Annotated in this window: 58 protein-coding genes and 1 tRNA gene (1 of these 59 cut by a window edge); 39 read left to right on the top strand and 20 right to left on the bottom strand. The window is 54.5% G+C overall.

The window, feature by feature from the left end:
- Positions 1–142: 142 nt before the first annotated feature.
- The 5 genes from ACO06L_RS16765 (at position 143) to ACO06L_RS16785 (ending at position 5,139) form a co-directional block, all read left to right on the top strand.
- A complete protein-coding gene (locus ACO06L_RS16765; RefSeq protein ID WP_202348633.1) occupies positions 143–613 on the top strand; it encodes a hypothetical protein in 471 nt (156 codons plus the stop codon).
- 37 nt (positions 614–650) lie between these two features.
- A complete protein-coding gene (locus tag ACO06L_RS16770; protein ID WP_421846010.1) occupies positions 651–2,018 on the top strand; it encodes a DUF1329 domain-containing protein in 1,368 nt (455 codons plus the stop codon).
- Positions 2,019–2,177: 159 nt separating this feature from the next.
- The gene (locus tag ACO06L_RS16775) at positions 2,178–2,510 is read left to right on the top strand and encodes a PadR family transcriptional regulator (RefSeq protein ID WP_227716065.1); all 333 of its coding nucleotides are present in this window, start codon (positions 2,178–2,180) and stop codon (positions 2,508–2,510) included.
- Between the two features lie 78 nt (positions 2,511–2,588).
- Positions 2,589–3,914, top strand: a complete 1,326-nt coding sequence (locus ACO06L_RS16780; protein ID WP_202348034.1) for an FAD-dependent oxidoreductase — start codon at positions 2,589–2,591, stop codon at positions 3,912–3,914.
- A 13-nt stretch (positions 3,915–3,927) separates the two neighbouring features.
- Positions 3,928–5,139 carry an MFS transporter gene (locus ACO06L_RS16785; protein ID WP_202348033.1) on the top strand — a complete coding sequence of 404 codons (1,212 nt, stop codon included), beginning with the start codon at positions 3,928–3,930 and terminating at the stop codon, positions 5,137–5,139.
- On the opposite strand, the gene ACO06L_RS16790 is transcribed toward ACO06L_RS16785, so the two are convergent.
- Positions 5,127–5,564 (bottom strand): GNAT family N-acetyltransferase, encoded by a 438-nt coding sequence (locus tag ACO06L_RS16790; protein ID WP_202348032.1) that lies wholly within the window; start codon positions 5,562–5,564, stop codon positions 5,127–5,129. The two genes, ACO06L_RS16785 and ACO06L_RS16790, sit on opposite strands and share 13 nt — an antisense overlap.
- 152 nt (positions 5,565–5,716) lie before the next feature.
- Between ACO06L_RS16790 and ACO06L_RS16795 the strand changes: the two genes are divergently transcribed.
- Positions 5,717–6,049 carry a cupin domain-containing protein gene (locus ACO06L_RS16795; protein WP_202348031.1) on the top strand — a complete coding sequence of 111 codons (333 nt, stop codon included), beginning with the start codon at positions 5,717–5,719 and terminating at the stop codon, positions 6,047–6,049.
- A 10-nt stretch (positions 6,050–6,059) separates the two neighbouring features.
- On the opposite strand, the gene ACO06L_RS16800 is transcribed toward ACO06L_RS16795, so the two are convergent.
- The 4 genes from ACO06L_RS16800 to ACO06L_RS16815 form a co-directional block, all read right to left on the bottom strand.
- On the bottom strand, positions 6,060–6,491 hold the full coding sequence (locus ACO06L_RS16800) for a nuclear transport factor 2 family protein (RefSeq protein WP_202348030.1): 432 nt from the start codon (positions 6,489–6,491) through the stop codon (positions 6,060–6,062).
- Positions 6,492–6,577: 86 nt separating this feature from the next.
- A complete protein-coding gene (locus ACO06L_RS16805) occupies positions 6,578–7,228 on the bottom strand; it encodes an RBBP9/YdeN family alpha/beta hydrolase (protein WP_227716063.1) in 651 nt (216 codons plus the stop codon).
- A gap of 443 nt (positions 7,229–7,671) precedes the next feature.
- A complete protein-coding gene (locus ACO06L_RS16810) occupies positions 7,672–8,589 on the bottom strand; it encodes a LysR family transcriptional regulator (protein ID WP_202348028.1) in 918 nt (305 codons plus the stop codon).
- A 629-nt stretch (positions 8,590–9,218) separates the two neighbouring features.
- A complete protein-coding gene (locus tag ACO06L_RS16815) occupies positions 9,219–10,172 on the bottom strand; it encodes a LysR family transcriptional regulator (protein WP_202374535.1) in 954 nt (317 codons plus the stop codon).
- Between the two features lie 93 nt (positions 10,173–10,265).
- On the opposite strand from ACO06L_RS16815, the gene ACO06L_RS16820 reads away from it, so the two are divergent.
- The 8 genes from ACO06L_RS16820 to ACO06L_RS16855 all read left to right on the top strand — a co-directional run bounded on the left by ACO06L_RS16820 (position 10,266) and on the right by ACO06L_RS16855 (position 18,470).
- Positions 10,266–11,381, top strand: coding sequence for an alkene reductase (locus ACO06L_RS16820; RefSeq protein WP_202348026.1), 1,116 nt, complete (start codon positions 10,266–10,268; stop codon positions 11,379–11,381).
- A gap of 96 nt (positions 11,382–11,477) precedes the next feature.
- A complete protein-coding gene (locus ACO06L_RS16825) occupies positions 11,478–12,764 on the top strand; it encodes an SGNH/GDSL hydrolase family protein (protein WP_202348025.1) in 1,287 nt (428 codons plus the stop codon).
- Positions 12,765–13,074: 310 nt separating this feature from the next.
- On the top strand, positions 13,075–14,646 hold the full coding sequence (locus tag ACO06L_RS16830) for a transposase (RefSeq protein ID WP_202348024.1): 1,572 nt from the start codon (positions 13,075–13,077) through the stop codon (positions 14,644–14,646).
- Between the two features lie 208 nt (positions 14,647–14,854).
- On the top strand, positions 14,855–15,277 hold the full coding sequence (locus ACO06L_RS16835; RefSeq protein WP_202348023.1) for a GFA family protein: 423 nt from the start codon (positions 14,855–14,857) through the stop codon (positions 15,275–15,277).
- A 554-nt stretch (positions 15,278–15,831) separates the two neighbouring features.
- The gene (locus ACO06L_RS16840; RefSeq protein WP_202348022.1) at positions 15,832–16,260 is read left to right on the top strand and encodes a GNAT family N-acetyltransferase; all 429 of its coding nucleotides are present in this window, start codon (positions 15,832–15,834) and stop codon (positions 16,258–16,260) included.
- Between the two features lie 466 nt (positions 16,261–16,726).
- The gene (locus ACO06L_RS16845; RefSeq protein WP_202348021.1) at positions 16,727–16,909 is read left to right on the top strand and encodes a hypothetical protein; all 183 of its coding nucleotides are present in this window, start codon (positions 16,727–16,729) and stop codon (positions 16,907–16,909) included.
- Positions 16,910–17,082: 173 nt separating this feature from the next.
- On the top strand, positions 17,083–17,964 hold the full coding sequence (locus tag ACO06L_RS16850; RefSeq protein ID WP_202348020.1) for an aminotransferase class IV: 882 nt from the start codon (positions 17,083–17,085) through the stop codon (positions 17,962–17,964).
- Entirely contained in the window at positions 17,961–18,470 is a 510-nt protein-coding gene (locus ACO06L_RS16855) for a DinB family protein (RefSeq protein ID WP_202348019.1), read from the top strand. The genes ACO06L_RS16850 and ACO06L_RS16855 overlap by 4 nt, the downstream gene beginning before the upstream one ends.
- Before the next feature lie 358 nt (positions 18,471–18,828).
- Here ACO06L_RS16855 and ACO06L_RS16860 read toward each other — a convergent pair whose 3' ends face one another.
- Complete coding sequence (locus ACO06L_RS16860; RefSeq protein WP_202348018.1) at positions 18,829–19,278, bottom strand: PaaI family thioesterase; 450 nt, start codon at positions 19,276–19,278, stop codon at positions 18,829–18,831.
- 175 nt (positions 19,279–19,453) lie between these two features.
- Positions 19,454–20,233, bottom strand: a complete 780-nt coding sequence (locus ACO06L_RS16865) for an enoyl-CoA hydratase/isomerase family protein (RefSeq protein ID WP_202348017.1) — start codon at positions 20,231–20,233, stop codon at positions 19,454–19,456.
- Between the two features lie 118 nt (positions 20,234–20,351).
- Between ACO06L_RS16865 and ACO06L_RS16870 the strand changes: the two genes are divergently transcribed.
- The 5 genes from ACO06L_RS16870 to ACO06L_RS16890 all read left to right on the top strand — a co-directional run bounded on the left by ACO06L_RS16870 (position 20,352) and on the right by ACO06L_RS16890 (position 23,888).
- Entirely contained in the window at positions 20,352–21,224 is an 873-nt protein-coding gene (locus ACO06L_RS16870) for a LysR family transcriptional regulator (protein ID WP_202348016.1), read from the top strand.
- A 394-nt stretch (positions 21,225–21,618) separates the two neighbouring features.
- Positions 21,619–22,218, top strand: a complete 600-nt coding sequence (locus ACO06L_RS16875; protein WP_202348015.1) for a TetR/AcrR family transcriptional regulator — start codon at positions 21,619–21,621, stop codon at positions 22,216–22,218.
- Complete coding sequence (locus ACO06L_RS16880) at positions 22,208–22,654, top strand: acyl-CoA thioesterase (protein WP_202348014.1); 447 nt, start codon at positions 22,208–22,210, stop codon at positions 22,652–22,654. The genes ACO06L_RS16875 and ACO06L_RS16880 overlap by 11 nt, the downstream gene beginning before the upstream one ends.
- A complete protein-coding gene (locus ACO06L_RS16885; RefSeq protein ID WP_202348013.1) occupies positions 22,651–23,370 on the top strand; it encodes an SDR family oxidoreductase in 720 nt (239 codons plus the stop codon). Before ACO06L_RS16880 ends, ACO06L_RS16885 begins: the two co-directional genes overlap by 4 nt.
- A 53-nt stretch (positions 23,371–23,423) precedes the next feature.
- The gene (locus ACO06L_RS16890; RefSeq protein WP_202348012.1) at positions 23,424–23,888 is read left to right on the top strand and encodes a DMT family transporter; all 465 of its coding nucleotides are present in this window, start codon (positions 23,424–23,426) and stop codon (positions 23,886–23,888) included.
- A gap of 492 nt (positions 23,889–24,380) precedes the next feature.
- Here the strand turns inward: ACO06L_RS16890 and ACO06L_RS16895 are convergent.
- Positions 24,381–24,457: transfer RNA gene (locus ACO06L_RS16895), tRNA-Arg, on the bottom strand.
- Positions 24,458–24,547: 90 nt separating this feature from the next.
- A complete protein-coding gene (locus tag ACO06L_RS16900) occupies positions 24,548–25,093 on the bottom strand; it encodes a YaeQ family protein (protein ID WP_202348011.1) in 546 nt (181 codons plus the stop codon).
- A 75-nt stretch (positions 25,094–25,168) separates the two neighbouring features.
- Here ACO06L_RS16900 and ACO06L_RS16905 point away from each other — a divergent pair, with 75 nt between their 5' ends.
- The 12 genes from ACO06L_RS16905 (at position 25,169) to ACO06L_RS16960 (ending at position 36,542) form a co-directional block, all read left to right on the top strand.
- Positions 25,169–25,528, top strand: a complete 360-nt coding sequence (locus tag ACO06L_RS16905) for a CidA/LrgA family protein (protein WP_202348010.1) — start codon at positions 25,169–25,171, stop codon at positions 25,526–25,528.
- Positions 25,518–26,240: an LrgB family protein gene (locus ACO06L_RS16910; RefSeq protein ID WP_202348009.1), complete on the top strand. Its 723-nt coding sequence runs from the start codon at positions 25,518–25,520 to the stop codon at positions 26,238–26,240. Before ACO06L_RS16905 ends, ACO06L_RS16910 begins: the two co-directional genes overlap by 11 nt.
- 188 nt (positions 26,241–26,428) lie before the next feature.
- The gene (locus ACO06L_RS16915; RefSeq protein ID WP_202348008.1) at positions 26,429–27,958 is read left to right on the top strand and encodes an ABC transporter substrate-binding protein; all 1,530 of its coding nucleotides are present in this window, start codon (positions 26,429–26,431) and stop codon (positions 27,956–27,958) included.
- 77 nt (positions 27,959–28,035) lie between these two features.
- Positions 28,036–29,085: an ABC transporter permease gene (locus ACO06L_RS16920; RefSeq protein WP_041644890.1), complete on the top strand. Its 1,050-nt coding sequence runs from the start codon at positions 28,036–28,038 to the stop codon at positions 29,083–29,085.
- On the top strand, positions 29,082–30,014 hold the full coding sequence (locus ACO06L_RS16925) for an ABC transporter permease (RefSeq protein WP_014575818.1): 933 nt from the start codon (positions 29,082–29,084) through the stop codon (positions 30,012–30,014). Before ACO06L_RS16920 ends, ACO06L_RS16925 begins: the two co-directional genes overlap by 4 nt.
- Before the next feature lie 4 nt (positions 30,015–30,018).
- On the top strand, positions 30,019–31,017 hold the full coding sequence (locus ACO06L_RS16930) for an ABC transporter ATP-binding protein (RefSeq protein WP_202348007.1): 999 nt from the start codon (positions 30,019–30,021) through the stop codon (positions 31,015–31,017).
- Positions 31,014–32,024: an ABC transporter ATP-binding protein gene (locus ACO06L_RS16935; RefSeq protein WP_202348006.1), complete on the top strand. Its 1,011-nt coding sequence runs from the start codon at positions 31,014–31,016 to the stop codon at positions 32,022–32,024. Before ACO06L_RS16930 ends, ACO06L_RS16935 begins: the two co-directional genes overlap by 4 nt.
- Before the next feature lie 75 nt (positions 32,025–32,099).
- Positions 32,100–33,014, top strand: coding sequence for a LysR family transcriptional regulator (locus ACO06L_RS16940; protein ID WP_202348005.1), 915 nt, complete (start codon positions 32,100–32,102; stop codon positions 33,012–33,014).
- Positions 33,007–34,293 (top strand): Xaa-Pro dipeptidase, encoded by a 1,287-nt coding sequence (gene pepQ, locus ACO06L_RS16945; protein ID WP_202348004.1) that lies wholly within the window; start codon positions 33,007–33,009, stop codon positions 34,291–34,293. The genes ACO06L_RS16940 and pepQ overlap by 8 nt, the downstream gene beginning before the upstream one ends.
- A 108-nt stretch (positions 34,294–34,401) precedes the next feature.
- Positions 34,402–34,608 (top strand): bacterioferritin-associated ferredoxin, encoded by a 207-nt coding sequence (locus tag ACO06L_RS16950; protein ID WP_064228473.1) that lies wholly within the window; start codon positions 34,402–34,404, stop codon positions 34,606–34,608.
- A gap of 89 nt (positions 34,609–34,697) precedes the next feature.
- Positions 34,698–35,174, top strand: a complete 477-nt coding sequence (bfr, locus tag ACO06L_RS16955) for a bacterioferritin (protein ID WP_064228472.1) — start codon at positions 34,698–34,700, stop codon at positions 35,172–35,174.
- A 9-nt stretch (positions 35,175–35,183) separates the two neighbouring features.
- Positions 35,184–36,542 carry a phosphomannomutase gene (locus ACO06L_RS16960; RefSeq protein ID WP_202348003.1) on the top strand — a complete coding sequence of 453 codons (1,359 nt, stop codon included), beginning with the start codon at positions 35,184–35,186 and terminating at the stop codon, positions 36,540–36,542.
- Positions 36,543–36,698: 156 nt separating this feature from the next.
- On the opposite strand, the gene ACO06L_RS16965 is transcribed toward ACO06L_RS16960, so the two are convergent.
- Positions 36,699–37,823 (bottom strand): phospholipase A, encoded by a 1,125-nt coding sequence (locus ACO06L_RS16965; protein WP_202348002.1) that lies wholly within the window; start codon positions 37,821–37,823, stop codon positions 36,699–36,701.
- A gap of 11 nt (positions 37,824–37,834) precedes the next feature.
- Positions 37,835–38,173, bottom strand: coding sequence for a hypothetical protein (locus tag ACO06L_RS16970; protein WP_064228470.1), 339 nt, complete (start codon positions 38,171–38,173; stop codon positions 37,835–37,837).
- A 202-nt stretch (positions 38,174–38,375) separates the two neighbouring features.
- Between ACO06L_RS16970 and ACO06L_RS16975 the strand changes: the two genes are divergently transcribed.
- Entirely contained in the window at positions 38,376–38,789 is a 414-nt protein-coding gene (locus tag ACO06L_RS16975) for a c-type cytochrome (RefSeq protein ID WP_064228469.1), read from the top strand.
- Positions 38,790–38,867: 78 nt separating this feature from the next.
- Here ACO06L_RS16975 and ACO06L_RS16980 read toward each other — a convergent pair whose 3' ends face one another.
- The 4 genes from ACO06L_RS16980 to rep form a co-directional block, all read right to left on the bottom strand.
- On the bottom strand, positions 38,868–39,413 hold the full coding sequence (locus ACO06L_RS16980) for a hypothetical protein (protein ID WP_202348001.1): 546 nt from the start codon (positions 39,411–39,413) through the stop codon (positions 38,868–38,870).
- Positions 39,414–39,433: 20 nt separating this feature from the next.
- Positions 39,434–39,595: a hypothetical protein gene (locus ACO06L_RS16985; protein WP_421846020.1), complete on the bottom strand. Its 162-nt coding sequence runs from the start codon at positions 39,593–39,595 to the stop codon at positions 39,434–39,436.
- Positions 39,567–41,690, bottom strand: a complete 2,124-nt coding sequence (locus ACO06L_RS16990) for a galactose oxidase-like domain-containing protein (RefSeq protein WP_421846022.1) — start codon at positions 41,688–41,690, stop codon at positions 39,567–39,569. The genes ACO06L_RS16985 and ACO06L_RS16990 overlap by 29 nt, the downstream gene beginning before the upstream one ends.
- 105 nt (positions 41,691–41,795) lie before the next feature.
- Positions 41,796–43,814 carry a DNA helicase Rep gene (gene rep / locus ACO06L_RS16995; protein ID WP_202347999.1) on the bottom strand — a complete coding sequence of 673 codons (2,019 nt, stop codon included), beginning with the start codon at positions 43,812–43,814 and terminating at the stop codon, positions 41,796–41,798.
- 143 nt (positions 43,815–43,957) lie between these two features.
- On the opposite strand from rep, the gene ACO06L_RS17000 reads away from it, so the two are divergent.
- The 4 genes from ACO06L_RS17000 (at position 43,958) to rmf (ending at position 50,040) form a co-directional block, all read left to right on the top strand.
- Complete coding sequence (locus ACO06L_RS17000; RefSeq protein WP_064228465.1) at positions 43,958–45,694, top strand: putative bifunctional diguanylate cyclase/phosphodiesterase; 1,737 nt, start codon at positions 43,958–43,960, stop codon at positions 45,692–45,694.
- A 49-nt stretch (positions 45,695–45,743) separates the two neighbouring features.
- Entirely contained in the window at positions 45,744–48,083 is a 2,340-nt protein-coding gene (locus tag ACO06L_RS17005) for a Tex family protein (protein WP_202347998.1), read from the top strand.
- Positions 48,084–48,149: 66 nt separating this feature from the next.
- Positions 48,150–49,703, top strand: a complete 1,554-nt coding sequence (gshA, locus tag ACO06L_RS17010) for a glutamate--cysteine ligase (RefSeq protein WP_202347997.1) — start codon at positions 48,150–48,152, stop codon at positions 49,701–49,703.
- Between the two features lie 121 nt (positions 49,704–49,824).
- On the top strand, positions 49,825–50,040 hold the full coding sequence (gene rmf, locus ACO06L_RS17015) for a ribosome modulation factor (RefSeq protein WP_064228462.1): 216 nt from the start codon (positions 49,825–49,827) through the stop codon (positions 50,038–50,040).
- A gap of 20 nt (positions 50,041–50,060) precedes the next feature.
- Here the strand turns inward: rmf and ACO06L_RS17020 are convergent, their stop codons facing one another.
- Positions 50,061–50,510 carry a flagellar basal body-associated FliL family protein gene (locus ACO06L_RS17020; RefSeq protein ID WP_064228461.1) on the bottom strand — a complete coding sequence of 150 codons (450 nt, stop codon included), beginning with the start codon at positions 50,508–50,510 and terminating at the stop codon, positions 50,061–50,063.
- A 93-nt stretch (positions 50,511–50,603) separates the two neighbouring features.
- On the opposite strand from ACO06L_RS17020, the gene ACO06L_RS17025 reads away from it, so the two are divergent.
- Both ACO06L_RS17025 and ACO06L_RS17030 read left to right on the top strand, forming a co-directional pair.
- Positions 50,604–51,110: a disulfide bond formation protein B gene (locus ACO06L_RS17025; protein ID WP_201257918.1), complete on the top strand. Its 507-nt coding sequence runs from the start codon at positions 50,604–50,606 to the stop codon at positions 51,108–51,110.
- 100 nt (positions 51,111–51,210) lie between these two features.
- Positions 51,211–51,690 carry an Rsd/AlgQ family anti-sigma factor gene (locus ACO06L_RS17030; protein ID WP_064228459.1) on the top strand — a complete coding sequence of 160 codons (480 nt, stop codon included), beginning with the start codon at positions 51,211–51,213 and terminating at the stop codon, positions 51,688–51,690.
- A 92-nt stretch (positions 51,691–51,782) separates the two neighbouring features.
- Here ACO06L_RS17030 and ACO06L_RS17035 read toward each other — a convergent pair whose 3' ends face one another.
- From ACO06L_RS17035 to ACO06L_RS17045, 3 genes are all read right to left on the bottom strand, one after another.
- Complete coding sequence (locus ACO06L_RS17035; RefSeq protein ID WP_064228458.1) at positions 51,783–52,499, bottom strand: FKBP-type peptidyl-prolyl cis-trans isomerase; 717 nt, start codon at positions 52,497–52,499, stop codon at positions 51,783–51,785.
- Positions 52,500–52,623: 124 nt separating this feature from the next.
- Positions 52,624–53,010: a DUF4124 domain-containing protein gene (locus ACO06L_RS17040; RefSeq protein WP_064228457.1), complete on the bottom strand. Its 387-nt coding sequence runs from the start codon at positions 53,008–53,010 to the stop codon at positions 52,624–52,626.
- A complete protein-coding gene (locus tag ACO06L_RS17045; protein WP_202347996.1) occupies positions 53,007–53,564 on the bottom strand; it encodes a TIGR02444 family protein in 558 nt (185 codons plus the stop codon). The genes ACO06L_RS17040 and ACO06L_RS17045 overlap by 4 nt, the downstream gene beginning before the upstream one ends.
- A gap of 46 nt (positions 53,565–53,610) precedes the next feature.
- On the opposite strand from ACO06L_RS17045, the gene ACO06L_RS17050 reads away from it, so the two are divergent.
- Complete coding sequence (locus tag ACO06L_RS17050) at positions 53,611–55,551, top strand: ATP-binding cassette domain-containing protein (RefSeq protein WP_202347995.1); 1,941 nt, start codon at positions 53,611–53,613, stop codon at positions 55,549–55,551.
- Positions 55,552–55,557: 6 nt separating this feature from the next.
- Here ACO06L_RS17050 and ppx read toward each other — a convergent pair whose 3' ends face one another.
- Positions 55,558–56,061, bottom strand: the 3' end of a protein-coding gene (ppx, locus tag ACO06L_RS17055) for an exopolyphosphatase (protein ID WP_202347994.1). 1,023 nt of this gene lie beyond the right edge of the window; only the last 504 of its 1,527 coding nucleotides appear in the window; the start codon falls outside the window, past its right edge; it ends in the stop codon at positions 55,558–55,560.

The following is a 56,061-nucleotide window of genomic DNA, read 5'->3' on the forward strand; positions in this document are numbered from 1 at the left end:
ATTGAGTTCTCCTTAACGTATTTTTGATTCCCTGTTCGGTATGCCATCAATATAGTGTATATACACAATTGTTTGCAAGTTGAAGTCCGGTGAAAAGCTATTTCTTCACTTGGATAAGGAGTTGAAAGGATGGGAGAAGCTCATGATCAGATATCTACTTTGTGGAATCATTTTTGTGACCGCGGCAGCATTTCCTCTGGCGCAAGCTGCTAGCAAGCATGAAATTTCTGGTGTAGAGGCTCGCCAAAGGCAGCTAATCGAAAGCAACATCAAAGCCTATACAGGGCTGACAAGGTTTTTCGTGATCTCGATAAGTTTTCCGGGAGCTGAAAGAATCGGCGGCCATCATCAGGATTTCGTGAACTGGTTGGAATACCACATTCAGCTTTACGCAGGACACAAACCTCTCACAGTCAAAGCTCCCTTCAGTGCTCAAGTACCCGATGTTGCGCAACTGCTTTCCGGTGCCTACCCGGCAAAGGATTATGTGTTTGTCAGGTATAGGGGAGTGGAGGACAAAGCTGCTGTGCGTGCTGCCATAGAACGAGCTCTGGGCTTAGCGCCCAGCGTGGGCTTCCGATACACCACTGACTACTGGTCAGTTCCCGAATAGTTAAAGATGACAAGTTTCAGATTTGCGTGAGGGCTATATGAGAAAGTGTGAGATTCTTCTGGGTGCATTGATTTTGTCCATCTGTTTCTCTGTGGCGTCTGCTGCTTCCGCAAAAGGCGAAATGAGTGAGAATGGACTGACACCGATGGGCGCGGAGAAGAGAGGTAATGAGGATGGCTCAATCCCTGCTTGGTCCGGTGGGCTTAAAAGAGGCGCGTTCGATAGAGGCAATTCAGAGTACGAAAACCCTTTTAAAGATGAGCAGCCGCTTTTTGTAATTAGTGCGTCAACGGCCGGTGATTTCGAGAATATTCTGACACCGGGGCAGAGAGAGATGCTCGAGCGCTATCCAAACACCTTCCGCATTCCTGTGTATCCTACCCATCGGACCGCCGGTTACTCTCAGCGAGTTTACGATGCTGTATCAAGGAACGCTCAAAATGCGTCGTTGACGGCAGGATTAAATGGGGCAAAGAACTACGAGCTCTCGGTCCCGTTTCCAGTGCTCAGCGGAACGCCAGAAGAAAAAGCAGTTCAAGCCATCATTAATCACAAAACTCGTTGGTTAGGAGGATCATTCCGACGCTCTATCGTGCAAATAGCGCCTCAGGTCGACGGGGATTACACGCCAGTTGGGTTTGAAGAAGATCTTGCATTTCCGTCAGAGCTCGAAGGTTCGCGGGCTGAAGATACCGAAAACATGATTTATTACTTTAAACAACGAATTACTGATCCTCCCAGACTTGCCGGCAATATCCTGCTGATTCATGAGTCGCTTGATCAACTGGAAAAGCCGCGTAGCGCCTGGATCTATAACCAAGGTCAGAGGCGGGTCAGACGTGCGCCAAATGTTGCTTACGATGGGCCAGGGACTGCATCGGAAGGGCTTAGGACAAGTGATAACTTTGACATGTATAACGGCTCGCTGGATAAATACGAGTGGCGATTGATCGGCAAGCAAGAAGCTTTCATCCCCTACAACGCTTATTCTCTGGCTAACAAGTCGCTCACCTACGAGGAAATTATTCGACCGGGTCATCTTAACAGTGACTTGCTACGGTACGAAAAACACCGGGTATGGGTAGTAGAAGGAGTTCTTAAGGAAGGCGAGCGCCATATCTACGGGAGAAGAGTCTTATACATTGACGAGGACTCCTGGCAGATCGCCATGGTGGACCACTACGATCGTCGCGGTGAGCTTTGGCGTTACTCTGAAGCGCACGCCATGCAGTACTACGACGTCCCAATGATGTTTTATGCCTGTGAGGTGATTTACGACTTGAAGGCTGGTCGTTATCTGGTGTTGGGGCTGAATAATGAAGAAGCTGAGGGGTATGATTTCAGCAAAACGTACCGGCTTCGCGATTTCTCTCCAGCAGCACTCAGGCGCACAGGAGTTAGATGAGCATAGAGGCGGTATATTTGCCTGTGTAGCGACTGCGTGAGGCTTGACACATTGACCATCGATGCATAGCATCGACTCATGACAAACAGTAAATCGCAAACACCTAGAGCGGATATCCCGGACTTCCTGAGTCAGTCCTACTGGAATGGCACGATCAAGATGAGTCTATCCAAGTTCTTCATCTTGTGCGTGCTTCACAAAGGGCCGCTTCACGGATACGAAATAGCACGGGAGGTCGCTTCCCTTACAAGCGGGTGCTGCTCTCCTGCAGAGGGGACAATCTATCCCGTGCTTCGTCAATATGAGCAGGGGGGCTACGTTACCGTGCGCGACGAGACCGTTTCTGGTCGGCAGCGAAGGGTTTACAGTCTCACGGAAAAGGGGCGGGAGGCTTTTAGGGTTGCCGTTTCGGCCTGGATGGGCATTACAGAGTGCCTCATTGATTGCCGAAACGTGCTTGAGGGAGAGGAGATGCCGCGGGCTTTGAAGTAACAGAAAATTTTTTGCCTCGATACTTTGACCATCGATGCATCGGGGCTAAAGAAAGACCAGAAAAAGGAGGTCGTTACCATGAGTCAGAATCATCCGATTGCAATCATCGGTGCGGGGCCTGTTGGGCTTGCAGCTGCCGCTCATCTGATAGAACGAGGTCTTGAACCGTTTATTTTTGAAAAAGGCGATTGTCCGGGCGCGGCAGTTGGAGAATGGGGGCATGTGCGAGTGTTCACGCCTTGGCGCTATATTCTGGATCAAAGCGCCTCGAAGATGCTCAGAAGTTCTGGTTGGTCTCAACCCGATTTAGGATATCTCCCGAAAGGAAAGGAAATCCTGGAGCAGTACATCAAGCCGCTCGGTGAGTTGCCTGATATTGCCCGCAACTTGCACTTGAACGCTCGGGTAACTGCAGTAACTCGTGATGGCTTAGGTAAGCTCCAAACTGCAGAGCGCGAGCAAGCTCCGTTTGTTGTGCACTGGGAAGATGCTGAAGGACGAGCGCGTCAGACATTAGCTGAGGCCGTGATCGATGCTTCTGGAACCTGGGGGCAGCCCTCTCCGGTGGGTGTTGGCGGGATTCCTGTGCCAGGGGAGGCTAATGCTGCTGATCATATTTACTACGGTATCCCGGATGTTCTTGGCAAAGGGCGTGCGCGGTATTCAGGGCGTCGTGTAATGGTCGTAGGCGGTGGGCACTCCGCGATGAATGCTGTTCTAGATTTGCTGAGCTTGCGGGCCGAGGTGCCCGAGACCACTATTTTCTGGGCCACCAAGCGCAGAGGTACAGATCAGATAGTGGGAGGAGGCAGCAATGATCAGTTGCCAGCACGAGGCCAGCTTGGGCTCGAAGCCGCCCGAGCAATTGAAAAAGGCGATCTTGCTCATGTCGCCCCCTTTGCGATTACCGATGTTTCCTCCACTTCGGAGAGGCTGTTGGTAGATGGTCTTTTTGCAGGCAAAAGACACTCGATCGAAGTTGATGAGCTAGTCGTTTGCACGGGCTTCAGGCCGGAAACTTCGATGCTCCGGGAATTGCGTTTGGAGCTTGACCCTGTGATGGAGGCTCCCCCAAAACTGGCGCCTCTGATTGATCCCAATGTGCATAGTTGCGGCACTGTGCCTCCGCACGGGGCAGATGAGCTGCGCCATCCAGAGCCTGGGTTTTATATTGTTGGGATGAAGTCGTACGGTCGAGCTCCTACCTTTCTGATGGTAACGGGGTACGAGCAGGTCCGGTCGATATCTGCGGAACTTGCAGGAGATCAGCGGTTGGCCCGCGAAGTTCATCTGCAGTTGCCTGAAACGGGGGTTTGCAGCGCAGAGCAATCAGTCGGCGGTTGCTGTAGTACAAAAGAAACCGAGGCAGGCGCTCAAGAACGAGCCAAAAGTTGTTGCGGCTGACAGGGAACGCGTGATGCGTGGGTTTACCAGCGCACTCGGTGTTAGTCAGATCTGCGCCTGGGGGGTTCTGTACTACAGTTTCCCTCAGGTTGCAGATGCTATGGGGGCGGATCTTGGTTGGAGCAAGACCGACCTCTATATAGCGCCAACTCTGAGCCTCGTCGTTGCGGGTTTGAGCGCAATACCTGTTGGCACTGCAATTGATCGCGGGTACGGTCAGTGGGTTCTGAGTCTTGGTGCAATTTTCGCTGGGCTTTTACTAATTGCCTGGTCCCAGGTAGAAACAGTTTCAGCGCTCTATGCAGTCTTTGTTGGCATTGGTGTTGTCAGTGCCGCCACCTTGTATGAAGCAGCTTTCGCGGTAGTCGTCAGGCGCAATGGAACAGAAAGGTCGCGCCGAGAAATCACGCTTTTGACGCTATGGGGCGGCTTCGCGAGCACGGTTTTCATACCAATCATTGAGTTTCTGTTGTCCGTTTGGGGTTGGCGAACTTCACTCGTATTACTTGGATTGGTCCCTTTACTGCTCTGTTTCCCGCTTAATGCCTATGCCACTATGCCTTATGCAGATGGGCGGAGGAGTCTTGCGCGTGAGAATCAGTCAGAACCTGGCGCCACCTTAGGTTTGAAATGGGCCGTCGGCCAACCTACTTACTGGGCTTTGGCAGCAATGTATGTTACCCACGCGGCGGTATTTTCTACATTCGCATATCATGCATATCCGCTCTTAAAAGAACAGGGACTTGAGAAGGATTGCGTAATAATTGTGCTGGCTTTGATCGGCCCAGCGCAAGTTGCCGGAAGATGGGCTCTGCACCTTGCACGCCAAGAGCCGTCTCTTGCGAGCCTTGGTGTCGGCACCGCTAGCGTAACCCTTCTTGTGTTCGTGGGGCTCTCTTTGGCACCACCAGTCCTCGTTGTCTTAGCTTTTTTTGCTGTGCTTTACGGAGCTGCGAACGGAATTATGACCATAATTCGAGGAATGGCTGTGCCGGCCCTATTAACGGATCGATCCTATGGTCGTATCACCGGCAGCCTCGTAATGCCGTCGATGATGGCAAAGGCGTTGGCCCCTTTGGCAGCGGCCGCCCTTTGGGAGCTCCATCAGGGCTACGACATAGTCTTGCTGGCGCTCGTGCTGGGAAGTGGCATGCTAACGCTATCCTTCGCCGTAGCGGTGTTTACAAGCAGGCGCTATCGGCTAGCTACCAATCATGATTCATAGTGAGTTAATTCCTTTCGCATAATCACAGCGTCAGCCGGACAAAGCTGGCAAGCTTGCGGCGTGTTCAATATCGTTGCTGGAGTCTCGGATCTCTCAACGGTGCTGTATCCGAGGCCATGGAAAAAGCGCTCAGCGGAGTCTGTCAGAAGGTAGATGACGCCGTACTCCATCCGGGAGCAATAAGCTTCCATTGCTTCGACTAACTTCGCTCCCGTTCCCTCTTTTCGACGCGCGAAAGTAACGCACAGTGATCTCAACAAAGTATACCTTCCTAAGAACTCAACGCCGACGGTGGCTATCAGTACTTCGTTTTCAAAACATCCCAAGAAATCTGCTTTGCCTTCGGACTCCATTAAATCGCTAGTAATCATTTGATGGTGTTTTAGAAATTCGATTGCAGTCTTTTTGTCCAGCTTGGTTATCATGGCTTCAACCTCTGGTGTCTAATAGAAGAACGATTTCCTAATCAAGAAAACCTGGGCGTTTTATCAAATAATTGTTGATGGGCGAGGGTTGCGAGGGACTGACCTCGCCACTTATTCTGGGTTTTATTCGATTTTTGGGGAGGGATGACTAAGTGGATAAGGTAAAAATTTACGATCGCCTGGCTAAGATTTCGGAGCACTGGTCGCAGCAAACCATTGCGGAAGCCAATGGCAATTTGTTTAAACTTGCCAAAGGTCAGGGCGAAACAAAATGGCACCGGCACACTGACCAAGATGAACTGTTTTGGGTGCTTGAGGGGGAGCTCATCATCCAGCTTGAGGACCGAAGTGTAACGCTTGGTCGTCACGAGATGTTTGTGGTTCCCCAAGGTGCCTGGCATTGTCCTGTGGCGGAGAATGAGGCTTCCTTTATGATCGTTGGTGTCAATATCACCTCGAACGCCGAGGGTGGCAAGCCAAACTAAAGCAAGTGTTCTAACTGCCATATCGCAATGCCATGATTCTTTCCAGATCCCGGCTTGGAAAGTCGGGATCTGTGTAGATGTGGACGCTGCAAATAAGAGATCCCCGAAACCGAAAGACATTGCAGAACCTTCCTTGAGAGACGACCCCGTCGGGGAAAGGCGAGTCGTCCGACATAAGGCCCCATTCGCGTCCTTCAACGACCACGGTTTGGCCGGAATCAATGAAGATCAGGTTTTCGATGTCGTGAGTCAGACTATTCAGCATTTTCGACATTCGTTGGCTGAAAAGCTCCATTTCCTTTTTGCCTTTCCCGTAGCCAAACTTTGGAAAAAATAGCTCAACATCATCGGTATAGAGATCCATAATTCTTGGATCTTTGTCGTCTATGAACTGGAAATATTTACGTATAACAGCGTGTCTTTCCTCCTTGGTCTCACTCATCGTTAGATTGCCCCTTTAATTTGATTCAAATAATCGCTATTTGTAAAAAGCTGCTGGCGTCCCATGGCAATTAAATAAGGAGCCATTCAAGCCTGAGTGTCGCTAGTTCTGGGCTCGTCTCTGTTCGAGTAATCCTTTTTTGAAACAAGCCTCAGTAGCGCGTCCAACGCCGTTGGGAACCTGGAAAAACCGTCTGAGCCGAGGAAGTGGCCTCCTTGGTTCATTCGGATGAACTCCGCTTTCAGTAAATGAGCCACGTCCTCGGACATGGCCGACGGCACAAGATAGTCATCGCTAGCGGCTATTACAGACAGTCTGTCTGTAGGCAACTCCACCAATCGAAGTTTCTGTGGTCTTCGAATTACTGGGTCTAATTCGGGCAATGCCGGCAATTCGTTCAGAAAGGGGGACACAAGCACAACCCCACCAAGCTTTGAATCTTTGGGTAGGTCGGATAGCCAATGCAGGACAGCGTGCGCCCCTAAACTATGGGCAACAATAAAGAGATCCGAGTTTGGTCTAGCTGCGGCTTTCTCCAGGGTATCTATCCAGTCCGAGAGTTTTGGTTGGCCAGGCGATGGCATGTTCAGCACTCGTGAACAAATGTTCCGTGCTGAAAGCTCCATAGCGAGCCATGGAAACCAATGATCCTCTGGTGATGCCTTGTAACCCGGAACAATGATGATTTGAGGTGCGGTCCCGCAATCGCTTGAAGATCCGTATGCCGAGCCAATCATTTTAGTGAACACCAACAGGAAAATAAGCCAGGCGGAGATAAGTTTTCTCAACTTTCCCCTCGAGTTTTAAAGTTTTGAATTGAGTGTTTAAGGGTAAGGAAATTCTAAAAGGTTTGAATTAAGAATAATTTCACGCAGCTTATGACGATATCGAACGGGTTAGGTCTTGGTCTGAGCGCTACGTTTCAGCAGGCTGGTTTGCGGCCGCTTGGACAGATAACCACTGTTTTATTGCCTTAAAAAGGAGTTAGAAAATTCTTAACTGGGTCTTTTTTATAATTTGATGGATGTCGGTTGCGGAGTTTGTCAGTCTGAAATGGTCCTAGTTTGAGTCACTAGGACCTCCGAACTGCATCCACCTTTGGATAGGAGGCCCAGGGCCTCCTTTTTTTTGTTTCTAAAGCCGGCTCAGGTGGCGAATTATCAAGAAAAAAGATTAGTAGCTACTGAGACAAAGTCTGGCCATTCAGGCGTTCTTTCTGCGCACGAATGGCTTCAGTGAGAAATTCCAAAAGAGCATTTATTCTTACAACGCCTCGAAGGTCAGGATGCATTAAAAACCATAAGCCGTATTCAAGTTCTCGAATTGGATCGGTCAGTTGGACAAGGCTCGGATCTTTTTCAGCCAGATAACAAGGTAGAACGGCTACGCCCATTTGCGACTGAACTGCACTGAGTTTACCGACCAGAGTGTCGACACGTTGCACACAGCTTATTCCAATTTCATTATCGTCCAGCCATCGTTTCAGCGCTCTGTCCTGCAATCTTGGACCCGGTAAAATCCATGGTTGCTTAGCTAAGGTTTTAATCGATGCTCCTGCTCTTACATTTAAGCTTCTGTGTCCGAAAATGGCTTGGCCAATGTTGGTTAGTGGACGGCCAACTAAGTTCTCCGGAGGTTGATTTGATGGCCGTATAGCAACATCGGCATCTCGTCGCGTCAGATCGAACAACTGATTAGAAATTGCGACGTCCAAGACAATGCCGGGATACTTGGCTCTAAACTGCGTGAATAGGGGTGAAAGCAATCCCATCAAGAGGGAGTCAGTTGTCGTGATCCAGACTTCTCCCTCGGGCTCGAGATCTCGGCCAGCGACTCTTCGTTCTGCGTCTAATGCAGCCTGCTCCATCACCCGAGCCTTACTGGCCAGCTCCCCTCCTGCGAGTGTTGGTGAGTAGCCGGAACGCGACCTTTCAAACAGTGCAACGCCTATGCGTCTCTCAATCTCGTTTAGTCGTCGGAATATGGTGGCGTGACTAACTCCCAAAGCCCGCGATGCGCCCGAAAGGGAGCCGTTGTTAGCGATAGCCAGAACTATCTGAAAGTCATCCCACGCTAGACCGCTGCGAGTATTCGACATCTTTTTAAGCGCCCGATTGATGTTCGAAAATGCAAAGTTAATTGTCGAATTTAGGGAATTTTTTGCAGTTTGGCAAAGTAATATTCTTGATAGGTGTCGGTCGCGGACCGAACTCAAAAGGGCGAGACACCTAAAAGTAGCGGGAGGAAGAATGGGAAACTATGAGCAACTTCGACCTAATAGAGACAGCCTTTTCACTCAGTGTGATGGGGAAGAAAACCCGAGAAATGAAGAAGCCAGAGCATTCAAGGAGAGCAGTATACCTCGACGTTACAGAGAGGGGCATGACCGTATTAACCTTGAAAGAGTTAGGGGTGATCAGCGCCGCGCACGATGTGAATTCGTTCTGGCATTAATTAGGTCGTTAAAATAATGGTCTTTTGGAAAACCTTCGATGTTGATGGGGCGTGATAAGTCTCCACTCCTCATTCAGACAGGTTCCTAGCATCCGATTTGAGCAATATTTGGGGTGATCACTTAGCCGCGACAGGTACCTAATCAGTTGCTCAAGCCTTTCTCATCGGTTGGTTTGGCGATGAGCTGTAGTTTCCCGAAGACTAGGATCTTAGACTAAAGAAGTTTTCTCGTGAGGTTAATTCACGAATTCTTATCCGGAATTCGAAAAAAATTTATCCCGTTTGATCAGAGCTGGCAGCCTTGAAGGTGGCCTCAAAAGTTGTGAGTGCTCGGTCGACGAAGGCTTTGATGCGAGGAGTTTCCCGGCGTGATTTTGAGTACATTATGTGGGCTCCAACCGGCGATAAGCTGAAATCTTGAAGGACTTCGATTAACCGGCCGGAACGTATGTCTTCGCTGACATCTAGGGAAGATTTCAATGCCAAACCTAAGCCTTCCAGGGCCCAATGCCTAAGGATCTGGCCGTCATTGGTAGCCATAGATGCAATGATTTGAACCGTAGTCGGTTCCCCCCCGATACCGAAAGTCCAGCGGTCGAGCTTTTCCAGACCTCGTGTTAACACCAAGCACTTGTGTCGAACGAGGTCACCGGGGATTAGCGGACAGCCGTGTTCTGATATGTAATCTGGAGAGCCGACCACTAAACGTCGGTTGGGTGCTAATGGCCTTGCAATTAAGGCGCTGTCCTGAAGGTTTCCGTAGCGAAAGATGACATCAAAATCGTCACCGACAAGATCGTCCAGAGAGTCGCTCAAGTGTAACTCAGGGCAGAGTCCGGGGTTATCAACTTTGAACTTGATCAGGACTGGTTCGACAAATCGCTTTCCGAGGTCAACTGGCGCTGCGACTCTCAGACGACCTTGAAGCTCCGTAGTTCGGAGTGAAAGAGCGGATTCAAGTCCTGTTGCTTCTTCCAGAATCCGCTCTGCGCTATTCAAGAAAAATCTGCCTTCATCGGTCAGAGAAAGCGTTCGACTTGAGCGATTAATTAGGGTTGTCCGGTAGTGTGACTCTAGGTTTTTCAGTCGCTGACTAACCGCTCCAGGAGAAAGCCCTAGCTCTCGTCCAGCAGCAGACAAGCTTCCGGCCGAGACGATCCGCGCAAATAATCGCATATCTGAAAGAAGGTCCATGTCTTTTAGCATTGCTAAAAGAAGCTTTAACATCAAGCCCATTGTTAGCTACTGACTCGAATCTCAAAATCATGTGCTCGCTTACGCGACTATTTGCCTCGAAATTTCTAGTTAAGGAGCAGAACTGTGAGCAATGTTCTTTTTGACGAGTATCAGCTTGGCTCGATCAGCTTGAAGAATCGAATTGTAATGGCACCGATGACTCGAGCTAGGTCTACTCAGCCAGGAGATGTACCCAACGAGTTAATGGCGGAATACTACGGGCAGCGCGCCAGTGCAGGATTGATAATATCCGAAGCAACATACATCTCCCCTCAAGGTAAGGGGTACTCGTTCACGCCGGGAATCTATTCTGATGAACAGGTCGCTGGTTGGTCGAAAGTTACGAAATCCGTGCACAATGCTGGAGGGCGCATTTTTCTACAGCTATGGCACGTTGGTCGAATGAGCCACTCTAGCTTTCATGCAGACGGCTGTCCGGTAGCACCCTCAGCTATCGCCCCGAATGCGACGGTATACGTAGGCGATGAGACAACCGGTGAGGGCGGTTTGGCTGAATGCCCGATTCCCAGAGCTCTTGAAACTGACGAAATTCCACAGATTGTTGAGGAATACCGCCGGGCGGCCTCCAGAGCAATGGAAGCGGGCTTTGACGGTGTCGAAATACACGGAGCTAATGGGTATTTGATTGATCAATTCTTAAGAGAATCCGCTAACAGGCGTAGTGATCAATACGGAGGTAGTGCCGAGAACCGAGTTCGGTTCCTTAAGGAAGTTGCTGATGCGGTATCGACTGAAATTGGGGCTGAAAGAACAGGAGTTCGCCTGTCTCCGTTGATTACAGAACGGGGAATGGATGATCCGAATGCTGTAGATACCACGATCTTGGCAATTAGAGCTTTAGATTCGATCGGCGTCGCTTATATTCACTTAGTGGAGGCAGATTGGGGGGACGAGCCAACTATTCCTGGAAGGTTTCGGAGAACTCTAAGAGAGACATTTTCAGGGTGCGTAATTGTTGCGGGACGCTACGATTTGTGTCGAGCAAACTCCATTCTAGAGTTCGGTTTGGCGGATCTTGTTGCATTCGGTCGTCCATTCATTGCAAACCCCGACTTACCTCTCAGATTGAGCAAAGGGTTGGAGTTGGCTGAGTATGATCCCGCCGCGTTATACGGTGGTGGCCGTTATGGATACGCCGATTACCCGCCAATTGCTGCAGGAGCCAGCACTTCAAAATAAACCACGGCTAAAACCCTTATATGGTCGTGGCCTGATTTTTTGGCTGGAGCTCGCTCCGGCAAGCTTTCAGGACGAATAAACGCTGGAGAACCCCTCATGAGACGAGAGTTCAGATACAGGTCACTGGTAGCGAACTTGCTTTTGATCCTGGTAGGTCTGTTTGGCGCATTTACTGCAAACGCTAAGGAGTCGCCAGGGAATTCATTCGAAGAAAACTCGGTTATTAGTTGGACGGCGAGTCCTCAGAAAAAGTGGGAGGAAGGCTGGGTGCTGCCGACCAGAATTCCTTCTCAAGTACGAGACACCACAATACATCAAGTTTTGCGACTTAGCTTGGGAGGCGAAAGTTTACGTTTGGCTTTCTCAAATAAGTATGGTGAAGAAACCGTCAACCTAGAGTCCGTAACTGTTCGCGAGTATCGCTCCGATGTCGCCCGCCAAACGAATTCTTTCGTGTCGGTTGAGTTCGACGGCAAAAATGGTGTCGCAATAGCCCCAGGTACAAAGGTCGTCAGTGACCCAGTCGAGTTCTCTGCTCCCGATCGAGGCCAGGTGCTTGTGTCCATTTACCTAGAGGAGAACACTGATTTATCAACGTTTCACTGGGATGGTCGTCAGACAGCATTCTATAGCTCTGGCGATACGACTGAAGCCAGCACTGTGTCATCAGATAGTACCAATACCGCGCGTGTTCTTCTCTCGGAGGTCTGGGCCAAGTCAAACCACCGAGGAGCTATTGGTATCATTGGTAATTCAATCACCGATGGAAACGGGGCAAGCCTGAACTCTGATTCCCGCTGGCCTGATTTTCTAGCACAGGAACTTGTCAGCAACCGAGTGGCTGTTTTTAACGCCGGTATTTCCGGTAACCGTCTGCTAAAGCCAGGGATGGGGGATAGCGCCTTAGTCCGATTCGAGGATGACGTTTTGAACATGCCCGGTGTCCATACGGCAATTGTTCTCATCGGCATAAATGACATCAGTTGGCCAAAAACCCCATTTGCTCCAAGGTCCAGCCTACCTAAAAAATCAGAACTGATTGACGGGTATCGAAAGCTAATTGCAATGGGGCATCGGCGAGGAATTCGCATGATTGGTGGCACGCTTTTGCCTTTTCAGGGGGCACTCAAGGGCACGGAGTTTGAGAGTTATTACTCGCCTGAAAAAGACCATCTGCGCCGGGCAATTAACCAGTGGATCAGAAGTAGTGGGGCGTTCGATGAGGTTGTTGACTTCGCCAGGATACTTCATGATCCAGGGGATCCTGGGGTACTAGCTGATGAGTTTGACTCGGGCGACAACCTGCATCCAGGGGACGCCGGGAACGAGAAGATGGCGGACGCTTTGCTGAAAGTGCTGAAAGTCTCCACTAAAGATGAGTGAGTTTTCATCTAGGTTCTTCTGTGGCTAAGGTTCGTCCCACAGTGAAGTGGATTGTATGTTGAAATCCGGTGTAACCATCCTCTAAAAGCAGTTCCTCTGAGAAAATACCAACTGTCATAGAGCGGTGTAGTGGTCCCGATATCGCATTATATCTGCCAAGAGTTGGAAAATGGCCTCCGTTTGAGGCTGGGGTGTGTCATGTGTATCGGGGTAAGTCCAGCCTATTACGCGGGCGTTGAGGCTGTAGAAAAACCCCGAAATTCCCGCTCCGGTTTGGTAGGATCAGGCAAACGGACAAGGAGTCGTTGGCATGCCCCGCTTCAAGCATTACAACTACGACCAGGATGCCATGGTCGTGATCAACTACCAGGAACAGCTTCAACCCGGCACCTTTGAACATGCGGTGCACTACCTGATCGAACATAAGCTGGATCTGTCAGTCTTCCATCCGAAATACCGCAACGAAGACACTGGCCGGCTGGCCTACGATCCGGCCATCCTTCTGAAGATCATCCTGTTTGCCTACTCCAAAGGCATCACCTCCAGTCGTGAGATGCAGTGGTGCTGCGAGACCAACATCATCTTCAAGGCCCTGTCCTGCGATACGGTTCCGCATTTCACCACCCTGGCCAAGTTCGTCAGCAGTCACTCGGATGAAATCGAAGAGTTGTTCGAGCAGGTGCTGCTGGTGTGCCACGACCAGGGCCTGCTGGGTAACGAACTCTTCGCCATCGACGGCTGCAAGATGCCCTCGAACGCGGCCAAGGAATGGTCTGGCACCTTCAAAGAGCTGGAAGAGAAGCGTGCCAAGTTGCGACGGCTGGTTCGCCATCACCTCAAAGCCCATTACGAGCGGGACGAGGCAGAGACCGAAGCTGAACTGGACCGGGACATCCGACGAGCGAAAACCATCCTGTCTCTGGATGAAGCGGCAAAGAAAGTCGATCGCTTCCTAAAGACGAACCGCCCAAGGATGGGCCGGGGGAAGCGGAGCAAGGAAGTGAAGAGCAACCTGACTGACAACGAAAGCGCCAAGACGACCACCAGCAAGGGCACGATTCAGGGCTACAACGGCGTGGCGACGGTGGACAAGAAACACCAGGTGATCATCGATGCCCAGGCCTTTGGCGAAGGCCAGGAGCACCACACCCTGCAACTGGTACTTGAGACAGTCGAAGCCCGCTTCAAGAAACTGGGTATTGCCGAAAGCATCTACCAACAAGGCACGGTCGTCACCGCCGACACCGGCTTCGCCAATGAAGCCAATATGAAATACCTGCACGAACGTCAGATCAACGGCTACGTGCCGGACAACCGATTCCGCAGCCGGGATCCGAAGTTCCAGAACCAGAAAGACAAATACGGGAAACGTCATCAGAATCTGCCGGATACAGGCTGGAAGAAAACCATCCCCGCCAGTGAATTCCAGTTTGATCCGGTAACCATGACCTGCATCTGTCCAGCCGGGAAACTCTTGCATTATGAGGGCACGAGAACGGACCAGAATGGTATGTCTCGGGCTCATTTCCAAGGCCGATTGCTCCAATGCAGGCAGTGCTCCAAGAAACACCAATGCATGCAGAACCCGGACTCTGCGAATCATCGAAAAGGCAAAGGACGCCAGGTCTCCTACACTCTGGAGTTAAAGCGCGGGCCCACTTACACCGATTGGATGAAGCAACGCGTCGATAGCCGCCAGGGCAAAGAGATATACAGTCACCGTATGTCGGTGGTTGAACCGGTGTTCGGCAACATCGGCACGACCAAGCGGCTAAACCGCTTCAGCTTGCGAGGCAAGAAGAAGGTGCAGGGCCAGTGGCAGCTATACTGCCTGGTGCACAATATTGAAAAGCTGGCGAATTACGGGCGGTTAGCCGCGTGATACCGGGACCAGAAGGCCGGAAATGTGGCGCTGAATTCCAGCTATACCGGCACTGACAGCGTCAAAGGGCGAAAACTGATGGCTGAACATCGGAATGGCGATAATCGGCTAGCTGATGGTCGCTCCAAAAAATTTAAGAACCAGGCGCTGGGGACGACTCGGAATCGGGTTTTTCTACAGCCTCGTTATGTAACTGTAGGAGGAAATTATGGCATCGGTATCAGAACAACGTGGTGCTTGTCTCTGCGGTGCAGTCCATATCACTGCTAAACCAAAGAGCAATAACATTGGTGCTTGTCACTGCTCGATGTGCAGAAAATGGGGCGGCAGTCCACTTCTTGCCGTCGAGTGTGGAAGTAACGTCGATTTTGAAGGCAAAGAACACATTTCGATCTTCGATTCGTCAGATTGGGCTGAGCGCGGCTTTTGCGAAAAATGTGGCACTCATCTGTTTTACCGCTTGAAGGAAGACGGGCACTACGCAATTCCTGTTGGGCTCTTTGACGGCGACAGTGAGTGGAGATTCTCTGAGCAGATATTTGTCGATCAGAAGCCGTCTTTTTACTCGTTTTCAGAGAAAACGAGGGATCTGACAGGGGAAGAAGTTTTTGCTCAGTATTCTGGAGAATAAGTTGGTGTGGGGTTGCATAACAAGTGACTGTGGTGGCAATTCCACAAATTAAGTCACTTCGCCTCCATTTTGCAGCCGCGCATGCTGGCTGGCGCTGACCGCCCTGAATGTCCGCTTTGCGACCACTACTCACGTACCTGAGTAAACAAAAGCGAACGTTCGTAACAATCATAATTCCGGTGGCAATTCAGCTCCCTGGTCTGTGGATGACTCACCAACGGATTTCACCGATCGCTTGTGTTCCTGAACGCATTCTTTGTCCAGCTTTCTATACGAAAGTTCGTCCACCTTATAGTTGGCCCTTCAAAAGACTGTGTGCGCTGTATGATTTCTTTGGCCGAACGATAACAATGAATTGAAGCCCCTTTTACTTTCACAAGGGTATGCATAGGGCTGCGGAGGTTGCCTTATAAGCATGGGTGGGTAATATAAATCTAAAAACTGAGGGCCAGCCAAGCATAAACCGTTTTACCTCTTCTGAGTGGCAACCCTCATTATACATCGAGACCAGCTTGGATATTGATACCAGCTATCACCTAAAAGGAGTATGGTAGATGGAGTGGCAAAAAAATAAGTACCTAGTTACTGACGACAAATCCCAGCTACAGTTAGATGTTATTTATCGTTTGTTATCAGAGGCATACTGGAGCAATCGTCGCCCATGGAGCGTTGTAGAACGCATAGTTTGTAACTCCCTATGCCTCGGGCTTTTTCATGAAAATAAGCAAATTGGATTTGGGCGTGCGGTGACGGACAGCGTCACGTTTACTTGGGTTTCTGACGTCGTGATTGCCTCAGATTATAGGGGAAAAGGCTTGGGAAATTGGATGATGGAATGCCTTACTAGCCATCCAGTCGTAAAAGGTACTCAAATGGTATTGCAGACGAGGGATGCCCAAGGACTATATGAAAGATTCGGATTTTCTAAGAATAGTGCTCTCATGAGCACCAATGCCGACTCCTTGGGCACCCCAACGAAGTAAGACAGCATTCTCTTTTTTCAGTATTCCTAAAGAAAATTAATCTTCAGAATTCGATTCGATGGGGTTCAGTTTAGCTTTCCATCATTTTCGAAACCTGATTATGGCGGTTGCACCCAGATGCTTGATAAGACAAGGATCGGCCTCTCTAGAATTCCGTCAATAAAATCTGCTATTTGCTCCTCGAGGGTTTTAACGGAAAAGTATTGCGAATACAACCTAGGAAATAGCCAGTTTACGATTACCAACAACGTCGCAGATACCAATCTCCTTTCGCTTAATCACTTGTCCTTACAGTAATAAATATATTTTAACCTATTGCGGCAAGTTATAGAACAGTACAGAGCCATCAATGCTTATAGATACAGAAGCCGAAAAAATCCCACCTGTTTTGCCCCTTCTTTAAGCAGCTGTACCTATCTACCTTAGTACACATAATTATAATAGTTGATGCGATTGGAGATGCATCATGTTTAAGTTAATAGGTAAAAAACTGAAAGTATGGATTGACCGCTATCGATTCAGGAGTTGGATACGAAGCGAACTGCAAAACCAGGGGGGAGGTGAATACTTGGAGTCACTTGAGATAGATATAGGTGTAGAGAGGGACTTTTTCAAAAATGAAGCCAAGAAGTCCATTTTTAAAGAATGAAAAAATTGGTTTAGCGAGAATCCCTTACGTTGAGGTGAAAAACCTTAGCTTCCGATAGTATGTTTGTTTTAAGGAATTTTCCCAGTCCAGAACGCAAACATCTCATGGGTTTTCTGAACTTCTTTTGGCGGTATTCCTATGGTGTATAGTATATTTTTTCAGGTTGATTCGTTATGAACTGTGATGCTTTTCCTTGCTGGATTAATGGAAATATATTGGAGCCAAACCAGGCTGTGATATCGGTTTATGATCACGGCTTGTTGTATGGAGACGGCTGTTTTGAGGGGCTTCGTTTTCATCATAAGAAGCCATTTCGACTAAAGCAACACCTGGCACGGTTGCGGCGTTCCTTACGCTCACTGGATATAGCTATACCTTATTCTGATAGAATTCTAGAAGAGGCAGTTCTGGCGTGCATCAATGAAAGCCGCTTGGGAGAAGGTTACATTCGCATTCTGGTTACCCGGGGTAACGGAGACTTGGGACTAAATCCACGAAATTGTGGAAATCCAAATGTTTTTATCATCCCCGCATTATTGTCGTTAATTAATGAAGGCGCGAGAAAAAAAGGTATTCGTCTAATTACGAGTAGCATTCGTCGTGCTGTTGGAACAGGGCTTGACACTCGCGTTAAATCGCTAAATTACCTTCACTCCATTCTCGCTCGGATCGAGGCCAACTCTGCCGGCGTTGACGAGTCGATCTTATTAAACCAGTTTGGTCATGTAGCTGAATGCAGTGCTGCCAATATTTTTGTGTTTTCCAACAATGTGCTTCTAACTCCTCCACTCCTAGACGGCGCATTGGAGGGTATTACCCGTAGAGCTATTCTGGAGTTAGCCGCTGACCACTCCATTGTCTGTCGAGAGGCATCGCTCAACAGCTACGACCTTTATAATGCTGATGAGTGCTTTATCTGCGGAAGCGGAGCGCAACTAGTTCCGGTTAAGTCAATTGACGGTAGGAAAATGAAAAATTGCCCTGGCCCGTTTTTTAAGTGGACCGTAGATGCGTATCAGAAATTGGTTTATAAAGAATGTAGAGGAGAGGAATGATGCAGCTAGATATATCAAGTTATGCCATCACTATGGCGAACTACAATAAATGGATGAATGAAAATATTTACTCATCTGTGACTAAGCTTGATGATAACGCCATTAAAAGGGACCGGGATTTGTTTTTTGGTTCCATTTATAGGACCCTAAATCACCTGTTGGTCTGTGATCTTATCTGGTTGGCACGCTTTAAGGGTGAATCAGTAGAGTTTCAGAGTATAACTCAGGAATTGTTTTCTGATTTTGAAGAAATGAAAAATTTTCGATCAGAAACCGATTTGCAGATCATTTCTTGGGCGCATACCTTGTCTTCTATATCGTTACCTCTGCGGCTGCGTTATAAAAGCTTGGGTAGCAAGTCTGATCGAGATGTAGACTTTTTCAAAGCTATTTTTCATTTTTTCAATCATCAAACTCACCATCGGGGACAGTTGACGGCAGCCCTTTCTGAAGAGAAAGTCAATTATGGAGTGACCGATCTTATATTTATGCCCGAGGGAATCTAAGATATTAGCTTTCGTATGGTTATAGGATTACATCTGTCACCGTTTAGGCAGACAACTAGGGAAAGGATGCCCGGAGCTGCACTTACTGTTGATCTTGTGAAAGCGCTTCAGGGGCTTTTGAACAGTTTTTTAGGTCGAAGTGCGCGTTGAAACGGTTTATAAAACCTCAACGAGCCTTCATGCACTTCAAAAATATTTTTAGCATTTTGTACGTATTTTTATTTCTGTTTTTTGGGAGAGTTTCACGTTTTGGTAAAATTGCTTTCTATCCGAACTCCAACTAACCCCACTTTTACTCTCCTTACGATCATATTAAATATTCCAGGCTCTCCTTTTATTCCTTTGTTGCGCAGAAAAATCAACGATCGAATTTATTATGAGGCGTATCTATCGTCATGATGGTTGCAGTCATGCTGGCTACCGGTTTCTCCTCGCTGTACTCAGAGCTATGAATGATACCCTCAACCACAGAAAGTGTTCTACCTGCTTTTAAAACACTTCCTTTTGCCTGGAAGGCCTCTCCTTTGGCAGGTCTTAGAAGATTAACTTTGAATTCGACTGTCAATACATCTGCATCTGGTGGCATCAATGTATAAGCAGCATAACCGCAAGCGCTGTCTAAAATTGTAGATAAAATTCCTGCATGAAGATATCCATTTTGTTGTGTATATTTTGACTGGTATGGAAATTTAATTGATACCGCTCCCGGTCCTTGAACTATTAGCTCTGCTTGCAGAGATTTCATGGCTGATTGGAGATAAAAACTACGTAAAGCTTTCTCTTTATAATTTGGATCGCTGTTGATCATTTTCGGGTCCCGTCTTCATGATCTTCGTGATGTACCCAAAGGCCAAAAGGATTGCTCATACACTGCCGCGATCTTTCACCGAAATTTGTGAACTCCTGAAGCAAGGCAAAGCATGAGCTCGATCTGGCCATTGTTCTGATCAGCTAAAAGCTGCGCTTTTCTTCAGCTCTCGCTGCTATGATTTTCCAGAATTGATGGATGCGATCCTTCTTCGAACTTCACTAAAATCTCCAAAGCTGCTGTATCCATAAAGAGCTTCCAGTCGGAGAGCGTCGTCTAGAGGGCGACCAATTATTTCCAGAATGGTTTCTTTGGCTGATCGAATTGCTGGCTGGCTATTGGCAAGAATCTTTTTGGCCGTCGATTCGGCGGTAGCCAGTAAATCTCCACGCGGTACTACTTGACTTACAAGCCCTAAACGTAAAGCTTCATCCGCGGACACAGGTCTGCCTGTTAAGGTCAGGTCCAGGGCTACCCCAATTCCGGCCAGGTTCACCAGTCTCACAATGCCGCCGTCTCCCTGATGGAGTCCGGCTTTTACCTCGAAAACACCCATAGTGGCATCTTCCGATGCAATACGAATGTCACATGCCAATGCCAGTTCAAAACCCGCACCGACGGCGTAACCTTGGATCGCAGCAATGATGGGCTTGTATATCCGATGGTGTCCACGGGTGATCCCCCCGCCCAGGCCATGACGGATGTTGTGCCTTAGATCGGAGAATGAAGCACTTTCCCATTTGGGTATATAAGACTTGAGATCGGCTCCCGCGGAGAAAGCCTTTCCGTTTGCCTGCAGTACTGCGACATCTGCGTCTTCGTCTTGTTCGAAGCGCTCCCATGCTTGAGCCAGCCCTTCGTTGAGGGCGTCGTCCTGAGCATTCAATGCTTCCGGACGATTCAGAGTAATGTAAGCAATCCTGTCTTGAGTCTCATACCAAACGGTTTCGTTCATGGCTAAAACCTCTCCGAGTGATCAGTTGTCCGTGTTCTAACGATTCGAATTCAAATGTAACCTCTGAGTTAGCATCTGAATATTGGATATAATTGATCATTAATCATAGGAGCTAGTTATGAACATGAGGCCGCTTAGATTTTTTGCAGCAATCGTGGACCAAGGGAGCATTGGTAAAGCCGCCGACCGGTTAAATATTTCCCAGCCTGCCTTGTCGGCCGCCTTGAAGGCTCTTGAACAGGAATTGGGGGTATCTTTATTTGAGCGTCGAAAAGGCAGACTGGGCCTTCGCCTGACACCAGAAGGACAGCAGTTCTATACTCGAGTGACCGCCATTCTTTGCTCATACGATAATGCTAAAGCCGAATTGAGAGATATGCCGTTGTCTAGGGAGCGGCTTCGGATCGGCATTCTCGAAACCTTGCCAGCATCTGCGCTTGAAACTGCCTTGGATTCCTTGCAAAGCCTTCTACAGACTCATTGCGTCGAGTTTTGGGAAGGATCTGTGTCGCGCATCTCGGGCTGGCTGTCTCAGGGGCGGGTTGACTTGGCATGGACCGTGGTCGAGGAAGGCGAAGCCAATACGCGGGTTCTATGGGATGAACCGTTCGTTCTCGCCATGGCGCCAGGCATACTCTTGGCTTCAACTCCTAATCAGTCTGTTGACCTGAAAGCGCTTGAGCAGTTTCCGTTTGTTCTTCGTTCGCGCTGTGAAATGTCGGCGGCGGCGCAATCATTGCTCCTGGAGGCTGGAGTAACAATACAAGTGCGCTGGCGAATCGAAAGAGAGGAAGTCGCATTTTCTCTTGTCGAGCGAGAGGCTGGAATTACGCTTGCTCCCAAAAGTCTGATTCCTGAGAATTTGGTGGCAGTCGAAATCGCGGGTTTCCCGATGGCCCGCACTATCGGTTTGCGTTGGCGTGAAAAGGAGGCTCCTCGGGATCTGAGCACAATATCTGATGAGTTGAGGAAAAGTTACCAATCTTGCTGATATTAAAACAGGCCTTTGAAATGGCCTCCGTTTAAGGCTGGGGCGTGTCACGCTTAGTGGGGAAAGTCCAAGGACTGGCTTATCTGTCCAACTTTATGACTTATGAAAGTTTGGCCTCGGGGAAATCTTTTTGCAGTATTGAGTCATCAAGTCATCCGACCAAATCTCCGCGAATTGGTCGATGCCGTTTTCGATCCGAGTACTTCACTGGCGTCACGTATCCGGGTTTTCCTTGATCTCGTTGAGGATAACTGGAATGCATGCGGTATTTGACTTCTAGGCCCTACAGCGGCGGAACTATCGACCTTGGCTCCACCTTTACCTTCATGATATTTGACATGATACCCATCATGCGTAAAATTTTTCGTATGATGATTGTCATGTGAAGGGCGCTATGAAATCGAGATCAGAGAAAAAGTGGGAGTCCCAGAGGAAGATTCTTGTTGCCGCTTCCAAGCGACTGCGTCGTGAAGGCCTTAGGGGAGCCAGTGTAGCTGCGGTAATGGATGACGCCGGCCTCACCCACGGCGCTTTCTATTCCCATTTCGAGAACAAAGGTGAGCTGGCGAGAGCTGCATTGACTGAAGCCCTCCAGGAGAACCGAAAAAGATGGACGGCAAGATTCAGTTCAGGTTCTTGGTCTTCACACCTTTCCAAACTAGCTAGCCGTTATCTCACCCCAAAGCACAGGGACAATCTGGATGATGGTTGCGCGCTCGCCGCGCTGTGTTCCGAGACCGCTCGAAGTGATCCCGAGTTTCAGGAAGCTTACGAGGCTGAGCTACTGAAAACTCTGCGGGCAATCGAAGCACAAGGTCCTGATGGTACCGACGACCAAAAAAACGAAGATACTCTCGCTTTTTTCTCTCTACTCGTGGGCTCCATGGCGCTTTCTCGTGCTGTGAGTTCGAGTGAATTGTCCGATCAAATACTCGAATCGGCAAAAAAGGCAGCAGGAAGGCTCGCCTCGGAAGGAGTAGATCATGAGCACTGAAAAACAGAAACAGGTTGCACTGGAACACTTCCCCGCTCACACGTACGACAAGCTCCGGTATGCAGATACGGACCGGCAAGGACATGTCAATAACGCCGTGTTCTCGACGTTTCTTGAAACTGGCCGGGTCGAATTCCTCTACAATCCCGAGGAACCGTTGGCCGCTCCTGATGGTTCCTTTGTTATAGCAAGTCTCAATCTGCAACTTCGGGCAGAGATATTTTGGCCTGGCGTAGTTGAAATAGGGACAGCAGTAACGAGGATTGGAAAAAGCTCCATTGGGCTCTATCAAGGAATCTTCCAGAATGGGACATGCGCCGCAACGGCTGAAACCGTAATTGTCCACGTGAATAACGCCACCCAACGCTCGCAGCCTCTTTCCGATGCAACACGAGAGGCCCTCCGAAGTTATCTGTATGAAGGAGAGCTGTCGTGAGGACCGTCCTGGTTACCAATGTAGAGTCCTATACTGGGCCAGGCGTCGTTGAAGTCCTGAGTAGGTATGGCTACCAGGTGCTGTGCCATGACAAAGCTTTCGCAGACCCTGAGCACAGGATAAGTTATTCGAAAAGGGAAAACGTTACTGCCCTTTCTGCTCAGACTCCACGGGAAATTGCTCTTGAGGCGGAGCAAGTTGGCGAGGTGTTGGGCTTCGTCATGAACGACGTTCACCCAAACGAGCCCAAGCCTTTTGAAGAGATATCGCTCGAAGAAATAAGGGCAGCTCATGAGGCGTTGATAGAGTTTCCTCTCCAAATCTGCCAGGCGGTATTACCGAAACTCAAAGTCAATAGGCAAGGCTCTATCGCCTTCATTACTTCAGCCAGACAGCTTCAACCCGAGGAGGGATTTGCTTTGGCAACGAGTGTGAGAGCTGGGGCGACTGCTCTTGCTCTTGCTGTTGCACGGGAATTAGCTCCTTTCAATATTCAGGTAAACGCGATACAGCCCAACTACTTATACAGTGAAATGTACTACCCAAAAGCCACCTATGTAGAGGACCCAAAGGGCAGAGCGCACATAGCCAGCTTGGTGCCTTGCGGCCGCCTTGGAACTCCAGAGGAATTTGGTGAACTCGTGGAGTTCTACATTTCCGGTCGCTCTCCGTTCACAACGGGACAAGTCATTAATTTTACTGGCGGTTGGCCCTAAATCTCATTCATAGCCACGCAGACACCTTTACCCCAAACGCGGATTGCTTACCCATGAACAACTACATCATTTATTCGATCATCATGGTCATTGCTGGCATTGGCATTCCAGTAATGGCAACCTTGAACGGTGGGCTTGGAGCGAAGCTCCAAAGTCCTGCTCTGGCCGCAACAATACTGTTTTTCGTAGGGCTTGTTTGCGCGTTTGTCTATTTGCTCCTGAAGGAAGGACTTCCTGAATCGGTTTATCAGGCCGACACCCCGATTTATTACTATTTTGGTGGCTTTTTCGTACTCTTCTACATTCTCACGATTACCTGGATAGCACCTCGATTCGGGATCTCAAACGCGATTGCCTTCGTTTTGCTGGGTCAACTGATTGCGATGAGTGTTATCGATCACTTTGGATTGATGGGGGCGCAAAGATTCAGTATTGATGTGCAAAGGATGGCGGGTTTGGTATGCATGGTTTTCGGCGTTTTCCTCGTGTTGAATAAGGCATCGCCTGGGACAAGCTGAAGACTAAATCGTGGGTCTGTATCACGTTAAGAATTTTGAGCGGGCAAGAGCATTTTCCTAAATCGTCAGGCGGAGGTTGGTCAACCTGATGCGGAAGACACACGACGCTTCCACTCGGACATTGCTTTGAATGTTCGCTTTGCGACCAAAGCTTATTCCGGCAGCTAGACTCCTTATCTCACCCTGGCTACTGTCGCCTGCTCAGAGTCCTGAGGAGCGGTGAGAATGTGGCCCTGACCCCTTATTTGGTGGACCCGGAGTTGGGAAAGTCCGTCTTGCTAACCACTCGATATCGGGTCGCATTACGTTAGTTGGTGGGGGTAGGCGAGGCCCGGGAAACTGTGCCTGAATCCCGGAAATCGCAAAGGAGGGCAAAGGTCGAAAAGAATATCGGAGGTTAATCTCTGAAAAAATGATGGGCACTGTCAGGGCACCATTTGGGCACAAGCCAAAAAAAAGGACCTGCGCTCTCACGCAAGTCCTTGATATTCATGGCGCGCCCGATAGGATTCGAACCTATGACCTTTGCCTCCGGAGGGCAACGCTCTATCCAGCTGAGCTACGGGCGCTTCGAGCTCGACGATGGCTCGCCGATTTCGAGTGCGCAATCTTACGTGCGAAGCAGGTCGCTGTCCAGCCCCTGAGGGCAAGTCCTGCCATCAGCTTTGGGGCAGTCGCGGCTCGGGGGTAATTGTTACCAGGTTGTTGTCGTTGCTGAAGGTGACCTCGCCATCCTGGATGGTCACCTGGAAGCTCATGGACCGGTCCGCGAGGGCGGCCAGCGCCTCTGTGTCATCGCCAGGCAGGTGGATGATGGTGAGGTTGTCGAAGCGTTCCAGCTTGCCATGATGTTTGTCCCACCAGACAGGGAAGGCGCGGTCGCCATAAGTGTACAGGATCACTTTCCCGGCGCGATTGCAGGCCTTCCTTATTCGGTCTTCCTCGGGCAGACCAAGTTCAATCCACAATTCGATCTCGCCGGTCAGGTCTTTCTGCCACAGCTCGGGCTCGTCATCGGTGCTCAGGCCCTTGGTGAATTCCAGGGAGTCGCTGGCATTCAGGGCAAAGGCGAGCAGCCGGATCATCACACGCAGGTCGGTTTCCGACGGGTGCTGGGCGATGGTCATGTGATGGTCCGCGTAGTAGTGGCGGTCCATATCGGCGATGTTGAGCGTTGCCTTCAGGATGGTTGCTTTGAGCGCCATGGGCTTCCTGCATTGGTATCGAAGTGGTGGATTGGGCTAGTGTAATGCAATTCTTTCCTTGTTGAGTGTAAGCGCATGCCGATGTTGCGTGGTTTTCTGGTTCTGGTGCTGTTTTTTATTCTTGGTGAGTCTGTTCGTCTGCTTCTGGCGCTGCCAGTGAGTGGCGGCGTGCTTGGGATGGTGGTCATTACCTTCACGCTGATGCTCAAGGGCAGTGTCAGTGATGATCTGGCCCGGGCCAGCCAGGGTCTGATCTCGGTGCTGGTGCTTCTGATCATGCCGGGGGTTGTGGGGGTGTTTTTCACGGCGGACCAGTTCTCGGGGCAATGGCTGGCGGTTGCGGCGGCCCTTCTGTTGGGCACCTTTCTCAGTGTGCTGACTACCTTGTTGTTGATGAAGGCGGTGACGAAAAGAGGCGTTAGCGATGGTGAGTGAGCTCCTCGCGCGCTTCCAGGCCCTGCCGGAGTCGCTTGCCGCCACCCCGATTCTTGCGATCAGTTTGACCCTCGGTGCCTTCTTTGCCGGCAACTGGCTGTTTTCCCGCATTGGCCGGCCTATCTGGCTGCCGCCGGTTGTTTTGTCTGCGTGTCTTTTATCCGTCTTCATCGCATTGGCGGTGGATTACCAGGATTACCAACAGGGCGCGCGCTGGCTGACGGTGTTGCTGGGGCCTGCCACCGTCGCACTCGGCATTCCCTTGTACCAGCAGATGCACCATATCCGTGCCATGTGGCGCCCGATTGTGGTCACGCTGCCGATTGCCGCCACCATGGCGGCGATTTACGCCGTGGTGATTGGCTGGGCGTTGGGCGCGACGCCGGAGGTCCTGGCATCGCTGGCGCCCAAGTCGGTTACTGCGCCTATCGCCATCGGTATTACCGAGCAGTTGGGCGGTTCGGTGCCCCTGATGATGGGCGGGCTCCTGATCACCGGCGTGGTGGCAACCCTCTTCGTTGACCTGCTCGCGCGGCTTTTGCCTGTAAAAGACGAACGGATTCTGGGCTTTGCCCTGGGGCTGAATGGTCATGCGATTGGCACGGCGAGGGCGTTCGAAATCAGTCACACCGCCGGTGCGTTTGCATCCCTGGGAATGGGCCTTACCGGGGTTTTCACCGCGCTTATTCTGCCATTGGTTTTTCGTCTGTAAGTCCGCGCCAAAACAGGTCATTCACCTGGCGTATAGCCCCATGTCGCAATTTCGATTGCCCTAAGTGTTTTCCGAGACTAGCTTGTTGGCCAGGCATTCGGCGCCGTTCTGCGCCGATGTTCCGTGAAAATTCCTAAAACAGCGACGGAAAACGCGATGAAAAACTGATTGCAGCATTTGTCGGTTCCATGGCCCTGGCCTCGGCGCCAGTTGCTCTGGGCGCCGAGGCGACCAAGGAACTGAAGATGGCGTACGACGCCGATCCGGTAACCCTCGACATTCATGAGCAGCTGTCTGGTGGCATCCTGCAGCTGTCCCATATGACCTTTGATCCGCTGCTGCGCTGGACCAAGGATCTTGGCTTCGAGCCGCGTCTGGCAGAGAGCTGGGAGCGGGTGGATGAAAACACCATGCGCTTCAAGCTCCGTGAAGGTGTGAAGTTCCACTCCGGCAACGAGCTGACCGCCGCCGATGTGAAGTTCACCTTCGATCGACTGAAGCAGAGCCAGGATTTCAAGGCTATCTTCAAGCCCTTCAGCGGCATCAACATCATCGATGATTACACCTTCGAGCTGGTGACCAGCGAGCCTTACCCGCTGCTGCTGAACACCGCCACCTATATCTTCCCGTTCGACAGTGAGTTCTACAGCGGCCAGACCGAAGACGGCAAGGACAAGAGCGCCATCCTCAAGCATGGCAACTCCTTCGCCTCCGAGAATCTGTCGGGCACCGGCCCTTACACTGTGACCGAGCGCAAGCAGGGCGTCCGGGTCGAGTTCGAGCGTTTTGATAACTACTGGGATACCGAGTCCCCGGGCAACGTCGGCAAGATCGTGCTGACGCCGATCAAGGAGAACAACACCCGGGTGTCTGCCTTGCTGTCCGGTGGTGTCGATTTTATCGCCCCGGTTCCGCCTAATGATCTGGAGCGGATCCGCAATGACAAGAACGCCAACCTGGTCACCATGAGTGGTACCCGCATCATCCTGTTCCACATGAACCAGGAGCGGGTGGAAGCCTTCAAGAATCCGAAGGTCCGCCAGGCCATTGCCTATGCCATCAACCAGGAAGGCATTGCCGCCAAGATCATGAAGGGCTTCGCAACTCCGGCGGCGCAGATGTCCCCGGCGGGCTACCAGGGCCACAACGACTCCCTCACACCGCGCTTCGATGTGGCCAAGGCCCAGGAACTGATGAAAGAAGCCGGTTATGAGGATGGTTTCACCATCACCATGATGGCGCCGAACAACCGCTACGTGAACGACGACAAGATCGCTCAGGCGGTGGCTGCCATGCTGGCCCGGATCAACATCAAGGTGGATCTGAAAACCCTGCCGAAGGCCCAGTACTGGCCGGAGTATGACAACCGCGCCGCTGACATGATGATGATCGGCTGGCACGCGGACACCGAAGACTCCGCCAACTTCTACGAGTTCCTGACCTTCTGCCCGGACGCCGACAGCGGCGCTGGCCAGTACAACGCCGGTAACTACTGCAATCCGGAAATCGACGCCCTGGTACAACAGGCCAACGTCGAGACCGAACTGGACAAGCGTGCGGCCATGCTGCAGGAAGTGGAGCAGCGTCTGTATGACGATGCCGCCTTCGTTCCTCTGCACTGGCAGGACCTGGCCTGGGCCTCCAAGAAGAACGTGAAGATTGAGCCGGTGCTCAATGTCATGAACTTCCCGTACCTGGGTGACCTGGTTGTTGAGTAATTGCCTTTGATGACCGGCCGGCGCTGGAGTGATCCGGCGCCGGCCTTTTGTTTGCAAGCCTTATCCGGAAGCTTTCCATGTTAGCGTTTTTGGTTCAGCGGATTTCCCAGGCGTTTCTGGTCATGTTTGTGATCAGTGTGATCGCCTTTGCCATTCAGGATGGCCTCGGGGACCCGCTTCAGGAAATGGTGGGCATGTCCGTCTCCGAAGAGGAGCGGGAAGCCATTCGCGAGGAGCTCGGTCTGAACGACCCGATGGTGGTGCAGTACCTGCGTTTCGCGGGCAATGCGCTCCAGGGTGACCTGGGCAACTCCTATTTCTATAGCAAGCCGACCCTGGAGGTGATCGCCGAACATCTGCCGGCGACCCTGGAACTGGTGATCGGTGCCAGTCTGATTATTGTGTTTCTCTCCGTGCCGATTGGTGTCTATGCCGCGATCCGGCCCCAGGCATGGTTATCCAAGTTCTTTATGGGCGTCAGTACCGTGGGTATTTCCATCCCGGTGTTCCTGACGGCCATTGTGCTGATTCAGCTTTTCTCCATTGGTGTCACCGTGAACTGGTTCCCGTCGGACACCGGTTGGGGCCAGTGGCTGAACGATTTCTTCAGCACCGAAGGCGGGCTGCCTTCTTACGGCCGTGGTGATGAGCTGACTCACCTTTTCGGCACCTGGGAATCCGGCTTCTTCACCGGCACCGGGCTGATGCATCTGGTCCTGCCGTCGGTATCGCTGGCCTCGATCATGCTGCCGCTGTTTATCCGGCTGATCCGGGCCGAGATGATGGAAGTGCTGCAGAGTGACTATGTGCGTTACGCCCGGGCCAAGGGCCTCAGTGCTGGCCGCATCAACTTCCTGCATGCGCTCAAGAACACCATGCTGCCGGTGATCACCGTGGGTGGCGTGCAGATCGGCATTATGGTGGCGTACACCATTCTCACGGAAACCGTGTTCCAGTGGCCCGGCGTGGGCCTGATGTTCCTGGAGGCCATTACCCGCAGCGACATTCCGCTGATCGTGGCTTACCTGATGGTGGTGGGCCTGATTTTCGTGGTTACCAATACCCTGGTGGATCTGATCTACGGTCTGGTGAATCCCACCGTCAAACTGACAGGAAAGAAAGCATGACAACGGCAACGGTTTCCCGCTGGGACCGCTTCCGCGAGTCCTTCTTCTGGTACAGCTTCAAGCGCGACAAGGTGGCGATTGTCAGCTTTGCCGTGCTGCTGCTGATGGTGCTGGCGGCGGTGTTCGCGCCCCTGCTGGCGCCCGCCGATCCCTACGATCTGGCGCAGATCAATATTATGAATTCCGAGCTGCCCCCGGTGGGCATGAGCGGGGCTGATCCGGCATTCCCCCTGGGCACCGACGCCCAGGGCCGGGATCTGCTGTCGACCATTTTGTACGGCACCCGGGTGTCCCTGATGATCGGTTTCGGGGCGGTGGTCCTGCAGGCGTTTCTGGGCATTCTGTTCGGCCTCCTCGCCGGCTACCTGGGTGGCAAGGTGGATGCGGTGCTGATGCGCATTGCCGATGTGCAATTGTCCTTCTCCACGCTGATGGTTGCCATCATCGTGGGCGCAGTGTTCAAGGCCAGCTTCGGTAACCTGATGTTCGGTGAGATCGCCATTTACATGCTGATCTTCATCATCGGCGTTGCCGAGTGGCCCCAGATTGCCCGGACCGTCCGTGCTTCTGTGCTGGCGGAGAAAAAGAAGGAATACGTCGACGCTGCCAAGGTGATGGGCTTCGGGACCCGAAGAATAATGTTCCGGCACATCCTGCCCAACACCCTGTCGCCGATCTTCGTTATTGCCACGGTCCAGATTGCCAACGCCATTATTTCCGAGGCGGCGCTGTCGTTCCTGGGGCTTGGCATGCCGGAAACCCAGCCGTCGCTGGGCTCGCTGATCAAATCCGGCTTTGATTACATCCAGAGCGGTTCCTGGTGGATCACTCTGATCCCGGGCCTGGTGCTGGTGGTGCTCGTGCTGGTCATCAATCTGTTGGGTGACTGGTTGCGGGATGTGATGAACCCACGGCTGTACAAGGGGTAACACCATGGCACTGTTGGAAGTAAAAGATCTTGATGTACGTTTCGCCGTGCGTGGCGGCGACCTGACAGCGCTGCGCGGCATCAGCTTCAGCCTGGACAAGGGCGAGCGGCTGGGTCTGGTAGGGGAGTCCGGCGCCGGCAAGTCGGTGGCCGCCTTTTCCATTCTCAACCTGATTGCCCAGCCCGGCTACATCGCCGGTGGGCAGATCCTGTTCGAAGGCAGGGACCTGGCCGCCATGAGCGAGCGGGAGCTGCGCCGAATCCGTGGTAACCGTATCGCCATGATCTTCCAGGATCCGATGATGACCCTGAACCCGGTCCTCACCATCGGAACCCAGATGGTGGAGGCTATCCTTGCCCATCGGAAAATCAGTAAAAAAGAAGCCCGTGCCATTGCACTGGACCGGCTGCAGAAAGTGCAGATTCCGTCGCCGGAGAAGCGTCTGGATCAGTACCCCCATGAGCTATCCGGCGGCATGCGCCAGCGGGTGATCATTGCCATCGCCCTGCTGCTGGACCCGGAAATCATCATTGCCGATGAGCCCACGACGGCCCTGGACGTGACCATCCAGGCGGAGATCATGGACCTGCTGCTGAACCTGTGCGAGCAGGAGAATGTGGCGCTGATGCTGATTACCCATGATCTGGGCGTGGTCTCCCAGGTGACCCAGCGGATGCTGGTCATGTACTCCGGCCGCATCATCGAGCAGGGCCCGACCCGGGAAATCATCAACGATGCCCAGCACCCCTACACCCAGGGGCTGATCAACGCGCTGCCCCAGATGGGGGAGCCCGGCGAGCGCCTGTTCCAGATTCCCGGCTCCATGCCGTCACTGAAGAACGTGCCCACGGGCTGTCCGTTCCACCCTCGTTGCAAGTTCGCCACCGAGCAATGCAAACAGGCGATGCCGGAGTATGTGCGCTCGGGCAATGTGAATGTGGCCTGTTACGAAGTCGCCAACCTGATTGAGCAGGAGAAACGCATGCAGGAGGCCGAATCATGACCTCCCCGTTGGTAAGTATCCGCGGTCTTGAGAAACGCTTTGACCTGTCCGGCAGCCTGCTGGAGCAGATCACCTTCGAAGGGGGGCGTTTTCGCCGCAAACAGGAAGCGGTTCATGCCATCAACGGCGTGGATCTGGAAGTGCAGAAGGGCGAAGCCCTGTGCGTAGTGGGCGAATCCGGCTGTGGCAAGTCCACCGTGGCCCGAACCGTGATGGGCTTGCTTTCGCCCAGTGCCGGCGAGATCCATTACGACGGCCAGCGTATCGATAATCTCGAGCGCAAGGATTCTCTGCCTTACCGTCGCAAGATGCAGATGATCTTCCAGAACCCCTATGCCTCCCTGAACCCGCGCATGACCATCCAGCAGACCCTGGAGGAGCCGATCCGGTTCCACCATCCGGACTGGTCCCAGGTCCAGGTAAGGGACAAGATTCACGAAGTGATGCATTCGGTGGGCATTGACCCGGATTGGGGCAGCCGCTTCGGCCATGAGTTTTCCGGTGGCCAGCGCCAGCGGATCGCCATTGCCCGGGCCCTGGCAGTCGATCCGGAGTTCATCGTGGCCGACGAGCCCATCTCGGCCCTGGACGTGTCGATCCAGGCCCAGGTGCTGAACCTGCTGATGGACGCCCAGGAAAGCCGGGGACTGACCTATCTGTTTATCACCCACGATCTGGCGGTGGTGGAGCATTTCGGTACCCGGGTTGCCGTGATGTACCTGGGGCGGGTCTGTGAGCTTGCGGACACCAAGACCCTGTTTTCCGCGCCGCGGCATCCATACACCCAGGCGCTGCTGTCGGCTATTCCGAAACTGGAGGATGACCGGCCCAACCATATTCGCCTTAAGGGGGAAGTGCCCACGCCGGTGAACCTGCCCTCCGGGTGCGTGTTCCACGGCCGTTGCCCCTATGCCAACGAGCGATGCCGGCAGGAGGTGCCGCAGCTGATCACCACCGATGGTGGCACCCAGGTTGCCTGCCATGCGGTGGAAGAGGGACGGTTGTAACGGCGCCGCTGCGATAGGCTATGATGCCAGCAGAAGAACTCGCATCGATACAACGACATACCCTCAGGGGATTCCATGGAAGTACGCTGGTTGGAAGATTTTCTGGCGCTGGCCCGAACGCGCCATTTCTCACGTGCTGCCGAGTTGCAGCACGTGAGCCAGCCTACGTTCAGCCGCCGGATAAAGCTGCTGGAAGAGGCCATGGGCAGCACGCTGATCAATCGCCAGACGTTGCCGCTCTCGCTGACACCGGCAGGGGAGATATTCCGGGAGCTGTGTGAGCGAATCACCCGGGATGTGCGGGATACCCGTGATCGCATTGCCGCTCTTGAAGCCGAGGTCTCTGCCAGGATCAGCGTTGGCTCCACCCAGGGGCTGTTTTCACACTTTTATCAGGGCTGGGCCCAGGACGTGGGTATTGCCGAACGTCTGCAGCTGAACCTGAACGCCACCAGCTGGGTGGGGGAGCAGTTTCTGGAAGCGCTGGACAGTGGTGAGTGTGATCTGGTGCTGTGTTACTGGCATCCGGATCTGCCCTGGGGTGGGAGGCTGACAGCAGACGGTTACGACTGGCTGGTGCTGGCTCGCGAGTCCCTGGTGCCGGTCAGCGTTGCTGACGATCACGGGCACCCCCGGTTTGCCCTGCCGGGCAGCCCGGAACAGCCGGTACCGCTGATCGCTTATCACAGTCGTGGTTTCCTGCAATCGGCGATTGAGGGCCATCTTGCCCGCAACAGGTTGACGGCCAATCTGTTACCCCTGAACGAGAATACCCAGTCAGCCAGTATCAAGGCGTTGGTCAAGCAGGGTTTCGGCATGGGGTGGTTGCCCCGGCGCATGACTGAAAAAAGCGAACAGTTCGGCAGTCTGGTGCGAGCCGGTGACGAAGGCTGGGACGTGCCTCTGGAAATTCGCCTCATCCGTCTCCGTGACACCCGTTCGGACGATCTTTTAACGCTCTGGAAAACACTGGAAGATGGCCATGCCTGATGATGCGCTGTTGTCGCTGCAGACCGATCACCTGAACGAGCTGCAGGCCCGATACGAATCGGCCCTGGCGGAGCATGGCTACGACAGCCTGCTGGTCGCATCAGGCGCCGCCCCTTACCGGTACGGAGATGATCAGGCCTGGCACTTCCAGGGTTATGGCCCGTTTCTGCACTGGACCGGCCTGGCCGGTCGCGAACACTGCTGGCTGTGGATCAGGGCGGGGCACAGGCCCGTGCTCTGGTTGTTCGAGCCGGTGGATTTCTGGCATGCCAACCCGGCGTTGCCGGAAGAGCCCTGGCAGGCGTTTATCGAGGTTCGCAGCAGTGGCTCACCGAAGGCGCCCTTGCTGGATGACCCCGGCAGCCTGGCGGTGATTGGTGATCCGGCATTGATCAGTAATGTCCCCGGGGACGCAAACCCGGACGATCTGCTCCGGGACCTGGACGAAACCCGCGTGCGCAAAACTGCCTATGAAATCGAGTGTCTTGCCCAGGCCAACAGGCTGGCTCTGGCGGGCCATGCTGCTGCCCGGGAAGCATTCCTGGCCGGTGAAAGCGAGTTCGGCATCAACCTGGCCTACCAGCAGGCGACCCGCCAGCGGGAAGCCGAGGCGCCTTATCACAGCATCATCGGCCTGAATGAGCACGCAGGTACGCTGCACTACCAGTATTACGATACGCAGCCTCCGGGGCAGCCACGCAGTCTGCTGATCGATGCCGGCGTTCGTTATCGTGGCTATTGCTCCGACATCACCCGCACCACGGCGGGACCGGAGGAGTCTCACTTTGCCGCCCTGATTCACGGGCTTGAGCGACTCCAGCTGAGATTGTGCGGCATGGTGGCGCCGGGCGTGGATTACATCGAGATTCATCGCAAGGCCCATCAGGGGGTTGCGGCGTTGCTGTCAGCGACCGGCCTGGTCTCGGGCCTGGACGACGAGGCCATCGTCGACAAAGGTATTACCCGGGTTTTCTTTCCCCATGGCATTGGTCATTTCCTGGGCGTGCAAGTCCATGATGTGGCCGGCAAACCGACGCCCCCTCCAGAAGATGCTCCGTTCCTGCGCCTGACCCGCAGGCTGGAGCCCGGCATGGTAGTAACCATCGAGCCGGGGCTCTATTTCATTCCCTCGTTGCTGGACCCCTTGCTGAAAGGGGAGTTGGGGCAATACCTGAACCGGCAGTTAATCGACAGGCTGAGAGTCTGTGGTGGCATCCGGATCGAGGACAACGTTGTGGTTTCTGACGCCGGCTACCGGAATCTGACCCGGGATTCGTGAGTCTCGCAACACAAAAAGTTGCACAAATTTAAGCCAGGATGCTTGCATTTCGAGATGCCAATGACAATAATTATCACTAACTTTTATTGTCATGGGTGAGTCACTGCTATGTACGTTTGCCTTTGCCACGGCGTAACCGACCGGGAAATTCGCGAAGCTGCCGACAACGGCATTTCTTCCATGCGCCAGCTTGGCAAGGAACTGGGTGTTGGTACCCAATGCGGGCGCTGCGCTTGCACAGCCCGCGAAATACTGCGTGAGAGCCGCTCACCGGATTACCTTGCCATGGCCAATATGCTCGCGCAGCCTGCCTGACAGGCGCGATTGTCTGGCTCTATTTTTCTCCTGTCCGATAAGGGGCTATCCTTAGAGGCTGATTCATTCGGCCATCAGGGAGCCCGACTATGAAAGGCGATAAAAAGGTCATCCAGCATCTGAACAAGGTCCTCGGCAACGAGCTGACCGCGATCAATCAGTACTTCCTCCATTCCCGCATGTACAAGGATTGGGGTATTACCAAGCTGGCGGCCAAGGAATACGAAGAATCCATCGACGAGATGAAGCATGCAGACCAGCTTATCGAGCGGATCCTGTTCCTCGAAGGTCTTCCCAATCTGCAAGATCTCAATAAGCTGCTGATCGGCGAGAACGTCGAAGAGATGATCTCCTGCGATCTGAAGCTGGAAGAAATTGCCCACGCTGATCTGAAAGAAGCCATCGCCTATTGCGAAGAGATCCAGGATTACACCAGTCGTCAGCTGTTCCGAAGCATTCTGGACAGTGAGGAAGAGCATATCGACTGGCTGGAAACTCAACTGGAAATGATTTCCCAGATGGGAATCCAGAACTACATCCAGCTTCAGTCATCCTCTGCGGAGTAATACGAGACAATGGACCTGTCCTGTTTTAAAGCCTACGACCTGCGTGGCCGAGTGCCGGATCAGTTGAATCCGGCCTTGGCCGAGAAAATCGGGCGCGCCTATGTGGAAATCACCGGCGCCAAAAAAGTGATCGTTGGCTACGACATCCGCCTCTCAAGTCCGGACATCGCCGAAGCCCTGAGCTCCGGCCTCATGGCAGCCGGTGCGGATGTGTTCGATATCGGCCTGTGCGGCACCGAGCAAGTGTATTTTGCCACCAGTCACTACGCGATGGACGGTGGCATCATGGTAACTGCCAGCCACAACCCGAAAGACCACAACGGCATGAAAATGGTCGGCCCCGAATCCCGGCCGATCAGCTCCGACAACGGGCTGAACGACATTCGCGACAGGGTTCTGGAGCCTTTTGGTGATGCTCCTGAGCAAGGGCGTTACGAGCCCCTGGAAGTCATGAGCGCATACATTGATCACCTTTTGGGCTACGTTGACGCGGCCGCGCTCACGCCAATGACCATTGCCGTCAACGCCGGTAACGGCGGCGCAGGCCTGGTGATCGACGAACTCGAACAGCACCTGCCCTTCGAATTCGTAAAAGTACACCATGAACCCGACGGCCATTTTCCCAACGGCGTCCCCAACCCGATTCTCCCGGAAAACCGTGCGGCCACCGCTGACGCCGTTATTGCAGAAGGCGCGGCCATGGGCATCGCCTGGGACGGCGACTACGACCGCTGCTTCTTCTTCGACGAAAATGGCCGCTTCATTGAGGGCTACTACATCGTCGGCTTGCTCGCCGACCAGTTCCTGCGCAAAACCGGGGGCGGTAAAGTCATTCACGACCCACGCCTGACCTGGAATACCCTTGACCTGGTCGAAGCTGCTGGCGGCGAAGCCATCGAAAGCAAAACCGGCCACGCCTTCATCAAACAGAGAATGCGTGACGAAGACGCAGTCTACGGCGGCGAAATGAGCGCCCATCACTACTTCCGCGACTTCGCCTATTGCGACAGCGGCATGATCCCCTGGCTGCTGGTCGCCGAACGCCTGTGCCAGTCCGGCCAGACCCTGTCGTCGTTGATCGACGCCCGAATCGAAGCCTACCCGGCCAGCGGCGAGATCAACCGCACCATCGCCGATCCCCCCAAGGTCATCGCCGCGATTGAAGCCAAATACAGCGTCGGCGCCAAAAGCGTCAGCCACGTGGACGGCGTAAGCATCGAATTCGACGACTGGCGCTTCAACTTACGAATGTCCAACACTGAGCCGGTTGTGCGCTTGAACGTCGAATCGAGGGCGGATATTCCGTTGATGGAAGAGAAGACGGAAGAATTGCTGGCTGAAATGCAGAGATTGAACGAGGAGGGTTAGCACTGCAGCTCGGGGCCGATCGGCGCGGGGTCCTTTCCTGAAACTGTGCGGAGCCATGGATGGCGGAGCTCAAGCGCCACATGGATGTGCCGTAAGGAGCGTGTTTCAGGAAAGGACACCGTGACGAGCGGTCTTGCACCGAAGCGTCAAGGCAAGTCAGAGCCAGTCGTTCAGCATAATCCCGATACCGAACCGCTGAATCCGATGGTTGTAGTCAATCAGACTCTCCCCATATCCGTTGTAGTACTGGAAGAACCCCTTAACCGTATCCCCCATCGGGAAGCTGTATCCGAACTCCACCGACGTCTTGTTGTCATCCGACCGCAGATTATTCATCAGCCGCAACGAAAACGTCCGATCCTCGGTCAGCTTGTATACTGCATGGTAATTGGCATACCCCAGGTAGCGCTGGATATCCGCATTATCATCGTCATTGTTCTCAGGAAGCCGATACCAGGGCTGGACCATAAAGAGCCAGCGATCATAACTGTAGGCCGCTGACCCCATGATGCGATTCCAGCTGCGGGACCGAGGTTCCGACTGGCCGTTGGACTGATGGTTGAACCCCAGGGTCACCCCATTCAGCCGGCCCGGTCCGATATCCCAGTCGGTCTGGTATCGGGCGAATATCTCGGGCTCGTAGTTGGTCTCCCGGAAAGGCGCTGAGTCGTCCTGGTTGTACACCTGCCAGAATGAGGTCTGGGTGTAGCCAAACCAGAGTGTGGTGCGGTCATCCAGAATCCCCGTCAGCAACGGCACCTTGAAACTGATCTGGTACTTGGCCTCTTCCCGTTCCAGGTCGTAGTCATAGCCGATAGAACCTAGCCTGGGGCTCGATGGCGATTCGTTCGGGTCTTTCACCCAACTGACGGGCAGGATATAGGTGGGGCGGTGGCCCACGAAACTGCCGGAAAATGAGAAAACGGCCTTTTCAGCCTCTACATACCGGTCTACCAGTGCCGACATCACACCCGCATCGGAATCGCCTTCCAGGGCATTGCCAGCGACTGCATCAAGGTCCTCGCCATTGGGCGCCAGTTGTTCCGCGCTTTTCTCGGCTTGCTCTTTGGCGCTTTCAGAGGCCTGGGCCTGGCGCTCTTTCGGTTTGTAGAGGTTGTCAAAGCAGGCCAGTCGCTTGATCCCGTCGTCAATCAGCGCGCATTGTTCCGGCGAGTCAATCGAGGGTGCCGTCTCGGTCTGAGCTGCTACCGTCGACGGAACCGACAGCACAGAGACAGTAATCAAAGCCGTCGATCGCGCCAGCAGATGTGGGGGTGTCATCGGGAGATCTCCTAGCTGGCAGTCAGGCTGAACCAGGTGTTGGCAATACCATAGATCCAGACGCCGATGAGAGTGACGGCCAGAAGCGAGAAAATAAGCTTGTGCTTGAATCGGTTGCCGCTTTCTGCGGAGGCAACCCAGCGCAGGTACATAAGCCCAATGAAGCTGAGGAAAACCCCCAGGCTGGCGAAGGCAGGGATGAGCAGCCAGCCGGCACTGATCGTCTGGCCGTCACTGGTCTGACTGGAAAACCACCCCATGGAAGCAAGCAAAACAGCCAGTGCCGTGAATTCGGCAATCAGCAGTGGTTTGCGCAATGGGTGAGGCAAAGTCGGTTCCGTATTGGTCATGGAAACAGGTCCTGAATGGTAAAACGTCGGCGAACACCATGGTAACCGGATTGTTCGCGAAACACCCTCTGACTTACGAAATCGCAATTAAAATGGTTGAAATCAATTTATGATTTTGCTGTTTGGTTTTTTTGCCAGGTTTCAGTCGCTATAATGCGGCGACCGAAGATTATAACGCTCAAATGCGAGGTGCATTGTGAAGATGAAGAGAGTCCTGGCTGCTGTACTGGTCGTTGCTGGCCTGACAGCGGGCGCCGTAATGGCAAGTGTCGAAGATGAAATCCGTGCGCGCATCCAGCCGGTAGGCGAAGTTTGCATGCAGGGTGAAGAGTGCGGCAGCGCGGCTGCTCCGACCGAGACAGCCAGCTCCGGCCCTCGTTCAGGTAGCGAAGTATACGACGCGGTTTGCATGGCCTGTCACACCACCGGTGCTGCTGGCGCACCTGTGATTGGTGATGCCGATGCCTGGGCTCCTCGCATCGACAAGGGGCTGGACACCCTGGTCAGTCACGCGATCAATGGCTTTAATGCCATGCCGGCCAAGGGCGGTTGTGCAAACTGTCCAGATGAAGAAATTCAGGCGGCTGTCGAGCACCTGGTGGCAGAAAGCCAGTAAGGCTATTTTGAGTAAAAGAAAAGCCCCCGACATTCGGGGGCTTTTTCTTATGGCCTTTCGGCCTTCCGGTTTTAGCGATCAGGGGAGCGGTTTACGCCTCAGCTCGCCGACTATCATCGCTGTTTCGCCGGTGGCGGTTTGCAGGGTGATCGACCAGCTCTGATGTTCTGGTTCCTGGTGATGCATGCTCTCCATCGCTGCCAGGCGTGGGTCCAGCCAGCCAAAACTGGCACTTTGTGACAGCACTGCCCATCTGTCACTCTCCTCAACGGGCGTTCCCGGGAGAGTTGGGGCGTTTGGCAGAGACCGCCAGCTCGGGCTGTCGGTATTGACCATAACGGTCTTGCCAGTAAACCTGAGAAAAGCCTCGTCTTGGGCTCCCAATACTGTCAGAGGGGTGTCGCCCCGGTAGCTCAACAGGATGCCCGGGCGTGGGGCATCCAGAATCATGGCGTTCAATCCCTGAATGTTCGGCTGCTCGGTAATGCGGGCCTGCACGATCTCAGAGGGAGCGCCCTCTGCGTCGGGTGCCCCGTGCGCCCCTGCTGGCGCAGAGGCCACCAGGGGCAGCAGGCCGAACAAAACCAGTGGCAACCCGCCAGTACTGATCCGTCCGTTTTTCATAATGTACTCCCGTTACCTGGTTACAGAATCTCAAGTGTTGATTCGATAATTCCGTCGGCGGTCGTGGTGTCGCCCGCCACCTGGGTTGGCGCCATGCATTCGAGATTCTCGTTGACCACGGTGATGGGAGCCGATATTGATGGCACCCTTCCCTCAGCCGTCTCTTTGCTTACGAACAGCATGTATTCGCCGGCGGGGGACCACGTTGTGGTTGTCTGGCATTTTCAGGGTCAGCTTGTTGCCGTTGCCTCTTTCCATGATTAGCTCAATGGCGCGCTGGTCGCCATCAATTACATGGGTCATGACCGTCCGGCGAATCAGCAGCGCCTTGTCGATCTGGTCTGCCTGGTCAACCTTTATATTGAAGCGATCCCCAATGGTCAGGTTGCGCGGCGCGCTCAGGATTTCCGGGCGGTCGTCACGCATGGCATAGGGTGGTGTGTAGATTTCAAAGCTGGGATCCCTTCCGTCATACGGCGCCAAGCCGAAGTCCTGAAGATCGACGAAGGTCAGGTAGGCGGTGTTGATCGGCGAATGCCCGGCAATCATCACACGACCGTCTTCCATCAGTACCGCCGTGTTGTGGTAAGTCCGTGCCCGGTGGCCTGTTGCCATTTCAGTCCAGGTGCCCGTTTCCGGATCAAAACGCTCAGCCGTGCGAATCGGCCCTTCAAGGCCGGGCACGACAACGCCATCACGGTTCCCACCGCTGAACACCATGACGCTGCCGTCCGGCATCACAACATTGGTGCCATACCAGCGTGGCTGGTTGAGCGGGCCAGTGAGACGGGATTCGTAGCCGATGTCATTACCATTCGTGGTGATTCGGTCGATACGGCTCTGGTCCGTGGGCAGGTAGCCGCCGGGATTGGTCAGCAGGGCGTAACTGGGCACGCCACCGGCAGTCAACAGCTCCACGTCTGTGTATTCGCCGTTGGCATTCGGTTTCAGCGGGAGCATGGTTGAAGAGGTGGAACCGCGCATGCCGCCGGCAATGGCCATTCGCAGGTCTTCTTCTGAAATGCCCAGCTCTGCGCCGCTTTCCAGCAGATCAGACGGAGCTTCCAGCACATCGCCCAGAAGCGAGCCGACCTGGTCCAGGGAAAGATTGGTGATATTCAGTGTGCTGCTGAGCTGGCCCAGCCCGACTTCATCCAGTCTCAGGGGCAGTCCGGCATAGCCGATGTCGTTCCAGCGCTGGGTTGCGGGATTGTAGCTCGCGACAATGTTCCATAAGGCTTGGTCATAACCCTGGCCAAAGGGATTGAATGCCTGGCCTCCGGCATTGTAGAGCACGTGACCGTTGGGCAGCAGATGCATGCGCGGGTACAACGGCAAAGACCTGTCTGCGGTAGAGGGATTCTCTGTCCACGACCCCGCGCAAGGGTTGTAGGTTTCCGTTTGAACCACGTTACGACCGCTATTCAGCGGTTCATCCGGGTAGACCGGTTTCAGGAGTTTGGTGACGCCACTGGCAACAAAGACGTCGCCATTGCCCAGGGTGACCAGCGACGGGTACCAGCGTCCGTAGGTCATGTCACCGCTCTGGCGCCAGGTGTTGGTTGCCTCATCGAAAATCCTGGAATTCTTGATGCCCTCCAGTTCCGCGACACCCAGGGGCAGGCCGTCAATGCCGGGCTCCGAGTAATAGTCCGTGCCGCCGACGGCCATGACATCGCCATTTGCAAGGCCAATAACATCCGAGCAGAACAGGGCTCCGTCGTTTTTGCTGGTGTTATCTGCAGTATCAATCAAGCCGTCGAGTTCGGTGCCGTTGAGCAGGGTTTCGCTGTCATTGCCGTCCGGGTTGGCACCGGCATCCAGCGGAGAGGGTTTGAGCCACGACGGGTTGTCGTTTTCATCCAGCGACAGTACCCGTGTCTGGTCATTGACTGAAACCTCGCCAAATTCGGCAACGATCGATAGCTCAACATTCTCAGTGCCTTCCAGCGCGTTCAAATAGAGCAGGCGACCGTCTTTCAGCAGGGCCATGGTGCCTGCTGCCGGTTTGCACTCATCCATGCCATCGGCCCGGGTGATGCATTTTTCGTCGGTTTCAACAGCCTCACCGTCGACGATGATGGTGGGTTCCGCAAAAGGTTCGCTGAAACGTCCCTTCTCTGAGTAATCCTCTGCCAGAGTCGTCTGGCTCGATGAATCCTCGTTAGAGGTCCCGAGGAGTCCGCCCAGCAGACCCGCGCTGGCGGTCGTGGACCCCGCCGCAATGAGCAGAAACGAACCGGTAAGCTGACACAATCGATTGCGATGTGTGGACATAAAGCTCTCCTGATCTTGTTGTTGTCGAAGTGGGATCTGGTCTCCCGCTTGCAGGAACGGATCAGGGGCGTCAAAAGTTGCAGTATTTGTGAAAAAAAGTGAAATCTACAGGCCGAGATCGCCCAGAAGCGCGCTCAGAGTCGCTTTTCCCTTCTTCTGGTTGGCTTCCACATCAAGGTCGCCAGTGCCTTCCCACTTGAGATCTTCTTCGGGCAGTTCATCAAGAAAACGGCTCGGGATGGTTTCCAGCTTTTCCCCGTACTGTTTCCGGGTAGCCGCATAGGTCAGCGTCAGTGTTTCCCGGGCTCGGGTAATGCCTACGTACATCAGCCGCCGTTCCTCCTCAATGTTGCCTTCCTCGATGCTGCTTCGATGGGGCAGGATTTCCTCTTCAAGACCCATGATGAACACATGGGGGAATTCCAGACCCTTGGAAGCGTGCAGCGTGAGCAGCTGAACCTTGTCGCTGTCGTCGTCCTCTTCCCGCTGTTCCATCATGTCCCGAAGGATCAGTTTGGTAATGGCATCTTCGATGCCGAGCTCATCGGCCGTGCCCTTGCCGTCATCGAGCATGCGCTGGATGGATTCCACCAGGTACCAGATATTTTCCATCCTTCGCTCGGCCTGCTTGGGCGTGCCTGAGTGCTGGTGCAGCCATTCTTCGTACTCGATGTCCGTGAACAGCTGCTTGATCACGGGTATCGGGTTCTCGCTGTGCAGCCGCTCGCAAGTGGCATCTACCCAGTGAGCAAACCTCCGGAGACGATCCAGCCCCTTCTCGGTTACGTGGGTCTCTGCGCCCATGTCACCCAGGGCCTTGAACAGGCTGACATTGCGGGAGCGGGCGTAGTGGCTGAGCTGCTCCAGGGTGCGTGGACCGATTTCCCGGCGGGGCACGTTGACCACCCGCAGGAACGCGGCGTCGTCGTCCGGGTTGATCAACAGCCGCAGGTAGGACATGGCGTCCTTGATCTCGTTCTTTGAGAAAAAGGACTGGCCGCCGGAGATGCGGTAGGGGATCTGGTAGGCCTGCAGCTTCATTTCCAGCAGGCGTGCCTGGTGGTTGCCACGGTACAGCACGGCGAAGTCCCGGAAATCGAGGCCTTTTTTCAGCTTCTGATCGAGAATCTCGGTGGCCACCCGGTCGGTTTCCGCGTCTTCGTTGCGGCACCGGACAATCCGGATTTCTTCGCCGATAGTGTGATCACTCCACAGAGCCTTCTCGAACACGTGGGGGTTGTTGGCGATCACGGTGTTAGCGCTGCGCAGGATCCGTGCGGTGGACCGGTAATTCTGCTCAAGCTTGACGATTTTCAGACTTGGGAAGTCTTCCTTGAGCTGGGCCAGGTTTTCCGGCCGGGCACCGCGCCAGGCGTAGATCGACTGGTCGTCGTCGCCAACCACGGTAAACGCGGCCCGCTCTGCCACCAGGAGTTTGACCAGTTCGTACTGGCACACGTTGGTGTCCTGGTATTCATCCACCAGCATGTAGCGAATCTTCCGCCGCCATTTCGCGAGCACGTCTGGATTCGAGCGGAACAGCATCACGGGAAGCAGGATCAGATCATCAAAATCGACCGCGTTGTAAGCCTTAAGGTACTCGTTGTATTTCTTGTAGATGATCGCAATGCGCTGTTCGCGCTCATCCGCGGCTTTGCTCAGGGCTTCGGCCGGCCCCCGCATGGCGTTTTTCCAGGATGAAATGGTCATCTGGATGTCATTGAGCTCGTCCCCGGCCTCGGCACTGGCTTCCCGGAGCATCAGATCCTGTAACAGGGCCTTGGCATCCTCGGCATCGAAGATGGAAAAACCGGGGTGGTAACCGAGATGCGTGTGCTCTTCCCGGATCATATTGAGGCCAAGATTATGAAAAGTGGATACAATCAGGCCCCGGGTCAGCTTCCTGTCGACGATTCGGCCAACCCTCTCCTTCATTTCCCGGGCAGCCTTGTTGGTGAAGGTGACTGCGGCAATATGACGCCCCGGGATTCCTAGCTGCTCGATCAGGTAGGCAATCTTGCGGGTGATCACGCTGGTCTTGCCGCTGCCGGCACCGGCGAGCACCAGCATCGGGCCATCAGCATAGCGGACTGCTTCGCTTTGTCTCGGGTTGAGCTTGTTCACAAATAAATGGCCAGAATGGAACGAAATGGGGATAACGGACGTGGGCTTATTCTACACCAGACAGAGTTACTGTACCTTGGGGATCTATCGACTATGATTAACAGAACGGACTCGGTTGTTCACGCATAAATGGATCCTGCTTGATGACATTGCCACTGGAAACCATGAGGCCCGGACAGTTGCGCCTGTTGGTTCTGACACCAGATTACGCTGATTTTCTCTGGCTGAATGCTCTTCTGGCGGGCGACGTCGAAATCAGTGCGGACGCAACCTGGTGCCCGGACCTGGTGGATTGTGATGATCTGATCCGCAACGCCAGTTTTGATGTCATCGTTTGGGACTGCGTGTTTCATGGTGGCTCAGAGGCATCTTTCCTTCAGTACCTGGCGGTTGCCAGCAATGAAAAGCCCGTGCTCGCCCTGAGTGCCGAGCCTCCCGGGGAGCGGGCGCCCGAATTGCTTGCTTCGGGCGCCGCTGATTATCTCAGTCGCCAGAACTTGGACCACTGGAATTTCCGGCGGGCTGTGAAATGCCTCTGGTATCGGGATCAGTTGTCCGAGTCCGCCCACGGTCAACTCGGCCGCGAAGTCGCCACCGGTTTTATCAACCGGGACCTTTTCTTCGATCGTCTCCAACAGGCCTTGCTACGGGCCGAGCGGGCCGGCCATCGGCTGGCCTTGCTGCACCTCAACATTGATGACTTCCGCAGCATCAACGAATCGTTTGGCTACCAGAAAAGCGACCAGTTGATGATGAAGCTGGCAGAGCGGCTTCGTCATTCGCTCCGGCGCGTGGATTCGCTGATGCGTATCGGGGGCGACGAGCTGGCCATTATTGTCGAAAAGGTCGAGGACTCCCTGGACATCACCCAGATTATCCGCAAGGTGGTCAACGCCCTTGATGAGCCGGTTACCATTGATGGCCAGACCGTAGTGGTTAGTGCCAGCCTTGGTGTCGCAACCTACCCGGAAGCCGGAGACAGCGCCGAAAATCTGTTGCGCCGGGCCAACCGTGCCATGTTCGAAGCAAAACGGGACCCGGGCACCAGCTACCGTTTCTACGACCGCCAGCTGCACATTTCTGCCGGTTACCAGCTCCGTCTGGAGGCGGACCTCCGCAACGCCCTTCGGGGCAAGGAACTGGAACTTTACTATCAGCCCCGGATTGATCTGGCCACGGAAGAAGTACGGGGTGTCGAATGCCTGTTGCGCTGGAATCATCCGGAGCGTGGGCTGGTGGGGCCGGACGAATTCATTCCGGTGGCCGAGCGCAGTGGGTTGATCGTGCCCATTGGTTACTGGGTCATCGAACAGGCCTGTAAGCGTTTGCAGGAATCTGCTGAACTCGGTTTCCCCGGGCTGGTGTTCGCGGTCAATCTGTCATTCCGGCAGTTTCACGATCGCAAGATGACTGAAACCATTTTTCGCATCATCTTTAACGCCAACGTGGATACCAGTCTGCTGGAGCTGGAGCTGACCGAGAGTGCCATGATGCACGACCCGGAGTATGCCCAGCGCTGCCTGCGGGAATTGAACCAGCTGGGGATCAGTTTTGCCCTGGACGATTTCGGAACCGGCTTTTCATCGTTGAGTAATCTTCAGCATTTGCCGATCTCGCTGGTGAAGATCGACAAGTCGTTCGTGCAGGAGTTGGGCAATTCGGCAGACGCCGAACACATCATTCGGGCCATCATCAGCCTGGCCCACAGCCTGCAGATCAGCGTGGTCGCCGAAGGTGTGGAAACCGAGGGGCAACTGGAGTTTCTGCGCCAGCAGCATTGCGATGAAATCCAGGGCTATTATTACGCCCGGCCCATGCCCTGGGCAGATCTTGTGCAATTCCTGAACAAGCGGGGTCAGGCCGCTTGCCTGCAGCAGTAAGCCGCTGTACCTTTGCTGGTTTATTGGCAAAGCATCAGACAGAGGTTGCATGAACAGTATCTCCAGGCGTATCGCCGAGGAACTCGGTGTCCGCGAGCAACAGGTTAATGCCACCGTCGAACTGCTCGACGAGGGCGCGACCGTTCCGTTTATCGCCCGCTACCGGAAAGAGGTCACAGGCTCACTGGATGACAGCCAGCTAAGGAACCTGGAAGAACGCCTGCGCTATCTGCGGGAACTGGAAGACCGTCGTGCCACCATCCTCAAGAGCATCGAGGAGCAGGGCAAGCTGACCGACGAGCTCAAGGCCAGCATTAACGAAGCGGATGCCAAGAACCGTCTGGAAGATCTTTACCTGCCCTACAAGCCCAAGCGCCGGACCAAGGCCCAGATTGCACGGGAAGCGGGTCTGGAGCCGCTGGCTGATGCCCTCTACGATGATCCGACTCTGGATCCCGAAACCACTGCCCAGGGCTACCTGAACAAAGAAGCCGGCGTGGAAGATGCCAAGGCTGCGCTGGATGGCGCCCGCTACATTCTGATGGAGCGGTTTGCCGAGGATGCTGAGCTGTTGGGCAGTCTGCGGGACTTCATCTGGCAGGAAGGCCAGCTGAAAGTCGCCGTGGTGGAAGGCAAGGAGAACGAAGGTGCCAAATTCCGGGATTATTTCGACCACGTCGAGCCCCTGAAAAAAGTGCCGTCCCACCGCGCCCTGGCCATTCTTCGGGGACGGAACGAGGGTGTTCTTGGTTACACCATCGTGGTCGGCGATGCCGACGACGACCGTCGCGCGCCCCACCCGGCCGAGCAGCGCATCGCCGCTCGCTGGAATATTCGGGACAACGGTCGTGCCGCCGACAAATGGCTCTCGGAGGTGGTTCGCTGGACCTGGAGGGTGAAACTCTCCACCCAGATTGAAACCGACCTGATGGCGCAGGTCCGCGAAGCGGCGGAAACCGAAGCCATCAACGTGTTCGCTGCCAACCTCAAGGATCTCCTGCTGCTTGCGCCGGCTGGTCCGCGCCCGACTCTGGGCCTGGACCCCGGCCTACGTACCGGGGTGAAAGTGGCGGTCATCGATGGCACTGGTCAGGTGGCCGGCCACGGAGCCATCTTCCCCCATGCGCCCCAGAATCAGTGGGATCGTTCCATTGAGCAGCTGGCGGCCTGGTGTCGGGAGTACAAGATCGAGCTGGTGGCCATTGGTAATGGCACCGCTTCCCGGGAGACCGAGAAGCTGGTCGGCGACCTCAGCAAGCGTTACCCCGAACTGAAGCTGGCCCGGATCGTGGTCAGTGAGTCCGGTGCTTCGGTCTACTCAGCCTCAGAGTTTGCTTCCAAGGAATTGCCAGATCTGGATGTCACCATTCGGGGTGCGGTCTCCATTGCCCGTCGATTGCAGGATCCGCTGGCCGAGCTGGTGAAAATCGAGCCGAAATCCATCGGGGTAGGGCAGTACCAGCACGATGTCTCCCAGGTTCAACTGTCCCGCAGTCTGGATGCCGTAGTGGAAGACTGTGTAAACGGCGTGGGTGTGGATCTGAACACGGCGTCAGCGCCACTGCTGGCAAGGGTCTCGGGCCTGAACCAGACCATCGCCCAGAACATCATTGAGTTCCGCAACCAGAACGGCATGTTCCGCAACCGCAAGCAGCTGCTCAAGGTCACCCGTCTCGGGGACCGCACGTTCGAGCAGGCGGCGGGTTTTCTGCGTATTGCCGGCGGTGAGAACCCCCTGGACCGGTCCTCCGTGCACCCTGAAGCCTATGGCGTGGTCGAGGCCATCGCCCGGAAAAATAATCGCGAAGTGGGCGATATCATCGGTGACTCCTCGTTCCTGCGTGGTCTGAATCCCCAGGATTACGTAACAGAACAGTTCGGTTTGCCGACTATCAAGGACATCATCTCGGAACTGGAGAAACCGGGGCGGGATCCGCGACCGGAATTCAGGTTCGCAAGTTTTGAGGAAGGGGTCGAAACCCTGAGCGATCTCAAACCCGGCATGGTGCTGGAAGGCTCGGTGACCAACGTGACCAACTTTGGCGCGTTTGTGGATATTGGTGTGCATCAGGATGGCCTGGTGCACATTTCCGCGCTGTCCCACACCTTCGTCAAGGATCCCCGGGAAGTGGTCAAGGCCGGTGATATCGTCAAGGTCAAGGTGATGGACGTGGATATCCCGCGCAAGCGAATTGCCCTGACCATGCGTATGGACGATCAGCCTGGCGAGAAAAACGAAGGCAAGCCAATGGCTGCCAACCGCTCCGGAGCCAGCCGCAAGGGCGGAAACCGGAACGCAGGCAGTGGCGGTTCCGGCCAGAAATCCCCGCAGGGCGCCATGGCTGGTGCGCTGGCCCAGGCACTGGCCTCGGCGCGCAAGGACAGCTGACGGGCATACAATCTTTTCATCGGCCGGTTGTGCAAAAGAGCAAACCGGCCGCAGCAGGAGTCGACCATGGCTGAATCCCGCCATTCCGTATTTCGTCAGTTCGCTGCCAGCGACTGGGATGGTTTTCTCAAGGGTGTCGAAAAAGAAGGGCTGCGGGTGGATCGCAACGGCTTCATCGCCCAGACCCCGCATCCCGAAGCCCTGGGTTCGGCACTGACCCACCCAAGGATCACCACGGACTATTCGGAGGCCTTGCTGGAGCTGATCACGCCGGTGTTCAACAGCACCGGGGGCATGCTGAAATCCCTGCGGGATATCCACACCTACGTGCAGCAGAACCTTGGCGACGAGGTCTTCTGGGCGGCGAGCATGCCCTGTGAACTGGATGGCGATCCGAGCATCCCCATTGCCGAATACGGCAGCTCAAACATTGGCCAGCTCAAGCACGTTTACCGGCAGGGTCTGGCGGTGCGTTACGGGCGTATGATGCAGAGCATCGCTGGCGCCCACTACAACCTGTCGCTACCCGATAGCTTCTGGCAGAAGTGGCAGGAGTTGCTCGGTAATGAGCAAAGCCTGAAAGACTTCAAATCGGATCAGTATTTCTGGCTGATCCGGAATTTCCGTCGCCGTAGCTGGCTGCTGATGTTGCTGTTCGGTGCCTCGCCGGCACTGGATGCCAGTTTTGTTGCCGGTGTCAGCCACGACCTCAACCAGTTTGACGAACGCACCTGGTACGGTGAGCACGCCACCTCGCTGCGGATGGGGGATCTGGGTTACCACAACAATGCCCAGGCCTCCCTGAACATCTGTTTCAATGAGCTCAGCACCTACACCCAGACTCTCGATCGGGCTATCCACACCACCTGGCCGGCCTATGAGGAAATCGGCACCCGCCGGGGCGACCAGTTCATCCAGATCAATACCAGCGTCCTGCAGATCGAAAACGAGTATTACAGCGCCGTGCGCCCCAAACGCACCACGCAGCGGGAAGAAAAGCCCATCCAGGCGCTTGAGGCCCGGGGTGTGGAATACATCGAGGTGCGGTGTCTGGATCTTGATCCCTTCTCACCGCTGGGCGTGAATGAGGCTCAGATCGATTTCCTGGACCTGTTCCTTCTGGATTGCCTGCTATCCGACTCGCCCCGTATTGGCGATGAAGAGTGCGAGCGTCTCGATGACAACTACAAGGATGTGGTGTCCAACGGGCGTTACCGTGAGTTGAAGCTATGCCGTGCCGGGGAGCGCACCCCGGTTTCAGAGGCCGCAACCGATATCCTGGCGCAACTGGAACCGCTCGCCGAGTTGCTCGATAGCTGGCGGGGGGATGATACCTACCGTCGCGCCCTGGCTGCCCAGCGCGAGACCTTGAATGGTGAGTGGACGGTTCCGTCTGCCCGGGTTCTGGACGCCATGCGCTCCTCAGGCCTGGGGCATCGGGAGTGGGGCATGGAAATGGCGCAGCAGCACCAGCAAACCCTCAGGCAGGAAGGCCTCGATGCCAGTGTGCGCCAGGCGTTTGATGCCATGACGGCAGATTCCCTGGCCGAGCAGGCGCAGATGGAGCGTGCCGATACCCTGCCGTTCAGCCAGTTTCTGGAACAGTATCTGCGCTCCTGAACGGTAAGTTGGGCCACTGTCGCAGAAGTCTGCGGACCTGACGCACAGAAACCGAACAAAGATTTGTCTCCCTCCGGTCCGGCTGTTAATTTTTGTAACATCAGGATCGGGAGAGACGGCGATGGCAAGGGATATCAAACTCGGCTGGGATGTGGAAGCGCTCAACAAGGCTTACCGTCAGGGCTACATGGCTGCCAACATGGGTATGGATAAAGCCCGCTGCCCCTATCGGGGTGAGGTTGTCATTGCTGCCTGGGAAGCCGGTTGGGACGATGCCGATCAGGTAGCCCGGGATGACCGGGACCAGGCAGACGATCTGTTCTCACGGATCGCCTGATTGCTTGGTCGGGTCCAGCCTTATTTCTGCACCACGAATTCTGTAAACAATACACCGGCGATGCTCTCGCCGGTCTGCTGCTCCTCCAGAACCGCATTTATTCGCTGTTTGGCTTCCTCTCGCAACGCCTCCTGCCCTTCCATTGAGGTGAGGCGTTCTGTGTCAGTCTGCTCGCCAAACAGCATCACCAGTTCGTGTCTCAGGCGAGGCATGTGGGCTTCCAGCGCTGGCCGGGTGCTTGTATTCCGGGCCCGCAGTGTCACGGCGGCCTTCAGGTAGGTCGGCTTGTTGCCAGGCGTGCCCACGTGAGTCACAAAAGGCGGATCCATACTGATGTAATCGGTAACGCCGCTTTCTTCCTCAGCCACTTCCTCTTCGGTATTTTCCTCATCCTGGGAAACGGCGGGTAAGGGCATCATTGCAAACAACAGAAACAGAAGCGTCAGAACGGATTTTGGCTGGCGTGTCATAGGCTTGAAGTTGATCGTGGTTTAGGGTTAAGTGACGAGAATAGCAGGCCCAGTGGCCGCTTGCAGTTTCAATTCACGATTCGAGGTGTTCTTTTGACCAGCAGATGGGTTTTCGGGCTTATTTTCCTTGTATGTGCCGCGCTTCTGGGTGTGGCGTTTTATATGGAGCATGTGATGGGGCTGGAGCCCTGCCCGCTTTGCTGGTTACAGCGGTTCGGCTTTATGGGGGCCGGTCTGGTGAGTTTCCTGGCCTTTCTCCAGGGTCCCACCGGATTCGGCGCTCGGATCTACGGTTTCCTGCTGGTGTTGACCGCCGGAGCCGGTCTGGGCGTCGCCGGACGGCAGTTGTGGCTGCAGAGTCTGCCGGCAGACCAGGTGCCAGCGTGTGGGCCCTCAGTTGATTACATGCTTGATGTCCTGCCCTGGTTTGAAGTCTTGTCTACCGCGCTGCAGGGTACGGGGGACTGTGCTGAAGTGGTCTGGCGGTTCCTGGGTTTGAGCATCCCTGGCTGGACTGCCGTGTTTTTCTCTCTGCTGGTTATTACCGGTCTGGTTCTGATGTTTCGCCGGCAAAAACCCCGGGAGTGGATTCGGAGCTGAAACGGTTGCGGGGGACAGCAGCCATGGGGTAACTTGATCCAAACCTAATAAAAATCAAAACCGAAACAGAAGTACCGAAGACAAGCGGAGAACAGGCGTCATGTTGGAAAATTGCCGAAATGCCAGGGAGCGCTGGGGTGGCGTCAGCGAACTGATTGATCGCTGGCTCAAGGAGCGTCAGGAGCTGCTGGTGCATTACTGCGACCTGTCCGGGGAGAATGACTTCTCGCAGACGGAAGCGCTGAGAGAAAAGTTCGTGCGCCTGTGTGAGGTGCTGGTGGATTACGTATCTACCGGCCATTTTGAGATTTATGAGCAACTGGTTCGCGAAGCCAGGGAATTCAACGATGGCGGCCTCGAATTGGCGGCCAAGGTTTACCCCCGGATTGAGCAGACCACTGAGGTCGCCCTTAACTTCAATGACCGTCTGGATGGCCGGGAATTGTCGGAAGAGGATGTCAAAGAGCTGTTCGGTGAGTTGTCGAAGCTGGGTGAAACCCTGGAGACCCGGTTCGAGATGGAGGATTTCCTGATCGAGCACCTTCACAATGCCCACGCCGGCAAAGTGGCCTCTGCCTGAGAATACGCCTGAATCAAAAAAGCCCCAGCCGGTAACGCCGGGCTGGGGCTTTTTTATGGCTGCGCCAGAACTGGCCGCCGCCTGCCTGGAGCTTAGTCTCCAGAGCCGGGATTGATCTCGAGCAGCTCGACATCAAACACGAGAGTCTCGTTCGGTCCGATTGCCCGGTTACCACCTGGGCCGTAAGCCAGGTCGGAAGGAATGTAGAGCTTGTAGCGGGCACCTTCACTCATCAACTGAAGGCCTTCGGTCCAGCCGGGAATCACCTGGTTAAGGGCGAAGGTTACCGGCTCGCCGCGCTCGCGGGAGCTGTCGAACACCTCACCGGACAGCAGTTCACCAGTGTAGTGCACCTGAACCGTGTCGGTTGCTGCCGGCTTTTCGCCGTCACCCTGCTCAAGCACTTCATACTGAAGGCCTGAGTCGGTGGTTTCCACACCTTCACGCTCGGCATTCTCTGCCAGGAAGGCCTCTCCGGCATCCAGATTCTTCTGGGCCAGCTCTTCCATCTGCTTGCCCTGCTCCTCCTGCAGCTGCTGCTGGTAGGTCATCAGGGCCTGCTGGATTTCCTCGCGGCTCATGCGCTTGGCTTCATCATCGCCAGCGTGGCCGTGCTGGATGCCCTGGAGGAACTGATCCATCTGCAGGTTCGGCAGGTCGTTACCCATGCGCTCACCCAATACCAGGCCCATTCCATAACTGACCTTCTGGTCGGTGGATTCCAGTTTCGGTTGTTCCGGGGCTTCGGGCGGAGTGGAACAGCCGGCAACAAGTCCGGTCACTGCCAGTGCAAGGAGCGTTTTCTTCATTGCATTATCCTTTAACGTCGGTGCTCGGGGCAGGGCCCCGCGTTGTGTTTGTCAGAACGCAGAAGGTAACGGGTTCCGGCGTCAGATGCCACTGAACATGTGTTAAGAAAGCGGACGTGTCAGCTCAGCTGCCGTTGGTACCGGCGGCGGATGGTCCCAGAGAAAAAGGGGCGTTATAGGGGGATCGCCAATCTGTTTCCGGTTCCTGGGGCTGGAGGCGCGGAAAGGCCTTGTCCCGCCGTTCGATGGCGAGGGTGTTCCAGCGGCCCTGTTCCGGCGGCTGGTCAGCATAGTGCCAGTTGCCGTCGGTATCCTGCCACTTGAACACGATCTCGGGGCCCTCGGTGGGAATCGGTGAGGGCACCAGGCCTTCGAAGGCGGGAATTTCCGGCTGTTCCTCTTCTGCCACTGGCTCGGATACCTGCTCCGGATCGTTCAGGCCGAAGAAGATGAGCAATAACAGCAATCCGAGAGCCGGAAATGAGAGCCGTATTAGCCATTTCATCATCATGGCTGGTGGTCTCCCTTGGGAAAGTGGGCCAGGGTTTCGGCCAGTGTATTCAGCAGGGGCCTGGCACTGTCATCAACGGGTGATGTCGGTGCAGCCGCAACCAGATTGGTGATGATCAGTGCGTCGCGTCCCTGCATGTAAGTGTTTTCCGGGTTGTTGGTCATTAGCGTTCGCCAGCTCAGGGCCAGTTCGATCTGTTCGGCTTCAAGCTCCAGACCAGCGATGCCGGTACGGAGCTTTTGACAGTTGTCGGCATTGCCGGGCAGCGATTTTCTCGCACTGCGTAGCGCAACGGTTACACGGTTGCGCCACTCTGTTACCGTAGCGTCCTCGACCCCGGCGAAGATCCTGCCGGAGAGTGCTAGCCAGGCCGCACTGAGAATCCGCGTCACGCTCCAGCCCTGATTCTGAAGGGCCAGGCAGCTGTTCTGTACGTCCGGATATTTCCAGAACGCCAATGCAAAACGCCAGAGTGGGTTCTCCGGTTCCAGATCTGCCGGCAGTTCCAGCGGCGGTGTCGAGAAATCCGGGATGGTAGCCGAGCCGACCGACATAGGCGCTGTGCCTTCCCTGAACACTTTACGTTGATAAAATGAAAACATGTTAACGATAACCGATCTCAGTTTACAACGGGGCGGCGTCTGGTTGCTAGAATCCGTCAACCTTACCGTTCAGCCCGGTCAGCGTGTCGCCATCGTCGGTGCCAATGGTGCCGGCAAATCCAGTCTTTTCCAGCTCTTGCTGGGCCAGTTGGCGCCGGAGCAGGGAGCGGTCTCCCTACCCGGTGGTTGTCGCATTGCCCACATGGCACAGGAAGTCGAAGCAACCGACCGCAGTGCCCGGGATTTTGTCCTTGATGGCGATCTGGATCTGCGTCGCCTTGAAGCGGAGCTTGCCAGGGCAGAAGGCGCCGGTGATGACCATGCCATTGCCCGCATACACGGGGAACTGGATGTGCACGAGGCCTGGTCTGCAGCCCGCAGGGCCGAGGCATTGTTGCGGGGGCTGGGATTCACTGACGAGGACGCCGACCGGCCGGTGTCGGCGTTTTCCGGTGGCTGGCGGATCCGGCTTAACCTGGCCCAGGCCCTGATGCGACCTTCGGATCTGCTGCTTCTGGATGAGCCAACCAACCACCTGGATCTGGATGCCTGTCTGTGGCTTGAGAATTGGCTGCGGCGCTATCCCGGTACCCTGCTGTTTATCTCCCACGACCGCGATTTCATGGATAGGGTCGCTACCCATGTCGTGCATTTCGATCGCCGTAACCTGGAACTGTATACGGGTAATTACTCAGCCTTTGAAGGCCAGCGCAGTGAACGTCTGGCCCAGCAGCAGGCCGGTTTTGAGCGCCAGCAGGCCAGGATCGCTGAAATTCAGCGCTTCATCGACCGGTTCAAGGCCAAGGCCACCAAGGCCCGCCAGGCCCAGAGTCGGGTCAAGGCCCTGGAGCGGATGGAGCGCATTGCCCCGGCTCATATCGATTCTCCCTTCAGTTTTGAATTTCCAGTGGCCGAAAAGGTCTCCAATCCCCTGCTGTCGATCCGCAACGGCAAGGCCGGGCATGGTCATACTCCAATCCTGGACGGCATCAATCTGACTCTGTTGCCCGGCAGCCGGATTGGCCTGTTGGGCCCCAATGGCGCCGGCAAGTCCACGCTGATGGATGCGCTTCGCGGTGAGGGTACCTTGTTGTCCGGGGATCGAACCTGTGGCGAGCATCTGGCCATCGGTTCTTTCGCCCAGCATCAGCTGGAATCACTGGATCTGGATGCCAGCCCGTTTCTGCATTTGCAGAGGCTGGCGCCGAAAGCGTCAGAGCAGAGTATCCGGAACTTCCTCGGTGGGTTTGATTTTCACGGCGATGAGGCTTTGAGCGCCGTCCGGTCATTTTCCGGCGGGGAAAAGGCCCGGGTGGCGCTTGCCGTTATTGCCTGGCAGAAACCGAACCTACTCCTGCTGGACGAGCCCACCAACCACCTGGATCTGGAAATGCGCCAGGCCCTGACCATGGCACTGCAGAACTTTGAAGGCGCCATTGTGGTGGTCTCCCACGACCGGCACCTGCTGAGAAACACGGTGGACGAGTTCTGGCTGGTCAATGACGGCCGGGTGACGGAATACCAGGGTGATCTTGAGGACTACGAGCGCTGGCTGGCCGACCGCCGGAAAGATGATACCGAAGCGCCCAGACGAATGCCGGCCGGACAGCAGGCTGCGGAAGAGACTGCTGACGTGGGTGAGAGTGCCGAAGACCGGAAGGCACGCAAGCGGGCAGAGGCGGCCGTGCGCCAGAAACTCAGTCCCTATCGTAAAAAGCAGACTGCTCTGGAAAAGGAAATGGAGCAGCTTCAGCAGGCGTTGTCAGCTCTGGAGGAACAGCTGTCCGATCCGGGTCTTTATGACGACAGCGGCAAAGCGCGTCTGAAAGAGCTGCTGGGCGAGCAGGCCACCGCAACCGCCCGCCTGGAAGAGGTGGAGGCCCAGTGGCTTGAAGTCAGTGAAGAGGTGGAATCCCTGGAGGCAGAGCTGAGCGGCTGAATGCCGTCAGCCGCCGTTCAGTTCCAGAACAAAATCCTGTTTGGCGAGATAGTCCCGCTCGTTTTCCAGGTCGGCCAGGGTCAGTGGCCTGTCATCCAGCCAACCCGACGGAAACTCCAGCACCAGCTTGTCTTTGTGAGCAGTGAGGGTGAAGGCCGGAGGTTGTTCCATATTGCGCGGGTGTTGAATCAGAACCGCCAGGCGAACCAATACGCAGAGGTAACGCAACCTTGCGATATCTTCCGGATCCAGCCCCTCGAAAATGGCGGAGGCGAATTTGCGCCGGTGGCCGCGCACCAGTGTGGCAAGGTCCCGCTGGAACTGCTGCGTAAAGCCGGGCAGGTCCGAGTAGCGCAACAGGTAGGCACCGTGTTTGTGATACTGGCTGTGGGATATGGTCAGTCCGATCTCATGGAGTCGGCAGGCCCAGCGCAGGACCTCTTCATCTGCTGCCGTGTTCAGTCCCCAGGCATCGGCCACCTGCTGCCAGGCGGCCACGGCAGTTTCCTC

This window comes from Marinobacter sp. (genome assembly GCF_965229985.1).
Classification (GTDB): Bacteria; Pseudomonadota; Gammaproteobacteria; order Pseudomonadales; family Oleiphilaceae; genus Marinobacter.

Coding starts and splice junctions, on each gene's coding strand:
- ACO06L_RS17050 (WP_202347995.1), top strand. CDS start 53,611: ATGTTAACGATAACCGATCTCAGTTTACAACGGGGCGGCGTCTGGTTG.
- ACO06L_RS16990 (WP_421846022.1), bottom strand. CDS start 41,690: ATGTCCACACATCGCAATCGATTGTGTCAGCTTACCGGTTCGTTTCTG.
- ACO06L_RS16775 (WP_227716065.1), top strand. CDS start 2,178: ATGAGTCTATCCAAGTTCTTCATCTTGTGCGTGCTTCACAAAGGGCCG.
- ACO06L_RS17020 (WP_064228461.1), bottom strand. CDS start 50,510: ATGACACGCCAGCCAAAATCCGTTCTGACGCTTCTGTTTCTGTTGTTT.
- ACO06L_RS16890 (WP_202348012.1), top strand. CDS start 23,424: ATGAACAACTACATCATTTATTCGATCATCATGGTCATTGCTGGCATT.
- ACO06L_RS16880 (WP_202348014.1), top strand. CDS start 22,208: ATGAGCACTGAAAAACAGAAACAGGTTGCACTGGAACACTTCCCCGCT.
- ACO06L_RS16980 (WP_202348001.1), bottom strand. CDS start 39,413: ATGAAAAACGGACGGATCAGTACTGGCGGGTTGCCACTGGTTTTGTTC.
- ACO06L_RS16950 (WP_064228473.1), top strand. CDS start 34,402: ATGTACGTTTGCCTTTGCCACGGCGTAACCGACCGGGAAATTCGCGAA.
- ACO06L_RS17005 (WP_202347998.1), top strand. CDS start 45,744: ATGAACAGTATCTCCAGGCGTATCGCCGAGGAACTCGGTGTCCGCGAG.
- ACO06L_RS17000 (WP_064228465.1), top strand. CDS start 43,958: ATGACATTGCCACTGGAAACCATGAGGCCCGGACAGTTGCGCCTGTTG.
- gshA (WP_202347997.1), top strand. CDS start 48,150: ATGGCTGAATCCCGCCATTCCGTATTTCGTCAGTTCGCTGCCAGCGAC.
- bfr (WP_064228472.1), top strand. CDS start 34,698: ATGAAAGGCGATAAAAAGGTCATCCAGCATCTGAACAAGGTCCTCGGC.
- ACO06L_RS16965 (WP_202348002.1), bottom strand. CDS start 37,823: ATGACACCCCCACATCTGCTGGCGCGATCGACGGCTTTGATTACTGTC.
- ACO06L_RS16915 (WP_202348008.1), top strand. CDS start 26,429: ATGGCCCTGGCCTCGGCGCCAGTTGCTCTGGGCGCCGAGGCGACCAAG.
- ACO06L_RS16910 (WP_202348009.1), top strand. CDS start 25,518: ATGGTGAGTGAGCTCCTCGCGCGCTTCCAGGCCCTGCCGGAGTCGCTT.
- ACO06L_RS16835 (WP_202348023.1), top strand. CDS start 14,855: ATGGCATCGGTATCAGAACAACGTGGTGCTTGTCTCTGCGGTGCAGTC.
- ACO06L_RS16845 (WP_202348021.1), top strand. CDS start 16,727: ATGTTTAAGTTAATAGGTAAAAAACTGAAAGTATGGATTGACCGCTAT.
- ACO06L_RS16865 (WP_202348017.1), bottom strand. CDS start 20,233: ATGAACGAAACCGTTTGGTATGAGACTCAAGACAGGATTGCTTACATT.
- ACO06L_RS16825 (WP_202348025.1), top strand. CDS start 11,478: ATGAGACGAGAGTTCAGATACAGGTCACTGGTAGCGAACTTGCTTTTG.
- ACO06L_RS16975 (WP_064228469.1), top strand. CDS start 38,376: ATGAAGAGAGTCCTGGCTGCTGTACTGGTCGTTGCTGGCCTGACAGCG.
- ACO06L_RS16985 (WP_421846020.1), bottom strand. CDS start 39,595: ATGCTGTTCGTAAGCAAAGAGACGGCTGAGGGAAGGGTGCCATCAATA.
- ACO06L_RS16875 (WP_202348015.1), top strand. CDS start 21,619: ATGAAATCGAGATCAGAGAAAAAGTGGGAGTCCCAGAGGAAGATTCTT.
- ACO06L_RS16780 (WP_202348034.1), top strand. CDS start 2,589: ATGAGTCAGAATCATCCGATTGCAATCATCGGTGCGGGGCCTGTTGGG.
- ACO06L_RS16905 (WP_202348010.1), top strand. CDS start 25,169: ATGCCGATGTTGCGTGGTTTTCTGGTTCTGGTGCTGTTTTTTATTCTT.
- pepQ (WP_202348004.1), top strand. CDS start 33,007: ATGCCTGATGATGCGCTGTTGTCGCTGCAGACCGATCACCTGAACGAG.
- ACO06L_RS16800 (WP_202348030.1), bottom strand. CDS start 6,491: ATGAGTGAGACCAAGGAGGAAAGACACGCTGTTATACGTAAATATTTC.
- ACO06L_RS16850 (WP_202348020.1), top strand. CDS start 17,083: ATGAACTGTGATGCTTTTCCTTGCTGGATTAATGGAAATATATTGGAG.
- ACO06L_RS17045 (WP_202347996.1), bottom strand. CDS start 53,564: ATGTCGGTCGGCTCGGCTACCATCCCGGATTTCTCGACACCGCCGCTG.
- ACO06L_RS16930 (WP_202348007.1), top strand. CDS start 30,019: ATGGCACTGTTGGAAGTAAAAGATCTTGATGTACGTTTCGCCGTGCGT.
- ACO06L_RS17040 (WP_064228457.1), bottom strand. CDS start 53,010: ATGATGATGAAATGGCTAATACGGCTCTCATTTCCGGCTCTCGGATTG.
- ACO06L_RS16920 (WP_041644890.1), top strand. CDS start 28,036: ATGTTAGCGTTTTTGGTTCAGCGGATTTCCCAGGCGTTTCTGGTCATG.
- ACO06L_RS16770 (WP_421846010.1), top strand. CDS start 651: ATGAGAAAGTGTGAGATTCTTCTGGGTGCATTGATTTTGTCCATCTGT.
- ACO06L_RS16970 (WP_064228470.1), bottom strand. CDS start 38,173: ATGACCAATACGGAACCGACTTTGCCTCACCCATTGCGCAAACCACTG.
- ACO06L_RS16790 (WP_202348032.1), bottom strand. CDS start 5,564: ATGATAACCAAGCTGGACAAAAAGACTGCAATCGAATTTCTAAAACAC.
- ACO06L_RS16785 (WP_202348033.1), top strand. CDS start 3,928: ATGCGTGGGTTTACCAGCGCACTCGGTGTTAGTCAGATCTGCGCCTGG.
- ACO06L_RS16900 (WP_202348011.1), bottom strand. CDS start 25,093: ATGGCGCTCAAAGCAACCATCCTGAAGGCAACGCTCAACATCGCCGAT.
- ACO06L_RS16860 (WP_202348018.1), bottom strand. CDS start 19,278: ATGATCAACAGCGATCCAAATTATAAAGAGAAAGCTTTACGTAGTTTT.
- ACO06L_RS16805 (WP_227716063.1), bottom strand. CDS start 7,228: ATGATTGGCTCGGCATACGGATCTTCAAGCGATTGCGGGACCGCACCT.
- ACO06L_RS17030 (WP_064228459.1), top strand. CDS start 51,211: ATGTTGGAAAATTGCCGAAATGCCAGGGAGCGCTGGGGTGGCGTCAGC.
- ACO06L_RS16840 (WP_202348022.1), top strand. CDS start 15,832: ATGGAGTGGCAAAAAAATAAGTACCTAGTTACTGACGACAAATCCCAG.
- ACO06L_RS16765 (WP_202348633.1), top strand. CDS start 143: ATGATCAGATATCTACTTTGTGGAATCATTTTTGTGACCGCGGCAGCA.
- ACO06L_RS16925 (WP_014575818.1), top strand. CDS start 29,082: ATGACAACGGCAACGGTTTCCCGCTGGGACCGCTTCCGCGAGTCCTTC.
- rmf (WP_064228462.1), top strand. CDS start 49,825: ATGGCAAGGGATATCAAACTCGGCTGGGATGTGGAAGCGCTCAACAAG.
- ACO06L_RS16815 (WP_202374535.1), bottom strand. CDS start 10,172: ATGTTAAAGCTTCTTTTAGCAATGCTAAAAGACATGGACCTTCTTTCA.
- ACO06L_RS16935 (WP_202348006.1), top strand. CDS start 31,014: ATGACCTCCCCGTTGGTAAGTATCCGCGGTCTTGAGAAACGCTTTGAC.
- ACO06L_RS16960 (WP_202348003.1), top strand. CDS start 35,184: ATGGACCTGTCCTGTTTTAAAGCCTACGACCTGCGTGGCCGAGTGCCG.
- ACO06L_RS16870 (WP_202348016.1), top strand. CDS start 20,352: ATGAACATGAGGCCGCTTAGATTTTTTGCAGCAATCGTGGACCAAGGG.
- ACO06L_RS16830 (WP_202348024.1), top strand. CDS start 13,075: ATGCCCCGCTTCAAGCATTACAACTACGACCAGGATGCCATGGTCGTG.
- ACO06L_RS16855 (WP_202348019.1), top strand. CDS start 17,961: ATGATGCAGCTAGATATATCAAGTTATGCCATCACTATGGCGAACTAC.
- ACO06L_RS16940 (WP_202348005.1), top strand. CDS start 32,100: ATGGAAGTACGCTGGTTGGAAGATTTTCTGGCGCTGGCCCGAACGCGC.
- ACO06L_RS17035 (WP_064228458.1), bottom strand. CDS start 52,499: ATGAAGAAAACGCTCCTTGCACTGGCAGTGACCGGACTTGTTGCCGGC.
- ACO06L_RS16810 (WP_202348028.1), bottom strand. CDS start 8,589: ATGTCGAATACTCGCAGCGGTCTAGCGTGGGATGACTTTCAGATAGTT.